Source organism: Enterobacter cloacae complex sp. AR_0002 (genome assembly GCF_001922365.1).
Taxonomy (GTDB): domain Bacteria; phylum Pseudomonadota; class Gammaproteobacteria; order Enterobacterales; family Enterobacteriaceae; genus Enterobacter; species Enterobacter hormaechei_C.
Genome location: NZ_CP018814.1, coordinates 4,077,363 through 4,131,446, shown reverse-complemented (window position 1 = coordinate 4,131,446; position 54,084 = coordinate 4,077,363). Strand labels below are relative to the sequence as shown.

Here is a 54,084-nt window from a genome sequence, read left to right as displayed (position 1 = left end):
ACTTTTGGCAGCTCATCTTTTTTCTTATAGATGCGCAGGCCTGGGCGGCTGACACGCTGAATGCTTTCTACAACAGCTTTACCCTGGAAATACTTGAGAGTAAGTTCCAGTTCCGGCTTGGTGTCGCCTTCAACTTTAAAATCTTCGATAAAACCTTCTTCCTTCAGCACGTTGGCAATTGCCACTTTCAGCTTGGCGGAAGGCATGGTGACCGCAACTTTGTTCGCGGCCTGACCGTTACGGATACGGGTCAGCATATCCGCGATCGGATCTTGCATGCTCATCTGTCTTTACTCCCGTGATTCAATTGGTAATTACCAGCTAGCCTTTTTCAAGCCTGGTACTTCACCGCGCATGGCGGCTTCACGCAGTTTGATACGGCTCAACCCAAACTTGCCCACATAACCATGTGGACGACCTGTTTGACGACAGCGGTTACGCTGACGAGACGGGCTGGAATCACGCGGCAGAGACTGCAGCTTGAGAACCGCATTCCAACGATCTTCGTCGGAAGCGTTCACATCAGAAATGATCGCTTTCAGTTCAGCGCGTTTAGCGAAGAATTTATCAGCTAAAGCTACGCGCTTTACTTCGCGTGCTTTCATTGATTGCTTAGCCATTCAGTAACCCTACCTTACTTGCGGAACGGGAAGTCAAAGGCAGCCAGCAGAGCACGGCCTTCTTCATCAGATTTCGCAGTAGTGGTAATGGTAATATCCAAACCACGCACGCGGTCGACTTTATCGTAGTCGATTTCTGGGAAGATGATCTGCTCACGGACACCCATGCTGTAGTTACCACGACCGTCGAAAGACTTAGCGGACAAGCCACGGAAGTCACGGATACGTGGAACAGCAATAGTGATCAGGCGCTCAAGGAACTCCCACATGCGTTCGCCACGCAGAGTTACTTTACAGCCGATCGGATAGCCCTGACGGATTTTGAAGCCTGCAACAGATTTGCGTGCTTTGGTGATCAGCGGTTTTTGACCGGAGATTGCTGTCAGGTCAGCTGCTGCGTTATCCAGCAGTTTCTTGTCAGCGATCGCTTCACCAACACCCATGTTCAGGGTGATCTTCTCGACCCGAGGGACTTGCATGACAGAATTGTAGTTAAACTCAGTCATGAGTTTGTTAACTACTTCGTCTTTGTAGTAATCATGCAGTTTCGCCATCGTACTACTCCAAATTACTTGATAGTTTCGCTGTTAGACTTGAAGAAACGGACTTTTTTACCGTCTTCGAATCTAAAGCCTACACGGTCAGCCTTACCGGTAGCCGCATTGAAGATTGCAACGTTAGAAACCTGAATAGCAGCTTCTTTTTCAACGATGCCGCCTGGTTGGTTCAGGGCCGGAACCGGCTTCTGATGTTTCTTAACCAGGTTGATACCTTCAACGACGAGTTTGCCGGAAGACAGAACATTTTTTACTTTACCGCGTTTACCTTTATCTTTACCGGTTAACACGATAACTTCGTCATCACGACGGATTTTCGCTGCCATGATTCGCTCCTTAGAGTACTTCTGGTGCCAGAGAGATAATTTTCATGAACTTCTCAGTACGAAGTTCACGAGTTACCGGCCCAAAGATACGCGTGCCGATAGGCTGCTCGCTGTTATTGTTTAAAATAACGCATGCATTACCATCGAAGCGAATGACAGAACCGTCAGGGCGACGAACACCCTTCTTGGTGCGCACCACTACCGCCTTCAGCACATCACCTTTTTTGACCTTACCACGTGGAATTGCTTCCTTGATGGTGATCTTGATGATGTCGCCTACGCCTGCGTAGCGACGGTGCGAGCCACCCAGAACCTTGATACACATTACGCGACGTGCACCGGAGTTGTCGGCGACGTTCAGCATAGTCTGTTCTTGGATCATTTTAGTGCTCCGCTAATGTCAACTACTACCTGAGACTCTAAAATCAGAGCCGTTAAAAAGCCCCATATCGAGGGCGCGGCATTATAACACCGCTTCTGCAATATGGGTAGAAAAAATAAACGGCTCATCGCTGAGCCGTTTATTCGTATTGAGAATGCGTACTCTATTACAGAACCGCTTTCTCTACAACGCGAACCAGCGTCCAGGACTTAGTCTTGGACAGTGGACGGCATTCACGGATTTCAACCTTGTCGCCGATACCACATTCGTTGTTCTCGTCATGTACGTGCAGTTTGGTCGTACGCTTGATGAATTTACCGTAGATCGGGTGTTTCACAAAACGTTCGATAGCTACAACAATGGATTTCTCCATTTTATCGCTAACAACACGACCTTGCAGAGTACGGATTTTATCGGTCATTACGCACCCGCCTTCTGAGTCAGTAAAGTCTTAACGCGCGCAACATTGCGACGCACTTGCTTCAGCAGGTGAGTCTGTTGCAGCTGGCCACTTGCAGCCTGCATACGCAGGTTGAACTGCTCACGCAGCAGGTTCAGCAGCTCAGCGTTCAGCTCTTCAACGCTTTTTTCACGCAGCTCTTTTGCTTTCATTACATCACCGTCTTAGTTACAAAGGTGGTTTTGATAGGCAGTTTCGCTGCTGCCAGGCCGAAGGCTTCACGGGCCAGCTCTTCCGGAACACCGTCCATTTCATAAAGGACTTTGCCCGGTTGGATCAAGGCAACCCAGTACTCCACGTTACCTTTACCTTTACCCATACGAACTTCCAGTGGCTTCTCGGTGATCGGTTTGTCCGGGAATACACGGATCCAGATCTTACCTTGACGCTTAACTGCACGGGTCATTGCACGACGTGCTGCTTCGATCTGACGTGCAGTCAGACGACCACGGCCAACAGCTTTCAGACCGAAAGTGCCGAAGCTAACATCCGTACCCTGCGCCAGACCACGGTTGCGGCCTTTGTGCACTTTACGGAATTTTGTACGCTTTGGTTGTAACATCAGCGACGCTCCTTATTTACGGCCTTTACGCTGCTGCTTTTTAGGTTGAGCAGCCGGTTTTTCCGGTTGTTCAACAGCAGCCATACCACCCAGGATCTCACCTTTGAAGATCCATACCTTAACGCCGATTACACCGTAAGTGGTGTGCGCTTCAGAGGTGTTGTAGTCGATGTCAGCACGCAGAGTGTGCAGCGGTACGCGACCTTCGCGGTACCATTCGGTACGTGCGATTTCCGCGCCGCCCAGACGGCCGCTAACTTCAACTTTGATACCTTTAGCGCCCAGACGCATTGCGTTCTGTACAGCACGCTTCATAGCACGACGGAACATAACACGACGTTCCAGCTGAGAAGTGATGCTGTCAGCAACCAATTTAGCGTCCAGTTCAGGCTTACGAACTTCAGCGATATTGATCTGTGCAGGAACGCCAGCGATATCCGCTACGACCTTGCGCAGTTTTTCTACGTCTTCGCCTTTCTTACCGATAACGATGCCAGGACGAGCAGTGTGAATAGTCACACGGATGCTCTTCGCTGGACGCTCGATAACGATACGAGATACAGACGCTTTAGCCAGTTCCTTAGTCAGGTACTGACGTACTTTAAAATCGCTGTCCAGGTTGTCAGCGAATTCTTTGGTGTTCGCAAACCAGGTAGAGTTCCATGGTTTTACAATACCCAGGCGAATACCATTAGGATGTACTTTCTGACCCATTGCTAGTCTCCAGAGTCTCAGCGATCGGACACAACCACAGTAATGTGGCTGGTGCGCTTCAGGATGCGATCTGCACGACCTTTCGCACGCGGCATAATGCGCTTCATGCTTGGGCCTTCATCTACGAAAATTTTCGCGACTTTCAGATCGTCGATGTCAGCGCCATCGTTGTGTTCAGCGTTAGCAATGGCAGATTCCAGTACTTTCTTGACCAATACCGCAGCTTTCTTGTTGGTATAGGTCAGGATGTCCAGGGCCTGCGACACTTTCTTACCGCGAATCAGGTCAGCAACAAGGCGAACCTTCTGTGCAGAAGAACGAGCATGGCGATGTTGAGCTAAAGTTTCCATCTCTTCCTCCTACCTTATTTCTTCTTCGCTTTTTTATCAGCAGCGTGGCCGCGATAAGTACGAGTCGGTGCGAATTCACCCAGTTTGTGACCAACCATTTCGTCGGTAACAAAGACTGGAACGTGCTGACGACCATTATGGACAGCGATGGTCAAACCGATCATGTTAGGAAAGATCGTTGAACGACGGGACCAAGTGCGCAGGGGCTTCTTGTCTCCGCTTTCCACCGCTTTCTCTACCTTCTTCAGCAAGTGCAGGTCAATAAAAGGACCTTTCTTGAGAGAACGTGGCATGGCTTATCCTCTAAAATTATTTGCTACGGCGACGTACGATAAATTTATCAGTACGCTTGTTGCTGCGGGTCTTCTTACCTTTGGTCTGAACGCCCCACGGAGATACCGGGTGCTTACCAAAGTTACGACCTTCACCACCACCATGTGGGTGGTCGACTGGGTTCATCGCAGTACCGCGAACGGTAGGACGAACACCACGCCAGCGTGCAGCACCTGCTTTACCCAGAACGCGCAGCATATGCTCAGCATTGCCAACTTCGCCCAGAGTAGCGCGGCAGTCTGCTTCGACTTTACGCATTTCACCAGAACGCAGACGCAGGGTGACATAAGCACCATCACGCGCAACGATCTGAACGTAAGTACCCGCGGAACGCGCCAGCTGACCGCCTTTACCTGGTTTCATTTCTACGTTATGAACGGTAGAACCAACCGGGATATTGCGCATCGGCAGGGTGTTGCCTGCTTTGATTGCAGCATCAACGCCAGACTGAATCTGGTCGCCAGCTTTCAGGCCTTTAGGGGCCAGGATGTAACGGCGTTCGCCGTCTTTGTACAGAACCAGCGCGATGTTCGCGGAACGGTTCGGATCGTACTCAAGACGTTCAACAACTGCTGGGATACCGTCTTTGTTGCGTTTGAAGTCAACAATACGATAAGCCTGCTTGTGGCCACCACCGATGTGACGAGTGGTGATACGGCCATTGTTGTTACGACCACCGGATTTGCTGTTTTTTTCCAGCAACGGAGCAAAAGGTTTGCCCTTGTGCAGCTCAGGGTTAACCACTTTAACTACGTGGCGACGACCCGGAGATGTCGGTTTACATTTAACAACTGCCATTGTATTACTCCTCCGACTTACTCAGCGCCGCCAACGAAGTCCAGGTTCTGGCCTTCTTTCAGGGTGACGTAAGCTTTTTTCCAGTCGCTACGACGACCGATACGCTGTCCGTGACGTTTAACTTTCCCTTTAACTACCAGGGTGTTAACGACTTCGACTTCGACTTCAAACAGTTTCTGCACAGCAGCTTTGATCTCTGCTTTGGTCGCGTCTTTAGCAACTTTGAGAACGATGGTGTTTGTTTTTTCCATCGCAGTAGACGCTTTTTCAGAAACGTGCGGTGCGCGCAGCACCTTCAGCAGACGTTCTTCACGAATCATGCCAGCATCTCCTCAACTTGCTTAACAGCATCAGCAGTCATTACGACTTTGTCGAAGGCGATCAGGCTAACCGGGTCGATACCAGTCGCGTCGCGTACGTCAACCTTGTGCAGGTTACGCGCGGCCAGGAACAGGTTCTCGTCCAGCTCACCGGTGATGATCAGCACATCTTCCAGAGCCATGTCTTTCAGTTTCTGTGCCAGCAGCTTAGTTTTAGGCGCTTCAACAGAGAACTTCTCGACAACGATCAGACGATCCTGACGTACCAGTTCGGACAGAATGCTTTTCAGCGCGCCGCGGTACATCTTTTTGTTAACTTTTTGACTGTGGTCCTGTGGACGCGCAGCGAAGGTCACGCCACCTGAACGCCAGATCGGGCTCTTGATAGAACCTGAACGCGCACGGCCGGTACCTTTCTGGCGCCATGGCTTTTTGCCTGAACCAGTTACTTCAGCACGAGTCTTCTGAGCACGAGTACCCTGACGAGCACCAGCTGCATAAGCAACAACAACCTGGTGAACCAGCGCTTCGTTGAAATCACGACCGAAGGTAGTTTCGGAAACAGTCAGCGCGCTCTGCGCGTCTTTCAATACTAATTCCATTGCTATCCCCTTACGCCTTCACAGCTGGTTTAACGATCAGGTCGCTACCGGTTGCACCCGGGACCGCACCTTTAACCAGCAGCAGGTTGCGCTCAGCGTCAACACGTACTACGTCCAGGCTCTGAACGGTTACACGTTCGTTGCCCAGCTGACCTGCCATTTTCTTGCCTTTGAACACTTTGCCCGGAGTCTGGTTCTGACCGATAGAACCCGGAACGCGGTGAGACAAGGAGTTACCGTGAGTAGCGTCCTGGGTACGGAAGTTCCAGCGCTTAACGGTACCAGCAAAACCTTTACCTTTAGAGGTACCGGTTACGTCAACTTTTTTAACGTCAGCAAACAGCTCAACGCTAATGTCCTGACCTACGGTGAACTCTTCGCCTTCAGCAAGACGGAATTCCCACAGACCACGGCCAGCTTCAACGCCAGCTTTAGCGAAGTGACCCGCTTCTGGTTTGGTTACACGGTTAGCTTTTTTAGCACCAGTGGTAACCTGAATAGCGCGGTAGCCATCGTTAGCCAGATCTTTAACCTGAGTAACGCGGTTTGCTTCAACTTCGATTACGGTTACTGGGATAGAAACGCCATCTTCAGTGAAGATGCGGGTCATACCCACTTTTTTACCGACTAAACCAATCATTGTTTCAACCTCTCAATCGCTCGATGACCTGATTAACCCAGGCTGATCTGCACGTCTACACCGGCAGCCAGATCCAGACGCATCAGAGCATCAACGGTTTTCTCAGTTGGCTCAACGATGTCAACCAGACGCTTGTGAGTGCGGATTTCGTACTGATCACGCGCATCTTTGTTAACGTGCGGAGAGATCAGAACGGTAAAGCGCTCTTTGCGGGTCGGCAGCGGGATCGGACCACGGACTTGCGCACCAGTGCGCTTAGCAGTCTCGACGATTTCCGCGGTTGATTGATCGATCAGACGATGATCAAACGCTTTAAGGCGGATACGGATTCTTTGGTTCTGCATGAGACCAGAGCTCCAATTATTTTATAAACGAAAATGATTACTCCTCAAACCCATTACGATTGATGGGAGAGTGTAACCGTTCTTACGTAGCTCCCCAATTGGGAGCATTGTTGAGTAACAAAGTGAGCTACTCTGGTTCAGATTGAACCCGCCGTCAATTACGACAAGCCCGCGCATTATACGTAAATCTGGGGAAGACGCAAGTGCCGTTTAGAAATTAAGCGCTAAAGACGTACTCTGCGTAAGGCCTCGCATTTTTTTATGCAAAGTATCCCTTCTCAACTCTTTGTCTGAAGCCGCTACGCAATTGCTGTTTTTGCACATTGCCGGACATGCAGATTATTACGAGTATGCGCTCAAACCGTTTTGAGGCTCTCGCTATGCTACTGTCCCTCCCCTTTCTGGTGATCTATTTTGCGTTATCGGCCTTGCTTGTTCGCACCGATATTCGCACAGGGCTTCTTCCCGACAAATTTCTTTGCCCGCTGCTATGGACCGGCCTGCTTTACCAGCTGTGCCTCCATCCTGATTTTTTGCCGAGCGCGGTGGTGGGTGCGCTGGCAGGATACGCCGGATTCGCCGTTATCTATTGGGGATATCGGCTCATCTGCCGACGTGAAGGTATGGGATATGGCGACATAAAATATCTGGCGGCGCTGGGGGCATGGCATGGCTGGTGTGTACTGCCAGTACTGGCACTCGTAGCCGCGTTAATGGCTCTGCTGTATCTGGTTGCTTTCTCGTTGTTTACTCCTGATAAGCAGGCATTAAAAAACCCACTGCCTTTTGGGCCATTTCTGGCGGCAGCGGGTTTATGCGTTGGCTGGGAAAGCCTGATTAACTTTCCACTTTGATCTGAGACTGAAGGTAGTTCTGTAGGCCAATTTTGCTAATGAGATCCAGTTCGGTCTCAAGCCAGTCGATGTGCCCTTCTTCATCGGCCAGGATCTGGATCATCATATCGCGGCTGACGTAGTCATGTACGCTGTCCGCATAGGCAATGGCTTCACGCAGGTCTTTTGCACCCTCCAGCTCCAGCCGGAGATCAGAACGCAGCATCTCTTCGACATCTTCTCCGATGCCCAGTTTTCCGAGATCCTGTAGGTTAGGAATGCCTTCGAGGAATAAAATACGCTCAATGTATTTATCGGCGTGTTTCATTTCATCAATGGACTCATGGTATTCAACATCGTTGAGGCGAGTCAGTCCCCAGTTTTTGAACATTCTTGCATGGAGAAAATACTGATTGATTGCGACAAGCTCATTTCCCAATAATTTATTGAGATAACTTATGATTTTAACATCACCTTTCATTATATAGTCCCTCCGCTTCCACTCATTGAAGCGTAGATCGGGCTACGGGGATGTCAAAAAAAAGATAGAGGCTTACGCGATCTCTTTGAATTCCGGGATCTGCATCAGTTCGTCCTGCATGATCTCACGCGCTGCGCGAACGCATTTACCGCATTGATTTCCCACCGGAACAAACTTGCGAAGCTGCTGGAATGATTGTGGTTGAAACTGGCGAACGGCCTGACGAATTTTTTTGTCGCTTACACCATTACATAAACAAACGTACATAAAGACTCCCGTTCAAAATATGCGCAAAGTGTAAGTGAGAATGGTTATGATTACAATAGCACAGGCGCCGGAATACGTGGCGGGAGAAAACAAAAAATGCGAATTTTTATGACAGCGACTTTACGGTAGAAAACAAAAAAGGACGCCGAAGCGTCCTTTTTATTTCAGGGATAATTAATTAGCCCAGAACTTTAGCAACAACGCCCGCGCCAACGGTACGGCCGCCTTCACGGATTGCGAAACGCAGACCGTCGTCCATCGCGATTGGGTGGATCAGAGTCACAACCATCTTGATGTTGTCGCCTGGCATTACCATCTCTACGCCTTCTGGCAGTTCGATGGTACCGGTCACGTCAGTTGTACGGAAGTAGAACTGTGGACGGTAGCCTTTGAAGAACGGAGTATGACGGCCGCCTTCGTCTTTGGACAGAATGTACACTTCAGATTCGAACTTGGTGTGTGGCTTGATTGAGCCTGGCTTCGCCAGAACCTGACCACGTTCGATTTCTTCACGTTTGATACCACGCAGCAGAACACCAACGTTCTCACCAGCACGGCCTTCGTCCAGCAGTTTGCGGAACATTTCAACGCCAGTACAGGTAGACTTCGCAGTCTCTTTGATACCAACGATTTCAACTTCTTCACCAACTTTGATGATACCGCGCTCTACACGACCGGTAACAACGGTACCACGACCGGAGATGGAGAATACGTCTTCGATTGGCAGCAGGAATGGCTTGTCAATCGCACGCTCTGGTTCTGGGATGTAAGAATCCAGGTAGCCAGCCAGTTCGATGATTTTCTCTTCCCACTCTGCTTCGCCTTCCAGCGCTTTCAGCGCGGAACCACGAACGATTGGAGTGTCGTCGCCTGGGAAATCGTACTGAGACAGCAGTTCACGAACTTCCATCTCTACCAGTTCCAGCAGCTCTTCGTCATCAACCATGTCGCACTTGTTCAGGAACACGATGATGTAAGGAACGCCTACCTGACGACCCAGCAGGATGTGTTCACGAGTCTGAGGCATAGGGCCGTCAGTCGCAGCAACAACCAGGATCGCGCCGTCCATCTGCGCAGCACCGGTGATCATGTTTTTAACATAGTCGGCGTGGCCTGGGCAGTCTACGTGTGCGTAGTGGCGAGTCGGGGTGTCATACTCAACGTGAGAGGTGTTGATGGTGATACCACGAGCTTTTTCTTCTGGTGCGTTATCGATCTGATCGAAAGCACGAGCAGCACCGCCGTAGGTTTTAGCCAGTACGGTAGTGATTGCAGCAGTCAGGGTAGTTTTACCATGGTCAACGTGGCCGATAGTACCAACGTTGACGTGCGGTTTTGTACGTTCAAATTTTTCTTTAGACACGGCTATATTCCTTACTATAGTGCTCTCCCCTTCGGAGAGAGCACGGGACTTAGGTTTTAATCCTGTGGATTACTTACCACGGGCTTCGATAACGGCCTGAGCAACGTTGTTCGGCGCATCATCATACTTCAGGAATTCCATAGTGTATGATGCACGACCTTTGGTCAGTGAACGCAGCTGAGTTGCATATCCGAACATTTCAGACAGCGGAACTTCAGCGTGGATCTTAACGCCAGTTACTTCGGATTCCTGACCACGCAGCATACCGCGACGACGGCTCAAGTCACCGATAACGTCACCGGTGTTCTCTTCAGGAGTTTCTACTTCAACCTTCATGATCGGCTCAAGCAGAACTGGTTTTGCTTTCTTAAAGCCTTCTTTAAAGGCAATAGACGCAGCCAGTTTAAACGCCAGTTCAGAGGAGTCAACGTCGTGGTAAGAACCGAAGTGCAGACGAACACCCATGTCTACAACCGGGTAACCAGCCAGAGGACCAGCTTTCAGCTGCTCCTGAATGCCTTTATCAACGGCAGGGATGTATTCGCCAGGAATTACACCACCTTTGATGTCGTTGATGAACTCGTAACCTTTCGGGTTAGAGCCCGGCTCCAGTGGGTACATGTCGATCACAACGTGACCGTACTGACCGCGACCACCAGACTGCTTAGCGTGTTTACCTTCAACGTCGGTAACTTTCGCGCGAATCGCTTCGCGGTAAGCAACCTGAGGTTTACCCACGTTCGCTTCAACGTTGAATTCACGCTTCATACGGTCAACGATGATGTCCAGGTGCAGTTCACCCATACCAGCGATGATGGTCTGGTTAGATTCTTCATCAGTCCATACACGGAATGATGGGTCTTCTTTCGCCAGACGGCCCAGAGCCAGACCCATTTTTTCCTGGTCAGCTTTGGTTTTTGGTTCAACTGCGATGGAGATTACCGGCTCAGGGAATTCCATACGCTCCAGAATGATCGGGTGATCCGGATCACACAGAGTGTCACCAGTGGTCACGTCTTTCAGACCGATAGCAGCAGCGATGTCGCCCGCACGAACTTCTTTGATCTCTTCACGTTTGTTAGCGTGCATCTGTACGATACGGCCAAAACGTTCACGCGCCGCTTTCACGGAGTTCAGGATGGTGTCACCGGAGTTAACCACACCAGAGTAAACGCGGAAGAAGGTCAGGTTACCCACGAATGGGTCGGTAGCAATTTTGAACGCCAGTGCAGAGAATGGCTCTTCATCACTTGCGTGACGCTCAGCCGGAGTATCTTTACCGTCGTCCAGGATGCCGTTGATCGCAGGAACGTCAATCGGGGATGGCAGGTAGTCAACTACCGCATCCAGCATCGCCTGAACACCTTTGTTCTTGAACGCAGAACCACAGGTTACCAGGATGATTTCGTTGTTCAGAACGCGCTGACGCAGAGCAGATTTGATCTCTTGCTCAGACAGTTCTTCACCACCCAGGTATTTTTCCATCAGCTCTTCAGAAGCTTCTGCTGCGGATTCGATCAGGTTCTGGTGCCATTCGTCAGCCAGGTCCTGCATCTCTGCCGGGATATCTTCGTATTCGAAGGTAACGCCCGCATCTGCTTCGTTCCAGTTGATGGCTTTCATTTTCACCAGGTCGATAACGCCGGTGAAACCTTCTTCAGCACCAATTGCCAGCTGAAGCGGAACAGGGTTCGCGCCCAGACGGGTTTTGATCTGGCCAACAACTTTCAGGAAGTTAGCACCCATACGGTCCATTTTGTTAACGAACGCGATGCGTGGAACTTTATATTTGTTTGCCTGACGCCATACGGTTTCAGACTGTGGCTGAACACCACCAACTGCGCAATAAACCATTACCGCGCCGTCAAGAACACGCATGGAACGTTCTACTTCGATGGTGAAGTCAACGTGCCCTGGGGTGTCGATGATGTTTACGCGATGCGGTTCGTACTGCTTAGCCATACCTGACCAGAATGCAGTAGTCGCTGCGGAGGTGATAGTAATACCACGCTCCTGCTCCTGTTCCATCCAGTCCATGGTGGCTGCGCCGTCATGAACTTCACCGATTTTATGGTTTACACCGGTGTAGAACAGAATACGTTCGGTAGTAGTGGTTTTACCGGCGTCGATGTGCGCACTGATACCGATGTTACGGTAGCGTGCGATGGGTGTTGTACGAGCCATTTGATTCCTCGTTTATATCTTTAGGCGTTCAGTTAAGTTACCCAGAGCGGGCGGCTTCTCTGAAGCGCCCGCCTGGTGACTACGACTCCGAAGGGATTACCAACGGTAGTGTGCGAACGCCTTGTTGGCTTCTGCCATACGGTGAACGTCTTCACGTTTCTTAACTGCGGTACCTTTGTTTTCCGCAGCATCAGAAAGTTCGTTCGCCAGACGCAGAGCCATGGATTTATCACCGCGTTTACGAGCAGCTTCAACGATCCAACGCATTGCCAGAGCATTACGACGAACCGGACGAACTTCAACTGGAACCTGATAAGTAGAACCACCAACGCGGCGAGACTTAACTTCTACAGTCGGGCGCACGTTGTCGAGAGCGACTTCGAAGGCTTCCAGTTCATTTTTACCAGAACGCTGAGCCAGGGTCTCCAGCGCGCTGTATACGATTGCTTCTGCGGTAGATTTTTTACCATCTACCATCAGGATATTTACAAATTTTGCCAGCAGTTCTGATCCGAATTTCGGATCTGGAAGAATTTTACGCTGACCAATGACGCGACGACGTGGCATGGGATTACTCCGTTGTTAATTCAGGATTGTCCAAAACTCTACGAGTTTAGTTTGACATTAAGATAAATCAGTTTGGCCTTACTTAACGGAGAACCATTAAGCCTTAGGACGCTTCACGCCGTACTTGGAGCGAGCCTGCTTACGGTCTTTAACACCTGAGCAGTCCAGCGCACCACGAACGGTGTGGTAACGAACACCCGGAAGGTCTTTAACACGACCGCCACGGATCAGGATCACGGAGTGCTCCTGAAGGTTGTGACCTTCACCACCGATGTAGGAAGTCACTTCAAAACCGTTAGTCAAACGCACACGGCATACTTTACGCAGTGCGGAGTTTGGTTTTTTAGGAGTGGTGGTATATACACGAGTACATACGCCACGTTTCTGCGGGCAGGCTTCCAGCGCAGGCACGTTGCTTTTTGCAACTTTGCGTGCACGTGGTTTGCGTACCAGCTGGTTAACTGTTGCCATTAAATAGCTCCTGGTTTTAGCTTTTGCTTCGTAAACACGTAATAAAACGACCTCATACAATATGAGGACGCGAAATTTTAGGGCTACGTCGAAAAGGTGTCAAGAAATATACAGCGATCTCAAATCACCAGTTCATTTGACTGGCGTGCGTCACAGTAAGATTGACGAAATCAGTATAGCCAACCACGTCAATTTTGGCTGAAATTTGACCAGAAAGACCCCGCGCATCCAGATCCTCTTTCAGCGCAGAGACTGTAATGGGGGCATTCGCGAGGATTTCAACAAAACGGCTGCCTTCAAGCGCCGCGAGCACGCCATCCTGAATCAGCAGCAGATCATCACCTTCGCGCAGCATGCTCAGTAACGTGTCGATATCACATTGCCACGGTGAACGGCTCAGGGTATGGAGCATGACAGCCTCAGAAAGTCAGAACGGTATCGTAGTGAGAGAGTTGTTCGCGCAGCGCAGCAGATGTCAGGATCGTCACGTCCAGCACGAACGGTGTTATCTCGTTTAACCCACGCGCGGCCAGCGAGTCGGCGCACACATAGAAGGTTTCAATGTCATAGAGCGGCAGAACTTTAAAGGTCGCAATGTAGTCGCGCGCAAGAATGGCCTGCGGTTGTTGGCCTGCAAGAAGCTGGAATACGCCATCGCCTAAAAAGAAGACGCCGATATCTTCGGTTAATGCCGATGTCGCGAGCAATGCATCCAGCCCTTCCCGGCCTGAAGCGCTGCCATGCGGCGCAGAAGTAAAAACAAACGCTACGCGCTTCATCAAAATTGCACCACTCTGTCGCAGGTCAACGCCGCCTGTGCCAGGGCACCTAGACCACTGAGGGAAAAGCCCGGTTGCAGGTTAGCCCCCGCCAGACCAAGGCGTTCGGCTTCGGTCGCATCCGTCACGCCGCGACGCAGTGCCGCCGCGACGCAGATATGCAGGTCAACGCCCTGCGTTTCGTTTAATTTTTGCCAGGCGCGCACAAGGTCAAACTCATCGCTCGCCGGGGACGTAAACTGGTTCGCGTTATAGACCCCTTCACGATAGAAGAAGACGCTTGCCAGTTCATGACCGGCATCAAGCAGCGCATGGGCAAACTGTAGCGCGCTGCTGGCCTGCTGGGTACCGTACGCCGGGCCCGTCACCATTAACGCAAAACGCATTACTTGTCTTGTCCCAGAAAGTCGCCGCTTTTGAACTGGCGAATATAGAGGTAAACCGTGTGTTTGGAGATATTCAGGCGATCGGCCACCTGGTTGATGGCATCTTTGATATCAAAAATCCCTTTCTCATAGAGGTTCAGGACGATCTGACGATTCTTGGCGTTGTTGGATACGTTGCGATCGGCATTCACCTCTTCAATGGTGAACTCCAGCGTCTGGGTCACGAGATCCTCAACCGAAGAAGCAAAGTTCACCGATGAGCCCACGTCCGGCGTTTCTGGCGGGATGAAGGTGCTCATGATTTGCGAGAATGGCACATCAAGGTTCATGTTGATGCACAGCAAACCGATTACCCGGTGTTCGCGGTTTCGAATCGCGATCGTTTCTGATTTCATCAGCACGCCGCTTTTGGCGCGGGTGAAATAGCATTTTGAGACGCTGCTGTCCGCGCCGGTCATGTCATGCAACATACGCAATGCAAGGTCGGTGATTGGCGAACCAATTTTACGGCCAGTGTGCTCACCATTCGCAATGCGGATAGCGGAACACTTAAGATCTTGCAGGGAATGCAATACGATTTCGCAGTGGGAACCAATGAGCATCGCTAACCCGTCCACTACCGCTTCGTAGGATTTCAGAATATCGAAGTCGGTCTGGTCAAATGGACGTTGATCCAGCAAATCAAGTTCACTGGTTTCGTTGGTTAAAAGCGACCTGGACATGAAAAAAACACTCCTTTTCAGGAGCCTGTCGTTAGGTTTTCAGGGCAGGCTCATTATCTACACGGACAACTAAATTAATACAGCGTGTATAACGCTTTCCAGTGTTAATTATATCTGCCCCACAATAAAAAAACCGCCGCCTGTAAAGGCGGCGGTTTTTTTCAGCATTACTTCTTAGCTGCTGCGGCTTTGTCGTCAGCCGGTGCGTCTGTTTTCGCATCCGCTTTCGGCGCCGGTTTGATGTCCAGCAGTTCTACATCAAATACCAGCGTGGAGTTAGCCGGGATACCCGGAACGCCGGTTTTGCCGTAAGCCAGATCCGGTGGGATGACCAGCTTGATTTTACCGCCTTTCTTGATGTTCTTCAGGCCTTCGGTCCAGCCCGGGATCACACCATCCAGACGGAAGGAGAGAGGCTCACCACGGGTATAAGAGTTATCGAACTCTTTACCGTCGATCAGCGTACCTTTGTAGTTCACCACAACGGTGTCGCTGTCTTTAGGCGCGTCGCCAGTACCTTCTTTCTCAACCTTATAGATCAGGCCAGTAGAAGACGTTTTAACGCCTTTCTCTTTAGCGAACTTGTCGCGGTAGGCTTTGCCTTTCGCTTCGTTATCTTTAGCATCTGCTTCCATCTTGGTCTGAGCGGCGCCTTTCACGCGCGCTTCAAACGCTTGCAGAGTCTGCTCGATTTCCTGGTCAGACAGTTTGCTCTTGTCTGCGAACGCATCCTGGACCCCTGCGATCAGCTGGTTTTTGTCCAGTTTGATGCCCAGTTTCTCTTGTTCTTTCAGAGAGTTTTCCATGTAACGACCCAGAGACGCGCCAAGTGCGTAGGCGGATTTCTGGTCGTCATTTTTGAATGCCGCTTTGCTGTCTGTAGTCGCAGCAGGCTTCGCAGCAGTATCAGCAGCGAAAGACAGCGGCGCATTGAGCGCTACAGCCATAGTGGTCGCCAGCAGCGTAACTTTAAACAGTGATTTCATCCATATCTCCAGGACCTGAGGTCTCTCACCCCAGTGTTAAACGTAAATGAGTGACGTACTATAAAACGTTGTGGAAGAAATCTACAGACAGACTCCCCCGAATGTCGCTTCTTTTCAGACTATTTTTGTTTAAATAAGTTTCTTGTCAGGGAGATGGATACTGTACTTAAGGAAAAAGTCAGCTAAACTTCGCCGCCGCTGGTCCATTATGGCGAACGACAGATAAACGAGGTGAATGATGAAGGATACAACGATCGAAGCGAGACTGGCTGAGCTGGAAAGCCGCCTGGCTTTTCAGGACATCACCATCGAAGAACTGAACCAGACCGTGACGGCCCATGAGCTTGAAATGGCAAAACTGCGCGATCACATGCGCCTGCTGACGGAAAAGCTGAAGGCCACGCAGCCGTCAAACATTGCCTCTCAGTCAGAAGAGACGCCACCACCTCATTATTGAGGCGTAAAAAAAGCGGGATTATCCCGCTTTTTTATTTTCCGGAGTACGGAATCAGTGGCAACCGCAGCCGCCGGTACCGCAACCACCTTTACCGTGGCCGTGGTCATGACCATGGTCGTGGCCGTGACCACCGCAGCAGCCGTCATGGCCGTGATCGTGGTCATGGTCGTGACCGTGCGCACCGTGAACGTGGCCATGAGCCAGCTCTTCTTCAGTCGCTTCACGGATCGCAACAACTTCTACGTTGAACTTCAGGTTCTGACCCGCCAGCATGTGGTTGCCGTCAACCACAACGTGGTCGTCTTCAACTTCAGTGATTTCAACCGGAACCGGACCCTGGTCAGTTTCCGCCAGGAAGCGCATGCCAACCTGCAACTCGTCAACGCCCATGAATACGTCTTTAGGAACGCGCTGAACCAGGTTGTCGTCATACTGACCGTAAGCGTCGTTCGCGCCTACAGCAACGTCGAATTTGTCGCCAACTTCATGGCCTTCCAGCGCCGTTTCCAGGCCGGAAATCAGGGAACCGTGACCATGCAGGTAGTCCAGCGGCGCACTCACCGGAGACTCATCAACCAACACACCGTCTTCTGTACGTACCTGATAGGCCAGGCTGACCACCAGGTCTTTTGCTACTTTCATGATATCTCCTGAGCGTGGGAAAATTGCTGGCGCAGATTGTAGCGGAAATCTGCACCCGTGTACCCTTAAGCTTAAAAAAACTCAGAGCATATCGCTAGTCTGGATGAAAAATGCCGATCACTTGCTCTTCTTTGCGAACATGATCGCGGGCTTCTTTGTCGGCCTCACGCATCTGGTGACCGCACTTAACACATTCAACGATATCGATATTATTTTCACGCCACATGGCCAGCGTATCTTGCGCCTGGCAGGATGGGCATTTTGCGCCCGCGATAAAGCGTTTACGTACAGCCATCTTTCGTTACCCTTTATTCAAATTCATCCCAGCCGTCGAGCTGGCGTCGTTCCTGTTGCATCTCACGCTGGAAGATCTCCTCCAGTTCGCGACGCGCTTCCCGCACGCGGGAGATCTGCGCCGTGTCGCTGTGCACGGGCATCAGTTCACGCAGCATTCGCATATCCAGCCTGCGGAAATGCATCTGGGCGCGTTGCGCCTGATGAGGATGCATACCCAGCGAAACCAGCGCCTTGCGTCCCAGCTCCAGCGCGCTGGAGAAGGTTTCGCGGGAGAAGTGTTTCACACCCGCCTGCAAAAGTTCGTGAGCCTCCACACGTCCACGCGCACGCGCCAGAATATGCAGATGCGGGAAATGCTGCTGGCACAGCTCCACCAGCTTCATCGTGTCTTCCGGATCGTTGCAGGTGATGACGATGGACTCCGCAGCCTCTGCGCCCGCCGAGCGCAACAGCTCAAGCTGCGTCGCATCGCCGTAGTACACCTTATAACCATATTTGCGCATCAGGTTGACGGCGCTGATATCGCGCTCCAGCACCGTAATGCGCATTTTATTTGCCATCAACAGGCGACCAATCACCTGTCCGAAGCGACCAAAGCCCACAACGATCACCTGCGGTTTATCATCTTCCACCCACGGCGCTTCGTCTTCATCGTCTGCGGGATTCAGGCGGCGCGACAGCAGTTTGTCCACCAGCTTCATCAGCAGCGGGGTGGTCATCATCGACAGCGTGACCGTCACCAGCAGCAGCGCCATCTGGTCATCTTTGAACAGCTTCTGAGACGACGCCGTGGAAAACAGCACAAACGCAAATTCTCCCCCCTGGCTTAACACGCTGGAAAACTGCATTCTTTCCGAGCTGCGCAGCCCGTAAATCCTCGCGAGGAGATACAGCACCAGCGTTTTGACCGCCACCAGCACGGCGACACTCGCAATAACCCACAGCAGATGGGTATAGAGCACGCCAAGATTAAGCGCCATACCCACCGAGATAAAGAACAGCCCTAGCAGCAGCCCCTTAAACGGATCGATGGCGGTCTCCAGCTCGTGGCGGTACTCGCTTTCCGCAAGCAGCACCCCGGCGATAAACGTCCCAAGCGCCATCGACAGCCCCAGCGCATCCATAAACAGCGCTGAGCCAAGCACCAGCAGCAGCGTTGCGGCGGTGAATACCTCGCGCACGCCAGATGCTGCAATAAACCGGAATACCGGACGCAGTAAAAACCGTCCGCCGATCAGCATCCCCGCGAAGGCCAGCACCTTCATGGAAATCTTCATCCAGTCGAAATGATCGTCTCCGGATCCCGCCAGCAGCGGCACCAGCGCCAGCGCCGGGATCACCGCTAAATCCTGGAACAGCAGCACCGAAAAGCCCAGTTGCCCCGCCTCGTTGCGGTTCATCCCTTTGTCGCGCATCAGCTGAAGCGCCATCGCCGTCGACGACATCGCAAGACCGATCCCGCCAATCACCGCGGCCTGCCAGGAAAACTGCGTCAACATCAGCAGTCCCGCGAGAATGGCCGCGCTGAGTAACACCTGCGCCGCCCCGACGCCAAAAATAGATTGCCGCAGCTGCCACAGCTTGGAGGGGTTCAGCTCAAGGCCAATGATGAACATCAGGAAGACCACGCCCAGTTCAGAGAAGTGGAGAATTTCATCCACATCGCTGATAAACCCAAGCCCCCAGGGGCCAATGGCTATCCCAGCCAGCAAATAACCCAGCACCGCGCCAATGCCGAGACGCGCGGCAAGCGGGACCGCGACGACGGCGGCGAACAAAAACAGCACCCCGGCAAGGAGTAAATTCGAACCGTCCATTAGCGTCCTCCCGCCGGAATCGGTGACGCCAGCCATTCGCCATAGGCCCTGGCATGGCTCGCCAGCGCTTTCGGATCCTGCCGCCGTGCCCAGTAGATAATAATCGGGCTCATCCAGTGCATACGGCACATCGCCGCCGTCAGCTCAAACGGCCGCAGAATGTCGCTCATGGGGTAACGGTTCAGCCCGTCGTGACGGTAAGCGCTTTCCGGCTCACCGGTGGTAATGACACTCCGCCAGTACTTTCCCGCCAGCTGGTTGCCCCCCACCCCGCTGGAGAAGCCCCGGCTCAGCACGCGGTCCAGCCACTCTTTCAGCAATGCCGGACAGCTGTATGTATAAAGCGGATGCTGGAACACAATCACGTCGTGCTGACGCAGCAGTTCCTGCTCGTAAGGAATATCGATAAAAAAATCGGGATAGTGCGCGTAGAGATCGTGCACCGTTACGTTACTGAGCTGTGTGGCCGGCTTAAGCAGCACCCGGTTCGCCACCGAGTCCTGTGATTCCGGATGGGCATACAGCAGCAGCACTTTCGCTGTCTGAGACATCATTCCCCTCCCGGTTCTGTTTTTGTGTATTGTTGTCGTTTTGGGCTACCATGGCGGCCCGGTGGGGAAAATGGCCCACACCTTACATTATCATAATGACAAATTAACATAGTCGGAACATACGGCGCTTCTATGATTGTTTTCTCCTCGTTACAAATTCGTCGCGGCGTGCGCGTCCTGCTGGATAACGCGACTGCTACCATCAACCCGGGCCAGAAAGTGGGGCTGGTCGGCAAAAACGGCTGCGGTAAATCCACCCTGCTGGCACTGCTGAAAAACGAGATAAGCGCGGATGGCGGTAACTTTACCTTCCCGGGCAACTGGCAGCTCGCCTGGGTGAACCAGGAGACGCCCGCACTGAGCGAACCCGCGCTCGACTATGTTATCGACGGCGACCGTGAATACCGCAAGCTCGAAGCAGAGCTCAACGCCGCCAACGAACGCAACGACGGCCACGCCATCGCCACCGTCCACGGCAAGCTGGACGCCATCGATGCCTGGACCATTCGCTCCCGCGCCTCCAGCCTGCTGCACGGCCTGGGTTTCAGCAACGAACAGCTTGAACGCCCGGTGAGCGATTTCTCCGGCGGCTGGCGTATGCGCCTCAACCTGGCGCAGGCGCTGATCTGCCGCTCCGACCTCCTGCTGCTCGATGAACCCACCAACCACCTCGATCTCGATGCGGTTATTTGGCTGGAGAAGTGGCTCAAGAGCTATCAGGGCACTCTGATTCTGATCTCCCACGACCGCGACTTCCTCGATCCGGTGGTGGATAAAATCATTCATATCGAACAGCAAAGCATGTTCGAATACACCGGCAACTACAGCTCTTTCGAGCGCCAGCGCGCGACGCGCCTTGCCCAGCAACAGGCGATGTATGAAAGCCAGCAGCAGCGCGTGGCGCACCTGCAAAGCTTTGTGGATCGCTTCAAGGCCAAGGCGTCAAAAGCCAAGCAGGCGCAGAGCCGCATCAAGATGCTGGAACGCATGGAGATGATCGCTCCCGCGCATGTGGATAACCCATTCCACTTCAGTTTCCGCGAGCCGGAGAGCCTGCCGAACCCGCTGCTGAAAATGGAAAAAGTGAGCGCGGGCTATGGCGATCGCATTATCCTCGACTCTATCAAGCTCAACCTGGTGCCGGGTTCACGCATTGGCCTGCTGGGGCGTAACGGCGCCGGTAAATCGACGCTGATCAAGCTGCTGGCGGGCGAGCTTAACCCGGTCAGCGGCGAAATCGGCCTGGCGAAAGGCATCAAGCTTGGCTACTTCGCCCAGCATCAGCTGGAATTTTTACGCGCGGATGAATCGCCGATCCAGCACCTGGCGCGCCTGGCGCCGCAGGAAATGGAGCAGAAGCTGCGCGACTACCTCGGCGGCTTTGGCTTCCAGGGCGATAAGGTGACTGAAAATACAGCGCGTTTCTCCGGTGGTGAAAAAGCGCGTCTGGTACTGGCGCTGATCGTCTGGCAGCGTCCAAACCTGCTGCTGCTTGATGAACCAACCAACCACCTCGATCTCGACATGCGTCAGGCGCTGACCGAAGCGCTGATTGAGTTCGAAGGGGCGCTGGTTGTCGTGTCGCACGATCGCCACCTGATCCGCTCCACCACCGACGATCTCTATCTGGTACACGGCGGCAAAGTCGAACCGTTTGACGGCGACCTGGAAGACTACCAGCAGTGGCTGACGGACGTGCAGAAGCAGGAAAACCAGCCGGAAGAGTCAGCGAAAGACAACGCCAACAGCGCCCAGGCGCGTAAAGACCAGAAGCGCCGTGAAGCGGAGCTGCGCACCCAGACGCAACCGCTGCGTAAAGAGATTGCCCGCCTCGAAAAAGAGATGGAAAAGCTCAACGCCACGCTTGCTGCCGTCGAAGAGAAGCTGGGCGACAGCGAACTGTACGATCAGAGCCGCAAAGCGGAGCTGACGGACTGTCTGCAAACTCAGGCGAAAACCAAATCCAGCCTCGAAGAGTGCGAAATGGCATGGCTGGACGCGCAGGAACAGCTGGAAGCGATGCTGCAAGCCGACTAACACGCCGGGAGGGTTATGAGCTTCGATACCACGAGCGAGATTACATTCCGTAAGCTCAGCATCTTCATGACGTTCATGGAGAAGGGCAATATCGCACGTACCGCCGAAACGCTCGGCCTGAGCGGCGTCAGCGTGCACCGCGCGCTGCATACCCTGGAAGAGAATGTCCGCTGCCCGCTCTTTACCCACAAAGGGCGTAACCTGATTGCCCTCCCCTCCGCATGGACGCTGCTGGAGTATTGTCAGGAGGTGATGCAGGTGATGGAGCGCGGGCTGGAAGAGTCGCGCAAGATCGCCGGTATCGGCCAGGGACGGTTGCGCGTCGGCACGCTCTACTCGCTGACTCTGGAAACCGTGCCGCGTCTGATAATGGGCATGAAGCTGCGCCGTCCGGATCTGGAGATGGATCTGACGATGGGCTCGAACGAAACCCTGCTCCATATGCTGGATGAGGGATCGCTGGATGCGATTTTAATCTCTATCTCCGAAAGCGATATCGACCGTAACAGCCTCGAAGTGCTTCCTCTGTTCCATGACGATATTTTCCTTGCCGCACCGGCTTCTGCCACGCTCAATACCAGCGGCCCCGCCGATCTGCGTGATTATAAAGATCAGAAGTTTGTCGCCCTCGCGGAAGGGTTCGCCACGTATGCGGGGTTTCAGGAAGCGTTTCATATCGCCGGTTTTGAGCCGGAGATTGTGACGCGCGTGAACGATATCTTCTCGATGCTGAGCCTGGTGCAGGCGGGGGTCGGGTTTACGCTGATGCCGGGCAGGATGAAGAAAGTGTACGAAAATTCGGTGCAGCTACTGAAGCTGGCGCAGCCGTACCAGATGCAGCAGCTGATTGCGATCGTCTTTGCCCGCAACCGCGAGCAGGATCCGAGCCTGCGGGCGCTGGCCGCGGAAGGGCGGATGTATGCCAGAAGTTTGCAGGATAGTGCCTGATGTTATTGCCCGGTGGCGCTACGCTTACCGGGCAAAAAGTCACCGCTGAAGCCGACCCGCCAGATGCACCGCCACATCCACTCCGCTGCGCTCCAGCGAAATGGATTCGCCTTCCCACGCCGCCTGCCGCGTCAGACAGGTCAGAATACCCCCAGGCGGCATCTCAATCGCCAGACGCGCTTCGCGCTCGTTAGCGGAAATCACCGCCTCCTGCCAGCGCACGGTTCGCGCCATATTCATCGCCAGGTCGTCGGCAATTTTCTCTGGCTGCCAAAGCACGCGCCCGGTACTGCCGCTCAGGTACGCGCAGCGGGGGCGTGAAAGCGTGACTGATTCAAACGCCGCGGCCAGCTTCTGCGCCGGTTCCGCCAGCAATTCACAGTGCGACGGCACGCTTACCGCCAGCCGTTTGGCCTTGTTCGCGCCCTTCGCCAGCGCGCGTTCGGCTACCTGCGCCATGCCGTCATCGGCTCCGGCAATCACGATCTGCGTTTCGGCGTTCAGGTTAGCGATATAGGTTCCTGTCCCCTGAATCAGGTTTTCCACCTGGGGCAGGGTCAACCCCATTATCGCCGTCAGGCCGTAGCCGTGGGGATACGCCTGCTCCATCAGATCGCCGCGCAGCGCCACCAGCTTCAGCGCGTCCGTAAAGTCCAGCGCACCGGCGATAACCGCCGCAGGATAAGCGCCAATGGACAGCCCGCTGACGATATCCGGCGACACGCCGCGACGTTCCAGCTCGCGCGCCCAGGCCACGCCTGCAATCAACAGCGAAAGCTGAACCGCGCGGGTGTGGGTTAACGAGGATGCGCTGTCCAGGGTATCAACTTCCGCCCCCAGCACAGCACGGGCCTGCTCCAGCTCTGTTCCCGGCAGGTTTTGCAGCATACCTTCATGCTGTGTGCCCTGCCCTGGAAAGGTAAACAGTATTTTCATTACTCCTCCCTGTGCCATGGATCCGCCACCAGGCGCGGCCCATATTGCGTTTTTAACAGCGTTTTGCCGTCGCGTAACCATTCCGCCAGCGCGAATCCGCCCTCGGGCGTATCCACCTGTGTATCCGCCCGGCACAACGCACGACTGAGCTGAGCCTGCCAGTCAGTAAACGCCTCAGGGGAAACGGTACACGGGGCGCGGATCAGCAGATCGAGATCGCTGTCGGCGTGGATCACCGGAATGCCGGTCGCCAGCGCGTAACCCGTACTGCCGGTTATCCCCCACGTCCACGGCCATGACTGCTGCGCAAGCTGAAGCGCCACCTGAACCGGCGGCTGGGTGATAAACGGCGAACGCAGCAGGTCGGCGGCAACGCTCAAATCTTCGGGCGACACCACGCGCAACACGTTCTCAGGCTTCACCCATCCGGCCGCCCGCTGGTCGCGGCGCAATCCCCGCACGCCAACGGGAATACGGCCTTCATTATCAACATCACGCCGCACCACTACCGGCAGCCCGGTATGCCAGGCCGCGTCCACCCAGGATTCAGTAATCCCTTCCAGGGCGTCGCGCGCGGTAAGCCAGATGAGGTCGTGTGGGCGTAATGTTGTGGTCATGATTACATTCCTGAAGTCAGCGAGATAAACAGCGGCAGCGACAGGATACACAGTATGGAGCTCAACAGCAGCACGGCTTCAGCATCCGGCGACTGCACGCCAAAGCGGTTACCGAACACCACGCCAAAGAAGCCCGCAGACAGCGCAATCATCAGGATGGCGGTGATAGCCACTGAGCCGTGCAGACCGAAGATTAAAACGATACCCCAGGCAATCGCTGGTTGGATCAGCAGCTTGGCGATAGTAGAAGTGATCACCATGGTGTTGATCTGAAGCTTACGGGCAGAGAGGATCACGCCGGTCAGGAACAACGCCGCAGCGGTCGCGGACAGTCCCAGCGGTTTAATCGCCGCCAGCACCAGCTCCGGCATTGTGATGCCGATAGCGGACAGGATCACACCCAGCAGCGGGCCCATCACGATCGGTTTTTTAATGGAGCGCCACATCAGCACCGGCAGCATGGAAAGCGTTGAACCCGAGTTATTGCCTTCGACGCGCGCTTTCTCACGCTCCAGAATCAGCAGGCAGAACGGGGTCATCAGCACTGAACCACAGGCGATGGAGACCGCCACGGACAGCGACGTTGAAGAGCCTTCGCCCAGCACGCTGCCCAGAATCGGCAGGCCAAGCGCCGCGTAGTTTGGCAGGGCGACGGTCAGCGTCAGCACGGCCGCATCCTGCGGGGATTTTTTAAATACGTTTGTCGCGAGGAAGTAGATGACCGCATAGGTGATCCACATCGCCAGGGTGAGCACCAGGATCAGCGGCGACTGCGCCACGATGCCGGTCCACGGGGTTTGCACGGTGGCGCTGAATAGCGCGGCCGGGAGTGCAAAATCCATCACGAAGATATTCAGCAGGGAAACATTTTTGTTATCGACCATCTTTGCCTTACCGGCCCAGAATCCCAGCAGCATGATGACGAAAATCGGTGCAAGAGCATGAACAATTACGTAAGTCATAAATCACCTGTAGTAAAAAAGTTTAAGCACTGGCGCGATGTTTATTATTTTCAGGATGCAGGTTCCCGCGTGGACGCAACGGGCGCGCCCACGGGGTGATGCATCTGGCAGGTCTCTTTTTACTTACCAGCTGGCTCGCATACGTTCACGTACGAGCGCTGAGCTGCGGCGGTTGTCAGCACCCAGACGGTTTTTCAACGTGGTGTCCTGACGAGCGTCACTGATGGCCTGTTGCAGGGTGGTTTTCACCCGCGTCAGATCGCTTTCGGAAGGGGCATCCGGATTGCTGATATCCAGCAGGTCGGAAAGCAGCCCCAGCGTGGCGTAGTTGCTGATGTCGTACGCCATTGGCGGAATGGTTGCCGCCAGTTTTTCCAGCGCCTCAACGGTACGCAGCGTAATGCGCGCCGCAGACTCTTTGCCCATCGCGTGGATCAGCACGCCTTTATCGTTGAAGGCTATAAGGCGATTAGCCTGGTAGCCGTGCGCCAGAAACGCGCCGGACATGGCCTTACCGACGATAAGACCAATCACCGGATGCCCCGCTAAACGCGCGTTGGCGTAGGCGGCAGCGGCTCCGGCCAGCGCCTGGTGGATACCAAACGCCTCTTCGCGACGACCATAGGCCTGGCTTGGGACGTCGATCACCGCCACAATCGGGCGCTTCACGGCTTTATCAGCGTCAGCAGCTACGGTTTCGCTGACCACTTTTGCCAGCGTCCAGCCTTCCAGCAGGCCGACTTCCCCTTGCGCCGCGCGCGGGAAGTGGTTGTTGGCGTCCGGCACCACGGCGACAAAGCGCACCGTTTCACCGTTCAGCTCGCCATCTGCCGCCTGCACGGACGGGCATAACCCTTCCAGACGTTTGGCGTTAGGGGCGAGGGTTTCCAGCCAGAGTTCGCCACGGCTTATTGAAGTACTCATCATTTCACCTCCCGGGCAAAAAGCGCTTTAATCTGTTCGGCATCGGCCTGTTTGCGGGTGTCGAAATTCGTCAGACGGCTCAGGTAATCGTCGTAGTTATCGGTGCGATGTTTCCCCGGTACGCCTTTGGCGATGGCCTCGTTCATCGCGGCTTTCACCGCGTTCACGCCGTCGCCGACGAGCGCGTCCACCAGCCCGCTTTCATAGCGCACTTCGCCGCCGGTCATGCTCCAGATAAACGGACGGTCGCGGGAGTCGTACTCTTCAATGCCCGCTTCCTGCTCAATAACCTGCGGGCCGTTGAGGCCAAGACGCGCTTCGCGGGTCACAATCAGGTAACTGCACAGCGCCGCGGCGATAGACATCCCGCCGAAGCAGCCTACGGTCCCGGCGACAATCCCGACGACCGGGGTATAGCGACGCAGGTCAACGATCGCAGCGTGGATATCGGCAATCGCCGCCAGGCCAAGGTTGGCTTCCTGCAAACGTACGCCGCCGGTTTCGAGGCACAGTACCGCCTGAGTCGGAATGCCGTTGCGGTTATCTTCCGCCGCCAGCTCCAGCGCCGCCGCCATTTTGGCGCCGGACACTTCGCCCATGCTGCCGCCCTGGAAGGTGCCTTCAATCGCCACCACCACCGCAGGCTGGCCGTTGATGGTCCCTTTCGCGACCACCATGCCATCATCAGCCTGAGGAACAATCCCCTGTGGCCCAAGCCATGGAGAAATAATGCCTTCGAACGGATCCAGCAGTTCGCGGTAGCTGCCGTCGTCGAGCAGCGCCTGTGCACGCTGGCGCGCTTTTAGTTCGATAAAGCTGCTGTCATCACGCATGATTCACCCCTTCAAAGACCTGTTCGATACGAATGCGTGCCACGCCCGGCGTCGCGCCGAAGTCGTGGATGGTCAGCTTACCTGCGGGCAGGCTGCTGACGGTTTGCAGGCGGTTGAACAACGCCTCCCAGCGCCCGCGGCTGTTGTCGACGGAGGTGGTGATATCAATGGTTAAGGTCTGGCCCGGTTCGGCGGTGAAAAGCACCTCCATATCCCCGGAACCGACTACCCCTGCCAGCGCCCTGCCGCTTACTTCGCGGCTGGCGGGCACGGTCAATGTGATTTTTTCCATAACATCCTCTTAATGCTTTGAATAGGGCGTTTCGACGCGGTCAAGAAACAGCGTGGCGGCAAGCAGGTCTGCGGCTCCGCCCGGCGAGGCGTTAAGCGCCAGCATCTGACGGTCTAACCGCGCCAGCGCCTGCTGCCCGGCGAGCGTTGCGCATCCTCCGGCGTTCAGCACTGCACGGGCGCCGTTCTGCATGGCGTCCAGCCCCTCCATGCCGGCGCGCGACAGCACGCAGGTGTCGGTGAGCGAGGTCATGATCGCCATCAGCGCGTCGAGTCTGGCCTGCGTTTCGCTGCTGCCGTTGAGACGGCTGAGGCGAAGCTGCGGCAGCGCGCGCTGCATGATGTGCGGAAACGCCTGCTGAGCCTCTTCACGCGCACCCGGTACACGGTAGCGGTGCGTGACGCGTAACCCCTTGCTGAACACTTTCGGCGCCGCGTCATCCGGCAGCTTCGCCAGCTGAGCGGCGATGTTCGCGACGGTTTGCGCCCGGGCATCGCCGCCCAGCATCGCCACCGCGCTCACCAGCAATCCCAGCGCCCAGATCGCGCCACGGTGCGTGTTCACGCCGTCGGTAGCGACCATCATCTGCCGTTCACCTTCGCGACCCAGGCGGCCAACGGTTTGCCGGAGGGCAATATCCGCCGGACGCTGCCAGCTCTGCTGCGCCAGCGCCTGAAACGTGGGGGTCAGGCTGCGAGCGGAGCGCTCCATCAGCGCAAGCGATAAATCGTGGTGCGCGCCGTTCCCCCGGCTGTCCACCAGACCGGGCTTCGGGCTTAAACGTGCTTCGTCAATCAGACACTGCGTGGCGGTTCGCGCCAGCCATTCGGCACCGCCTTCAACCTGGATCTGGGGCAGAAGTTTCATTACCAGCTCCGGAATTTCGCAGGTGGGTTATACAGACCACCGGACCACTCAACGAGATCAGCCACGCTGCCCGCAGCCAGCAGAGAGCGAGTGGCATCGGTACGACGAATGCCCATATCTTCCGGATACACAACCTTGCCGCTCTGGCGCAGTTCCGCCACGCGTTTGGCGTCAACGCCCAGACCGATATCGGTGATACCCGCCACGGCGGCGACCATGGCGCGACGCTCTTCCAGATCTTTCGCCCGGTAGAGGTAAGCAATCCCCTCTTCCGTCAGCACGTGGGTGACGCCATCGCCGTAAATCATGACCGGCGCCAGCGGCATACCGGAGGCTTTCGCGACGTCAACAGCGTCGAGTTTTTCCACGAAGGTTGGCTTCACGCCCGCCTGGAAGGTTTCCACCATCTGCACAACCAGCTTTTTACCGCGCTGCATCGGGTCAGGCTCGGTGATCATGTTCAGCCAGGCCGGTGTGGCGTGGCGACGACCGTGCGGATCGTGGCCCATGTTTGGCGCGCCGCCGAAGCCGGAAAGACGGCCGCGAGTCACGGTTGAGGAGTTAGCGTAACCATCAACCTGTAGCGTGGAGCCGATAAACATATCGACCGCGTACTGACCAGCCAGCTGACAGAAGGCGCGGTTAGAGCGCATGGAGCCGTCAGCACCGGTAAAGAACACGTCCGGACGAGCGCGGATGTACTCTTCCATCCCCAGCTCGCCGCCGAAGCAGTGGACGCTCTCCACCCAGCCGCTTTCGATGGCCGGGATCAGCGTTGGATGCGGGTTCAAAGTCCAGTGTTTACAGATTTTGCCTTTGAGTCCGAGCTGTTCGCCGTAGGTTGGCAGCAGCAGTTCGATCGCTGCGGTATTAAAGCCAATCCCGTGGTTCAGGGACTGCACCTGGTGTTCGGCGTAGATGCCTTTAATCGCCATCATCGCCATCAGGATGTGTTCCTGTTTAATCAGGCGCGGGTCGCGGGTGAAGAGCGGCTCAATAAAGAACGGCTTGTCCGCCACCACCACGTAATCGATCCAGGAGCCCGGAATATCGACGCGCGGCATGTCGCACTCGTCGTCCACCAGCTCGTTCACCTGCGCGATGACGATGCCGTCGTGGAACGCGGCGGCTTCCACCAGCGCCGGGGTATCTTCGGTACTCGCCCCGGTATAGAGGTTCCCTTTGCGGTCCGCTTTAAAACCGGCAATCAGCGCCACGTTTGGCGAAAGGTCGACATATAAACGTGAGTAGAGTTCGATGTAGGTGTGAATCGCCCCGATTTCGAGCTGACCATCCTCCAGCAGCTGCGAAATGCGCAGGCTTTGCGTACCGGAGAAGGAGAAGTCGAGCTTGCGGGCGATGCCTTTCTCAAAGATGTCCAGATGTTCGCTGCGGCCCACGCTCGGCATGATCATATGCAGATCGTGCACGATTTGCGGGTTCACTTCCGCCAGTGAACGGGAAAGGAAATCCGCCTGCTTCTGGTTGTTGCCTTCCAGAACGACTTTGTCGCCTGGTGCGATCAGTTTTTCCAGCATGGCGACAAGATCGCCGGTTGGCAGTACCTTGCCCTGCACCGGTACGGACGCCAGACGACGCGCTTTCTCACTGCGTCGGGTGTTCCATTGCCGGGTGGGTGTTTGCCCAGATAACATTATTAACCTCCTGATTCAGCACATCATTCTGATTTGCTTAACGTTGAGTAAAGTGTGCGCTCTGGTGAGAAAGGCATCAATTAAGCGTAGAGGCAAATCATTAGCCTGAGAGTAATAATCAAGGTAAATATTTGTGATCGGGATCAGTTCATGTTTCGGAAAAACGGGCTAAACGGGGTACAATTCGGAAGGTATAGTTAATTTCTGACAAGAATCAGCATCGCCCTTATGACCCAAATCATTCCCTCAGACTTCGACATTGCAGCCGAAGAGAGCGCAGAGTTCGTGCCCATGCGCGGTGTGGCTAACCCTCACCTGCAAACCATGCTGCCGCGCCTGATCCGCCGCAAGGTACAGTTCACCCCGCACTGGCAACGCCTGGATTTGCCGGATGGCGACTTTTTGGATCTCGCCTGGAGCGAAGATCCGGATCGGGCCAGACATAAACCCCGTCTGGTAGTGTTTCACGGTCTGGAAGGCAGCCTGCACAGCCCTTACGCACACGGACTCATTGAGGCGGCGAAAGCCCGCGGCTGGCTTGGGGTGGTGATGCATTTTCGCGGATGCAGCGGCGAGCCTAATCGTCAGAAACGCATTTATCACTCGGGTGAAACCGAGGACGGCACCTGGTTCCTGCGCTGGCTAAGAGACAATTTCGGCGAGGCACCAACGGCAGCGGTGGGGTATTCGCTGGGCGGCAATATGCTGGCCTGTCTGCTGGCGAAGGAGAGCGACGCCGTACCGCTGGATGCGGCGGTGATTGTCTCTGCGCCGTTTATGCTGGAGCAGTGCAGCTATCATATGGAAAAGGGCTTTTCGCGAGTGTACCAGCGCTACCTGCTCAACCTGCTGAAAGCCAACGCCGCGCGCAAGCTGAAGGCCTATCCGGATACGCTGCCTGTGACGCTGCAACAGCTCAAACGCGTGAAGCGCCTGCGCGAGTTTGATGATTTGATCACCTCGAAAATTCACGGTTTTGCCGATGCGATTGACTATTACCGTCAGTGCAGCGCCATGCCTTTACTGAATCAAATCACGAAACCCACGCTGATTATCCACGCCAAAGACGATCCGTTTATGGATCATCACTCGATCCCCGCCCCTGACTATCTGCCGGATAACGTGGAGTATCAGCTCACCGAGTTCGGCGGGCACGTCGGCTTTGTTGGCGGCACGCTGCGTCGGCCAAAAATGTGGCTTGAGACGCGTATACCCGACTGGTTAACGGCCTATCTGGACGGTAAAAAATGATTATTCCCTGGCAGGATCTCTCTCCCGAAACGCTCGATAATCTGATTGAAAGCTTTGTCTTGCGCGAAGGCACCGATTATGGTGAACATGAACGTTCGCTTGAACAAAAGGTCAACGATGTTAAGCGCCAGCTTAAAAGCGGCGACGTGGTGCTGGTATGGTCCGAACTGCATGAGACGGTCAATATCATGCCCCGCAACGCGTTTCATGGCTGATCTTTACACTTTTCCAGTCAGGGAGTTGCTATGTCTGCCAGACATCCGGTTATTGCCGTTACGGGTTCGAGTGGGGCGGGAACCACTACCACCAGCCTCGCCTTCCGCAAGATCTTCGCCCAGCTTAACTTACGGGCGGCCGAGGTAGAAGGCGACAGCTTTCACCGCTACACGCGCCCGGAGATGGATATGGCCATCCGCAAGGCGCGCGATCTGGGTAAACACATCAGCTACTTCGGCCCGGAGGCCAATGACTTCGGCCTGCTGGAGCAAACCTTCCGTGAATACGGGCAAAGCGGTACCGGGCAGTCCCGCAAGTATCTCCACACCTACGATGAAGCCGTGCCCTGGAACCAGGTCCCCGGCACGTTCACGCCCTGGCAGCCGCTGCCGGAACCGACTGACGTGCTGTTTTACGAAGGATTGCACGGCGGCGTGGTGACGCCTCAGCACGACGTGGCGCGCCACGTGGATTTGCTGGTGGGGGTGGTGCCGATTGTTAACCTTGAGTGGATCCAGAAGCTGACGCGTGACATGAGCGAGCGCGGCCATTCGCGAGAGGCGGTCATGGACTCGGTGGTGCGCTCCATGGAAGATTACATCAACTTCCTGACGCCGCAGTTCTCCCGAACCCACATTAACTTCCAGCGCGTCCCCACCGTGGACACCTCTAACCCGTTCGCTGCAAAAAGCATCCCGTCGCTGGACGAGAGCTTTGTGGTGATCCACTTCCGCAACCTGGAAGGCATTGATTACCCCTGGCTGCTGGCGATGCTACAGGGTTCGTTTATTTCGCACATGAATACGTTAGTGGTGCCCGGGGGAAAAATGGGGCTGGCAATGGAACTTATCATGACACCGCTGGTGCAGCGGCTGATGGAAGGAAAGCAAATCGCGTGAACATGTTCCCTCTCCCCGTGGGAGAGGGTTAGGGTGAGGGCATCAACACGCACGATGCCCCAATAATTAAGCCTCTATCACTTCATACGAATGGGTGATTTTTACCGCTTTCTCCAGCATTAACGCCACAGAGCAGTATTTCTCCGCAGACAGGTCAACCGCACGCGAGACCGCCGCATCCTTCAGTTCTTTGCCAGTGACGATAAAGTGCAGATTAATATGCGTGAACAGGCGTGGCGCCTCTTCGCGACGTTCTGACGTCAGCTTCACTTCACAATCGGTCACGTCATGACGGCCTTTTTGCAGGATCGACACCACGTCGATCGCGCTGCATCCGCCCGCCGCCATCAGCACCATCTCCATCGGGCTTGGCGCTTTATCGCCGGAGTTGCCATCCATCAAAACCTGGTGCCCGGAAGCAGACTCGCCCAGGAACGTTAACCCTTCAACCCATTTCACACGCGCTTGCATATTCACTCACTCCAACGTTGCATTTTTTATGACAGATTACGTGTACGTTACATTTCTCGCAACGGAAGGCGACCTGCGTCATGCTGAAGCGAGACACCAGGAGACACGCAGCGAAAGCTATGCTAAAACACTCTGGATGCTACAGTAATACATTGACGTTACACATGTATGCAGAGGACATCAAACTTTACTGGCTGCGAAACGTTACGACAGCCGACTTCCCAGGTATGGGTAAGAATTCGATTGCAACCCCAGAGTCCGGATGCATCTTATGACTCTGGTGACAGCTTATAACAGAGGATAACAGCGCATGGTGCTTGGCAAACCGCAAACAGACCCGACTCTCGAATGGTTCTTGTCTCATTGCCACATTCATAAGTACCCATCAAAGAGCACGCTGATTCACCAGGGTGAAAAAGCGGAAACGTTGTATTACATCGTTAAAGGCTCGGTGGCCGTGCTGATCAAAGATGAAGAAGGGAAAGAGATGATCCTTTCTTATCTGAACCAGGGCGATTTTATCGGTGAACTGGGCCTGTTTGAAGAAGGCCAGGAACGTAGCGCCTGGGTTCGTGCAAAAACAGCATGTGAAGTGGCTGAAATTTCTTATAAGAAATTCCGTCAGCTGATTCAGGTCAACCCTGACATCCTGATGCGTCTCTCTTCCCAGATGGCACGCCGTCTGCAAGTGACCTCTGAGAAGGTGGGTAACCTCGCCTTCCTGGACGTGACCGGTCGTATCGCGCAGACGCTGTTGAACCTGGCGAAACAGCCAGACGCCATGACCCACCCTGACGGTATGCAAATTAAAATTACCCGCCAGGAAATCGGTCAGATCGTCGGCTGCTCCCGTGAAACAGTGGGCCGTATCCTGAAGATGCTGGAAGATCAGAACCTGATCTCCGCCCACGGTAAAACCATCGTGGTTTACGGGACCCGTTAATTCCGGTCAAACGGCGTGCCGCCGCAGGGTGGCACGCCGTTTTTGTCTCTACTCCTCATGTGGCGCAGGCTGATCTATCACCCGGAAGTTAACTACGCACTACGACAAACGCTGGTGTTGTGTCTTCCCGTGGCCGTGGGCCTGCTCCTCGGACATCTTCAGCAAGGCCTGCTGTTTTCCCTCGTGCCCGCCTGCTGCAACATTGCCGGTCTGGATACGCCGCATAAACGCTTTTTTAAACGTCTGATTATTGGCGGCTGCCTGTTTGCCGGCTGTAGCCTTGCCGTACAACTCTTACTGGCCCGCGACATTCCTCTGCCGCTGATCCTGACCGTGCTGGCGATGACGCTCGGCGTCACCGCCGAAATCAGCTCGCTGCACGCCCGCCTGCTTCCCGCGTCGCTGATTGCCGCCATCTTCACCTTAAGCCTTGCAGGTAATATGCCGGTGTGGGAGCCATTGCTGATCTACGCCCTCGGCACGCTGTGGTACGGGCTGTTTAACTGGTTCTGGTTCTGGCTGTGGCGGGAACAGCCGCTGCGCGAATCCCTGAGCCTGCTCTACGTGCAGCTTGCTGAATACTGCGAAGCAAAATACACCCTGCTCACTCAACATACCGACCCGGAAAAATCCCTGCCGCCGCTACTGGCGCGCCAGCAAAAAGTGGTGGATCTGATCAGCCAGTGCTATCAGCAGTTGCACATGCTTGCCGCCAACAAAAATCATGAATACAAGCGGCTGCTGCGAATCTTCCAGGTCGGGCTGGATTTGCAGGAGCATATCTCCGTCAGCCTTCATAATCCGGAAGAGGTGCAAAAGCTGGTGGAGCGCAGCCATGCAGAAGCGGTGATCCGCTGGAACGCGCAGACCGTCGCGGCCCGCCTGCGGGTGCTGGCTGACGATATCCTCTATCACCGCTACCCGACGCGCTTTAACATGGACAAACAGCTCGGCGCGCTGGAAAAGATTGCGCGTCAGCACGCGGATAACCCGGTCGGGCAATTTGCTGCCTGGCATTTCAGCCGCATCGCCCCGGTGTTACGCACCCAGCGCCCGCTTTATGCCCGCGACCTGATGGCCGATAAGCAAAAACGGCTGCCGCTGCTGCCCGCGCTCAAAAGCTATCTTTCACTGAAATCTTCTGCCCTGCGCAATGCCGCACGGATCAGTGTGATGCTGAGCATCGCCAGCCTGATGGGAATGGCCCTGCACCTGCCGAAACCCTACTGGATCTTAATGACCGTACTGTTTGTTACCCAGAACGGCTATGGCGCCACGCGGGTCCGTATTCTGCATCGGGCGGGCGGCACGATGGCGGGGCTGATTATCGCGGGCATAACGCTGCACTTCCACGTGCCGGAGGGCTATACCCTGGCCGGTATGCTGGCAATCACGCTGGTGAGCTATCTGATTATCCGCAAAAACTACGGCTGGGCGATGGTGGGCTTTACGGTGACGGCGGTGTATACCCTTCAACTGCTCACGCTTAACGGGGAACAGTTTATTATTGCCCGTCTGGTCGATACGCTGATTGGCTGCCTGATCGCCTTTGGCGGCATGGTCTGGCTGTGGCCGCAGTGGCAGAGCGGGCTGTTGAGGCAGAACGCCCACGACGCGCTGGAAGCTGACCAGCAGGCCATTCGTCTGATCCTGAGCGATGACCCACAGCCCTCTCCGCTGGCCTACGAGCGCATGAAGGTCAACCAGGCGCATAACGCCCTGTTCAACTCCCTTAACCAGGCCATGCAGGAGCCGGGCTTTAACGCGCACTATCTGGCTGACATGAAGCTGTGGGTCACGCACAGCCAGTTTATCGTCGAGCACATCAATGCCATGACGACGCTGGCGCGGGAGCACACGATGCTGACGCCGGATCTGGCGCAGCGCTATTTGCAGTCGTGTGAAATTGCGTTGCAGCGCTGTCAGCAGCGCCTGGAGTATGATGCACCGGGCGAGTCAGGTGATTCGAACATTCTGGAAGCGCCGGAGACGCTGACCCACGGGCCGATGAGCACCCTTGAGCAGCATTTACAGCGCGTTCTCGGCCACCTGAACACCATGCACACCATTTCGTCGGTGGCATGGCGTCAGCGCCCGCATCACGGGATTTGGTTAACGCGCCGGTTAAAACGAACCGCGTATTAGCCGCTGACGATCTTCGCGACCGCCGCGGCAAAACGGGTTAATCCGTCTTCGATGTCTTTGTCTTCCACCACAAGCGATGGCGCAAAGCGCATCACGTCCGGCCCGGCATTGAGCACCATGACGCCTTCGTGCGCGGCGGCGTGCAGGAAATCGCGCGCGCGGCCTTTATACTGAGGCTTCAACTCGGCGCCAATCAGCAGCCCCATTCCGCGGATTTCGCTGAAGACATCAAACTGTTCGTCAATCTGCTGAAGATGTTTCACAAACAGATCGCGTTTCGCATTCACGCCATTCAGGACGTCCGGCGTATTAATGATATCGAACGCCGCACCCGCCACGGCACACGCCAGCGGATTACCGCCGTAGGTGGAGCCGTGTGAGCCCACATGAAATGCGGAAGCGATATCCTGGGTAGTGAGTACCGCACTGACCGGGAAACCGCCGCCGAGCGCTTTCGCGCTGGTCAGAATATCCGGCGTTACGCCGTAGTGCATATAAGCGAACAGATCCCCGGTACGCCCCATCCCACACTGCACTTCATCAAACACCAGCAGCGCCTGGTGCTCGTCACACAGTTCGCGCAGCCCTTGCAGAAATTCCGGGGTGGCCGCCGTGACGCCGCCTTCCCCCTGAATGGGCTCGACCACCACGGCACAGGTGTGATCGTCCATCACCGCTTTAACGGCGTGCAGATCGTTAAACGGCACGTGGATGATATCCGCAGGTTTCGGACCAAAGCCGTCGGAATACTTCGGCTGGCCGCCCACGGAAACGGTAAAGAACGAGCGACCGTGGAAGGCGTTATGGAAGGCGATGATTTTGGTTTTGTACGGACTATGACGCGTGGTTGCGTAGTAGCGCGCCAGCTTAAAGGCAGTTTCGTTGGCTTCGGTGCCGGAGTTCATAAACAGCACGCGTTCGGCGAAGGTGGCATCGATGATCTTACGCCCCAGACGCAGCGCCGGTTCGTTGGTGAACACGTTGCTGGTGTGCCACAGCGTTTCGCCCTGCGTTTTCAGCGCGTCCACCAGCGCAGGATGGCAATGGCCCAGTGCCGTCACCGCAATACCGCCTGCGAAATCAACATACTCGTTGCCCTGCTGATCCCAGACGCGGCTGCCTCTCCCTTTCACCGGGATAAACTCAGCCGGTGCATAAATCGGCAGGATCACTTCATCGAATGTCGCGCGGGTAATTGCTGGTTGTTCAGTTGCCATGTCATGACCATCCATTTTTATGTCACAGTTATTGTGAAAATATAATCACAAAATATGCATAAAAAATCACAGCAAGGCAACCGATATTCAGCGATTAAGGAAATTGGCCAGCAGCGCGTGCCCCTGTTCGCTGAGAATGCTTTCCGGGTGGAACTGCACACCTTCCAGATCGTACTCGCGGTGGCGAATGCCCATGATCTCCTGCGTCTCGCTCCAGGCGGTAACCTCAAAGCAGGCCGGCAGGGTCGGCGGATCAATAATCAGAGAATGGTAGCGCGTCACGGTTAACGGATTGTTTAGCCCCAGGAATGCGCCGGTACCGGTGTGTGTGATCGGTGAGGTTTTGCCATGCATGACTTTCGCGGCACGGACAATGGTGGCGCCAAAGACCTGCGCAATGGCCTGGTGACCCAGGCAGACGCCCAGAATCGGCAGTTTGCCCGCATAGTGTTGGATTACCGCCAGCGAGATGCCGGACTCCGACGGGGTACACGGCCCGGGCGAAATCACGATTTTCTGAGGTGCCAGCGCGTCAATGTCATCCAGCGCGATCTCATCGTTACGGCGGACAACCACCTCTGCCCCCAGCTCGCAAAAATACTGGTAGAGGTTCCAGGTAAAGGAATCATAGTTATCAATCAGCAGAATCATGGCGGCTCCTGAAAAAATGGCCGCCCTATTTTACGCAGATTCCCGCGCTTCGCTCACAACTTTGGCGAAGATGACGTTCAGGGCGGTCAAATCCCCCATCGCCCCGCTCTGGTTGGCGGCAGCCCAGTCGTCCGGGTTGATCCCCTGCCAGTTCAGCACGTAGCCCGCATGAATAGCCAGTTGTTCAAAGAAGATCCGCTGGGCCACGCCATTACCGCTCATAAACGGATGTAGCATGTTGATTTCACAGTAGTAATGACTGATTCTGTCTGTAAACTCTTCTTTCTGAAGGCCTACCAGATATTTATCACTTTCCAGCGAAGCCATCAGCTCATTACCCACTTTCTCGATGTACTCGAAATGGCAAAAAGGAATGTCGCCCTTGGAAATATCGGCGGTGCGCAGCTCGCCCGCGCCTTTCATTTCGTTGCGGAATAAATGGCGGTGAATAAGACACAGATGGGGTAAACCCGGTGCGGAAGGCCCCAGTTCCAGCGTCTCGATATCGGGTTCAGCGGGCCCCTTACCTTTTTCAAGGAGGCAGCTGGCCTGAAAATTGACATTACGTTGTTGCTCCCAGAGACGGGATTTTTGCTTGTCGGTGAGTTTTTTCACTACGCCTCCCTGAATAGTCCGTTTGCCACAAGTATAAGCAGCAAAACGCGCTTTCGCAGGGAGGGCGGAAAGACACGGGCAAGATGTGCCCGTGTGAGGGAACGATTACGGCAGCACTTTCGCGGAGAGAATGACGACAGGCTTAGTCGGCACATTCTGGTATGGACCGACATCGTGAGTCTGAACCTGAGAGATCTTATCCGCCACGTCCATGCCTTTCACCACTTTGCCAAACACCGCGTAGCCAAAGTCGCGCTGACCGTGGTCCAGGAAGGCGTTATCAGCCACGTTGAGGAAGAACTGGCTGGTGGCGCTGTCTTTGTCCGCCGTACGCGCCATCGAGATGGTGCCGCGCTTGTTCAGCAGGCCGTTGTCAGCTTCATTTTTGATGGGCGGGTTAGGCTGTTTCTGCTGCATCAGCTCGTTAAAACCGCCACCCTGAATCATAAAGCCCGGGATCACGCGGTGGAACGTGGTGTTGTTATAAAAACCACTGTTCACGTAGTCGAGGAAGTTTTTCACCGAAACAGGGGCTTTCTGGCTATCCAGCTCCAGCTCAATATTCCCCGCAGAGGTAGTCAGCAGGACGTGAGGGTCTCCTTTAGCTGCCAGCGCAGCAGGGGAAACGGCAGAAAGAGCAAACACAGCTGCAACAGCCGCCAGTGTTGATTTGAGCATGAGAATTCCTTAACAAAGCGCAGTATAAAAAGCGAATGGCTTGATTCTAAAGAGCAGTATGAACCCAGACCAGTCTTTTACCTAATTTTACCAAATTGAAACAATTATTACCGCGCAAACGATTGTTCATCCCGCAACGTAATGTGATCTGCATCACGTTAAAACCTGCAATTGTGCTCAAAATTTTCTGAAAAGATTTAATTAGATCACTTTCGCGACTAAAATCTGCCCGCTCAAACGCAGTCATTGCGTTTTTCTTTACTTTTAACAGGCCAGACATGACTAACAGCAATCGCATCAAGCTCACATGGATTAGCTTCTTCTCTTACGCCCTGACCGGCGCGTTGGTGATCGTCACCGGGATGGTGATGGGAAATATCGCAGACTACTTCCAGCTGCCCGTTTCCAGCATGAGTAACACCTTCACCTTCCTGAACGCGGGGATCCTGATCTCTATTTTCCTTAATGCCTGGCTGATGGAAATCGTGCCGCTGAAAACGCAGCTGCGTTTTGGCTTCGTGCTGATGGTTGCCGCCGTGGCGGGCCTGATGTTGAGCCACAGCATCGCCCTCTTCTCTGCCGCCATGTTCGTACTGGGCCTGGTGAGCGGGATCACCATGTCGATCGGTACGTTTCTGATTACGCACATGTATGAAGGCCGCCAGCGCGGCGCGCGTCTGCTGTTCACCGACTCCTTCTTCAGCATGGCCGGGATGATTTTCCCGATGGTCGCCGCGTATCTTCTGGCGCGCAGCATTGAGTGGTACTGGGTATATGCCTGCATTGGTCTGGTCTATGTCGCGATCTTCATTCTCACCTTCGGCTGCGAGTTCCCGGTGCTGGGCAAAAAAGCGCAGACTACATCCGAGCCGGTTGCGAAAGAAAAATGGGGTATCGGCGTACTGTTCCTCTCCATCGCCGCGCTGTGTTACATCCTCGGCCAGCTGGGCTTTATCTCCTGGGTTCCTGAGTATGCGAAAGGTCTGGGCATGAGCCTGAACGACGCGGGTAAACTGGTGAGCGATTTCTGGATGTCTTACATGTTCGGCATGTGGGCGTTTAGCTTTATCCTGCGCTTCTTCGACCTGCAACGGATCCTGACCGTTCTGGCGGGTCTGGCGACCGTGCTGATGTATCTGTTCATCAACGGTTCCCCGGAGCATATGCCGTGGTTCATCCTGACCCTGGGCTTCTTCTCCAGCGCGATTTATACCTCGATCATCACCCTTGGCTCTCTTCAGACCAAAGTGGCCTCGCCAAAGCTGGTGAACTTCGTGCTGACCTGCGGCACCATCGGCACCATGCTGACCTTCGTGGTCACGGGCCCGATTGTTGCGCACAGCGGCCCGCTGGCGGCGCTGCATACCGCTAACGGTCTGTACGCCGTAGTGTTTATCATGTGCTTCGTGCTGGGCTTTGTGACCCGTCACCGTCAACACAACCCGGCAACAGCTACCCACTAATCGCCGTAACCCCTTTGCGTACTGCAAAGGGGTTTCCCCTGTGCTCACCCGCCCTGCCCGCCGATGGGTAAAAACCCCATTAATTTTGTGCGAAAAACGAACAAGCACAAAAATCAAACAATATCCGTCACTTATAAAAATCCTGACAAATCATAGATATACCCCCTAAGGGGTAGGTGAAGGCGTATTTGATTTGCATCAATAAGTGCCCCTGCTGAATCGTTAAGGTAGGCAGTAATAGAAAAGAAATCGAGGCAAAAATGAGCAAAGTCAGACTCGCTATCATCGGTAACGGCATGGTCGGCCACCGCTTTATTGAGGATCTTCTCGATAAAGCCGATGCTGAGCAGTTCGATATTACCGTGTTCTGTGAAGAACCCCGCAAGGCGTACGACCGTGTGCACTTGTCTTCTTACTTCTCTCACCATACCGCCGAAGAGCTCTCTCTGGTGCGTGAAGGGTTCTACGAGAAGCATGGCGTAAAAGTGCTGGTGGGCGAACGCGCTATCACCATCAACCGTCAGGAGAAAGTAATCCACTCCAGCGCCGGACGTACGGTTTTTTACGATAAGCTGATCATGGCGACGGGCTCGTATCCGTGGATCCCGCCTATTAAAGGGTCGGAAACCCAGGATTGTTTCGTTTACCGTACCATTGAAGACCTCAACGCCATCGAATCCTGCGCACGTCGAAGCAAACGCGGCGCGGTTGTCGGCGGTGGTCTGCTGGGTCTGGAAGCGGCAGGCGCGCTGAAAAACCTCGGCGTTGAAACCCACGTTATCGAATTTGCCCCGATGCTGATGGCCGAACAGCTCGACCACATGGGTGGCGATCAGCTGCGCCGTAAGATCGAAAGCATGGGCGTGAAAGTTCACACCAGCAAAAACACCAAAGAGATCGTTCAGGAAGGGACTGAAGCACGCAAAACCATGCGCTTTGCCGACGGCAGCGAGCTGGAAGTGGACTTCATCGTCTTCTCCACCGGTATCCGCCCGCGCGACAAGCTGGCAACGCAATGCGGTCTGGCCGTCGCGCAGCGCGGTGGGATCATGATTAACGACACCTGCCAGACCTCCGACCCGGATATTTACGCCATCGGCGAATGCGCCAGCTGGAACAACCGCGTATTCGGCCTGGTCGCGCCTGGGTACAAAATGGCGCAGGTCGCCGTTGACCATATCCTCGGCAGCGAAAACGCCTTCACCGGCGCAGACATGAGCGCCAAGCTGAAGCTGCTGGGCGTGGACGTGGGCGGTATTGGCGATGCGCATGGTCGCACCCCGAACTCCCGCAGCTATGTTTATCTGGACGAAAGCAAAGAAGTCTACAAACGTCTTATCGTCAGCCAGGACAACAAAACCCTGCTCGGGGCGGTGCTGGTGGGCGACACCAGCGACTTCGGCAACCTGCTCCAGCTGGTGCTGAACGCCATTGAGCTGCCGGAAAACCCGGACGCGCTGATCCTCCCGGCGCACGCCTCCAGCGGTAAGCCGTCCATTGGCGTGGATAAACTGCCGGACAGCGCGCAAATCTGTTCCTGCTTCGACGTCACCAAAGGCATGCTGATCTCCGCCATTAACAAAGGCTGCCACACCGTTGCGGCGCTGAAGGCGGAAACCAAAGCCGGGACCGGCTGCGGCGGCTGTATCCCGCTGGTCACCCAGGTGCTGAACGCCGAGCTGGCAAAACAGGGCATTGAAGTGAACAACAACCTGTGCGAGCACTTCGCTTACTCTCGCCAGGAGCTGTACCACCTGATCCGCGTGGAGGGCATTAAGTCCTTTGACGAACTGCTGGAGAAACACGGCCAGGGCTATGGCTGTGAGGTATGTAAGCCTACCGTTGGTTCGCTGCTGGCGTCCTGCTGGAACGAATATGTGCTCAAACCAGAACACACTCCGCTTCAGGACACCAACGATAACTTCCTGGCCAATATTCAGAAAGACGGGACTTACTCGGTGATCCCGCGTTCTGCCGGAGGGGAAATCACCCCGGAAGGGCTGGTCGCCGTGGGTCGTATCGCCCGTGAGTTTAACCTGTACACCAAAATCACCGGTTCCCAGCGTATCGGCCTGTTCGGCGCGCAGAAGGACGACCTGCCGGAAATCTGGCGTCAGCTGATTGAAGCGGGCTTCGAAACCGGCCACGCGTACGCCAAAGCGCTGCGCATGGCGAAAACCTGCGTGGGCAGCACCTGGTGTCGCTACGGCGTCGGCGACAGCGTGGGATTCGGCGTTGAGCTGGAAAACCGCTACAAAGGCATCCGTACCCCGCACAAAATGAAGTTCGGCGTCTCCGGCTGTACCCGCGAATGTGCGGAAGCGCAGGGTAAAGACGTGGGTATTATTGCCACCGAGAAAGGCTGGAACCTGTACGTGTGCGGCAACGGCGGGATGAAACCTCGCCACGCGGATCTGCTGGCCGCCGATCTCGATCGCGATACGCTGATCAAATACCTCGACCGTTTCATGATGTTCTACATCCGTACCGCCGATAAGCTGACCCGTACCGCCTCCTGGCTTGATAACCTCGAGGGCGGCATCGACTACCTGAAGTCGGTCATTATCGACGACAAGCTGGGCCTGAATGAACAGCTGGAATCCGAGATGACTCGCCTGCGCGAGGCGGTGATCTGCGAGTGGACCAAAACCGTGAACACGCCAGCGGCGCAGACGCGCTTCAAACACTTTATCAACAGCACCCAGCGCGACCCGAACGTGCAGGTGGTGCCGGAGCGTGAACAGCATCGTCCAGCGACCCCGTATGAACGTATTCCGGTGATGCTGGTGGAGGAAAACGCATGAGCCAGTGGGTAAACATCTGCAATATTAACGACATTCTGCCAGCAACCGGCGTCTGTGCCCTGCTGGGCAACGAGCAGGTGGCGATTTTCCGTCCTCGCCACGATGAACAGGTCTATGCCATCAGCAATATCGACCCGTTCTTCGAGGCCAGCGTGCTCTCCCGCGGTCTGATTGCGGAGCACCAGGGCGAACTGTGGGTTGCCAGCCCGCTGAAAAAGCAGCGCTTCCGCTTAACCGACGGGCGCTGCATGGAAGATGAAAGCTTCTCGGTCAAACACTACGACGTCCGCGTGAAGGACGGCAAGGTGCAGCTGAAAGGGTAACCCCTCGCCTTTTCAATAGGAAAGGCTTATGACCCCTTATGGGTAACGGCAGGAAAAACCGTATGTTCTGTACGATTCCTGCTGTTATCCTGACGTCAATTCTTCCCCCGCCATGAATGCTGTGAGGTAACGTCGTGGATCACCTGCCGATTTTTTGTCAATTACGCAACCGCGACTGCCTGCTCGTGGGCGGCGGCGATGTGGCTGAACGCAAGGCGCGCCTGCTGTTAGAGGCGGGCGCCCGACTGACCGTTAACGCCCTCACCTTCGCCCCACAGTTTGACGTCTGGGCGCAGGAAGGGATGCTCACCCAGGTGCAGGGCGAATTTGATGAATCCCTGCTGGATACCTGCTGGCTGACCATCGCCGCAACGGATAACGATGACGTTAACCAGCGCGTCAGCGACGCCTGCGAAGCGCGCCGCATCTTCTGTAACGTGGTGGATGCGCCGAAAGAGGCGAGCTTTATCATGCCGTCGATTATCGACCGTTCACCGCTGATGATTGCGGTGTCGTCCGGTGGCCGCTCGCCCGTTCTTGCCCGTCTGCTGCGGGAAAAACTGGAAGCCGTGCTGCCGCAGCATCTTGGCCAGATTGCCCAATACGCCGGGCAGCTGCGTTCCCGCGTGAAGCAAACCTTCGCAACCGTGGGCGAACGCCGTCGCTTCTGGGAGAAGTTCTTTGTCAATGACAGGCTGGCGCAGTCGCTGGCCAATCAGGACACCAAAGCCGTTGAAGAGACGACCGAACAGCTCCTGAGCGAGCCGCTGGATCATCGCGGTGAAGTGGTACTGGTGGGCGCAGGTCCCGGCGATGCGGGCTTGCTGACGCTGAAGGGTCTCCAGCAGATCCAGCAGGCGGACATCGTGGTGTATGACCGTCTGGTCTCTGATGACATCATGAATCTGGTACGCCGCGATGCTGACCGCGTGTTCGTCGGCAAACGGGCAGGTTATCACTGCGTACCGCAGGAGGAGATCAACCAGATCCTGCTGCGGGAAGCGCAGAAAGGTAAGCGTGTGGTGCGTCTGAAAGGGGGCGATCCCTTTATCTTTGGTCGCGGCGGCGAGGAGCTGGAAACTCTCTGCAACGCGGGCATTCCATTCTCCGTGGTGCCGGGTATTACGGCGGCATCCGGCTGTTCTGCCTATTCCGGCATTCCGTTAACCCATCGCGACTATGCCCAGAGCGTGCGCCTGGTGACGGGCCACCTGAAAACCGGCAGCGAGCTGGACTGGCATAATCTGGCCGCTGAAAAGCAGACGCTGGTCTTCTACATGGGGCTAAATCAGGCAGCCACGATTCAGGCGAAACTGCTGGAGCACGGCATGGAAGCAGATATGCCGGTCGCACTGGTGGAAAACGGCACCGCCATTACGCAGCGCGTGGTCGATGGCGTGCTGACGCAGCTGGGTGAGCTGGCGCAGCAGGTTGAAAGCCCGGCGCTGATCGTGGTGGGCCGCGTGGTAGCACTGCGTGAAAAACTGAACTGGTTCTCCAGCCACTAACGCACAATCTCTCTCCCGGGAGTAGTCTTGAAGCGGACTACTCCCTTCTTACCTCAATCGATAACATACCGCCCGCGTAATGGAACTTTTCCATTTATTCCCTCGTATTACATCCAATTTTTTGATTTTATTGACAAGGAATGCGTATGTTCAAACTGGCAAAAGCTGCCGTACTGGTCGGCCTGTTAACAACTCTGACGGCCTGCACCGGTCACGTTCAAAATACTAAAAATAATTGCAGCTACGATTACCTGCTGCATCCGGCGATCTCCATTTCGAAGATCATCGGCGGTTGCGGCCCGGCGGCACAGCAGTAAGCGTTTTTCAGGCGTAAAAAAACCGGGAATTTCCCGGTTTTTTTTATTGAGTCCGTATTTGTCGGGTGGCGGCTTAAGGTTTCGCCACAAACCCAATCGCCTCGTACACCGCTGTCAGGGTTTCCGACGCGCGCGCGCTGGCTTTTTCTGCGCCCTCTTTCATCACTTTTTGCAGGAAAGCTTCGTCGTTACGGTAACGGTGATAGCGCTCCTGCAACTCGGTCAGCATGCCGGAAACGGCGTCTGCCACTTCGCCTTTCAGGTGGCCGTACATCTTGCCTTCAAAGTGTTTTTCCAGCTCAGGGATGCTCTGTCCGGTCACACCGGAGAGAATGTCCAGCAGGTTGGATACGCCCGCTTTGTTCTGCACGTCGTAGCGCACCACTGGCGGCTCATCGGAGTCGGTCACCGCACGCTTGAGCTTTTTCACCACCGATTTCGGATCTTCCAGCAGGCCGATAACGTTGTTGCGGTTATCGTCAGACTTGGACATCTTTTTGGTCGGCTCCAGCAGGGACATCACGCGCGCGCCGGATTTCGGAATAAACGGCTCAGGCACTTTGAACACGTCGCCGTAAAGCGCATTGAAGCGCTGGGCAATATCGCGGCTCAGCTCCAGGTGCTGCTTCTGGTCTTCACCCACCGGCACCTGGTTGGTCTGGTACAGCAGAATGTCGGCCGCCATCAGCACCGGATAGTCAAACAGACCGGCGTTGATGTTCTCAGAGTAGCGCGCAGACTTATCCTTGAACTGGGTCATGCGGCTCAGCTCGCCGAAATAGGTGTAGCAGTTCAGCGCCCAGCCCAGCTGCGCGTGCTCTGGTACGTGAGACTGAACGAAAATGGTGCTCTTCTCGGGATCGATACCGCACGCCAGGTACAGCGCCAGCGTATCGAGCGTTGCTTTGCGAAGCTTCTCTGGATCCTGACGCGCGGTGATAGCATGCAAATCCACGATGCAGTAAATGCAGTGGTAGTCATCCTGCATGCTCACCCACTGACGTAACGCACCCATGTAGTTACCAATGGTCAGTTCACCTGAAGGCTGTGCGCCACTAAAAACGATGGGCTTAGTCATTATTCAATTCCTGATGTTCACTGTGCGAGAGCCCGAGTGCGGGCAACAAATCTTTGAAGTGGTCGAACACAACGTCCGGCTCACTCAGCGTAATGGCTTCACCGTAGTTGTAGCCGTAGGTCAACCCAACCGACGGGCAACCTGCCGCTCTGGCAGCCAGAATATCATTGCGGGAATCCCCGACAAAGAGCAGCTCCGCAGGTGCTAAGGATAATTTTCCTGCCACCAGCAATAGCGGTTCCGGATGCGGCTTTTTATTCTGTACGTCATCGCCGCCCACAATCACGGAGAAGTATTTCGCGATATCCAGCGCTTCCAGCAGAGGCGCAACGAACGGTGTCGGCTTGTTAGTTACCAGCCCCAGCGGGATGCCTTTAGCATATAGCGCGCTCAGCGTTTCAGCGACATCCGGGAACAGGAAGCTGCCCTCTTCGACGGTCTCTTCGTAGAAACGGTCGAACAGTTTGCGCAGAATACGCTGCTGCTCATCCTGGGGAATATCCGCGTGGTCAACACTCGGTTTACCTTGCGCGGAACGCTGAGAGGCACGCTCCTGACGAGCCCAGGTCAGCGCGCGCTCCATCAGCACGTCTGCACCGTTACCAATCCACGTCACGACGCGCTCTTCGCCTGCAACGGGGAGTTCAAGGGCATACAGCGCCTGATCGACGGCGCTGGTTAATCCTGGCGCGCTGTCGACCAGCGTGCCGTCGAGGTCAAATGCTACACCCCGAATAGCCTGCAATTTATCCATGACTTACCTTCGCCAGTTCACGGCGCATTTCATCAATGACTTTTTTGTAATCCGGTTGATCGAAGATGGCGGAGCCTGCGACGAACATATCCGCCCCTGCCTCCGCAATCTCTCCGATGTTATTGACCTTCACGCCGCCGTCCACTTCCAGACGAATATCATAGCCAGACTCATCGATACGGCGGCGCACTTCACGCAGTTTGTCAAGGGTCTGAGGGATAAATGACTGACCACCAAAGCCCGGGTTGACGGACATCAGCAGGATCACGTCCAGCTTGTCCATCACGTAGTCGAGATAGCTCAGCGGGGTCGCCGGGTTAAAGACCAGCCCCGCCTTACAGCCGTTCTCTTTGATCAGCTGTAGCGTGCGGTCAACGTGTTCGGAGGCTTCCGGGTGGAAAGTGATGATGCTGGCACCCGCCGCGGCGAAATCGGGTACGATGCGGTCAACCGGTTTCACCATCAGATGCACGTCAATGGGCGCGGTGATCCCGTAGTTACGCAGCGCTTTAAGCACCATCGGACCGATGGTCAGGTTGGGAACGTAGTGGTTATCCATAACGTCGAAATGGACGACATCCGCGCCAGCCGCGAGAGCTTTGGCAGTGTCTTCACCCAGGCGGGCAAAATCGGCCGACAGAATTGAGGGGGCAATCAAAAACTGTTTCATCCGCATCTCCTTGAAATGTGTTTACCGGCGGGCAAAGGCTCAGGGTCGATAAAGCGCCAGAAGTTCGTCCACCTTTTTACGTGTGCCGCCGTTGCTGCTAATGCTACGCCGCACTTTTACCTGAAAATGCTTCGCGGCTTTGTACCATTCGCGCGTATCAGGCGTGTCGTGATTCGAAATTAACACCGGAATTCTTTTGCTGACCAGCTTTTCCGCCATCTCAGCCAGACGAGCCTGCTCGGCCGGGCTGAAGCTATTGGTGTGGTAGGCGGTGAAATTTGCCGTGGCAGACAGCGGCGCGTAAGGCGGGTCGCAGTAGACCACCGAGTTTACGCCCGCCAGCTCCATGCACTCTTCATATGAGAGACAGTAGAACTCGGCATTCTGTGCTTTTTCAGCAAAGTGATACAGCTCGTCCTGCGGGAAATAGGGACGCTTATAGCGGCCAAACGGCACGTTAAACTCGCCACGCAGATTATACCGGCACAGACCGTTGTAGCCATGGCGGTTGAGATAAAGAAACAACAGCGCGCGACGGAACGGATCCTGGCTTTGATTAAACTCAGCGCGGAACTGATAGTAGACGTCCGGGTTGTTGTTCTCTGGCGTAAACAGCTTCCGTGCCTCTTCCACATACTCATCGGTACGCAGTTTGACGATGTTATAGAGGCTAATAAGGTCGCTGTTGATATCCGCCAGGATATAACGAGAAAAATCGGTATTCAGGAACACCGATCCAGCACCCACGAAGGGCTCGATAAGACACTCGCCTTTCGGCAGGTGCTTTTTAATATCGTCGAGCAGGGGGTATTTCCCCCCTGCCCATTTCAGAAAAGCGCGATTTTTTTTCATGCTGACTAACTGATTACACCTTCTCCGGCTGTGGAGAAAGCTCCGACAGCATCCTGCGCTTTAAACATTACTTCAGATCGGCCTGCACCTGATGAATCGGCTTCGCCCACGGGTTTTTCGCCTGCACGTCGGCTGGCAGCGTGGAAACGGCACGTTTTGCTTCATCTTTGGAAGCATAAATACCACTCACCAGCACATACCACGGTTGACCGTTACGGGTCGTCTGATAAACCACGTAGTTTTTCAGATTCGATTTCTTCGCCCAGGCGTTGAGGTTGTCATAGTTAGACGAACTGCTCAGCTGAAGGGTGTAGTTGCTGGAAGAGGCCGACTGCAAAGAACCCACGTTGCCCGTCGTTTTACCTGGCGAAGCGCCCGTTTTGGCTGCGGGAGCCGCAGGTGTTGTTGCAGCAGGTGTTGTTGCAGCAGGCGCCGCTGTGGTCGCCGTCGCTTTCGGAGCAGCGGTTGCCGCAGGCGTTGGCGCTTTAACCGGCTGGCTCACCGCAGGTTTTGTCTGCGCTGGCGCTTTCGTTTCTGGCGCTTTTGCCACGGCCTGTGGTTTCGTCTCACGCTTCGGCTCAATCACAGCCTGCTTACGCTCCTGGCGTGGTGCAGTCTGCGTCTGGCGCGGTTTGGTTTCCGTTGCCGCCGTCTGCTGCTGGGCATTGCTGCCATGAACTGGCGCAACGGTGGCTGGTTCAGTTGGCAGCGTGGAGTTCACCACGGCAGCGTTAACCTGTTCCTGATTCTGCGGCTGCATCAGCGCGTTGTTCAGATCGCCCTGAACCTCAACACGCTGCTGGCCTTCAGGCGTAGCTGGCGCCTGGCCCTGAGTCGGGGTAGAAGAGACAGGCGGCAGAGAGATATCCTGACCGGCGCTGGTGTTGCCTGCGGTCTGCTCTGCGGAAGTGGTGCCCGGCGCAGGCTGAGCGCCATTCGCCTGGTTGCTCGCATCGTTACCAGACAGGTCGATGCTCTTCTCGGCAGACGCGGTCTGCTCGGTAGAATGGGTAGAAGGGGCTTTTAGCGCGGAACCAATGCCGACAATCAGCAATACCAGCACCAGAACGCCAAGGCCCATCATGATGTACTGACGGGAGGCCGGTTTTGCCGCTACCGCTTTTTTACGCTTGCGCGGTCGACGTTCAACAGGCTGTTCATCCATTAACTCTTCTTCGGATTCAAACTCCTCGTCTTCACGCTCATTGCGCGCGTTGCGGCTACGCGAAGGGCGACGATCGTCTGCATCCAGATCGACATCGTCAAAGTTGATCTGCGGCTCGTTATCACGTTCTGAAGATTGACGAGAACGACCAGTACGACGATCGCTGGGATCGGGTTTCAGCTCGTCTTCTGGTTTGAATTCATCCATTTAACACCCCACTCAAAGGCTTCTGCCAACGACTCTGCATTAACCTGAAGCTAAAACGACCACCTGTTACAGCGGTCTGACCTTTCTAGTTGTTACGCTTGCTGACAATCAGCAATAGCGCCAAGTACGACTTCGTGCGGCACTCCGCCGCGCACTTCACTTTTCCCTATTGCAAGCGGGAGTACCAGACGCATCTCACCTGCTAATACTTTTTTATCGCGCATCATGTGGGGAAGGTACGCCTGCGCAGACATTTCCTGCGGACCACTTACCGGCAAGCCAGCACGTTTAAGCAACGCGATGATACGTGCTGTCTCTTCCGGCCTGAACTGCCCCAAACGTTCAGAGGCACGCGCCGCCATAACCATTCCGGCAGCGACAGCTTCACCGTGAAGCCAGTTACCGTAGCCCATTTCGGCTTCGATCGCATGACCAAACGTATGCCCCAGATTCAGTAAAGCACGTAAGCCGGTTTCACGCTCATCTGCGGCAACGACTTCTGCTTTCAGCTCACAACAACGGCGAATACAGTAGGCCATTGCCTGCCCGTCGAGGCGCAGCAGCGCATCCATATTCTCTTCCAGCCAGGTGAAGAACTCCCCGTCAAGAATAATGCCGTATTTGATCACTTCTGCAAGGCCGGACGCCAGTTCGCGCGCTGGCAAGGTTTTCAGACAGTCGAGATCCACCACCACCGAGGCGGGCTGGTAGAACGCGCCAATCATGTTTTTGCCGAGCGGATGGTTAACCGCCGTTTTACCGCCCACAGAAGAATCGACCTGTGAGAGCAACGTGGTTGGAATTTGAATAAAGCGCACGCCGCGCTGGTAGCTGGCGGCTGCAAAACCGGTCAGATCGCCCACAACGCCGCCGCCCAGGGCAAGCAGTGTTGTATCACGACCGTGCGGTTTTTGCAGAAGTGCGGTAAAGACGGTATCCAGTACCGTCAGGCTTTTGTACTGCTCGCCATCGGGCAGAATCACACTGTCGACCTTCACGCCCGCCTGCTCAAGCAGGTGACGTACACGGTCGAGATAAAGCGGAGCCAGCGTCTCGTTGGTGACCAGCATCGCCTGATCACCCGCTTTCAGTGGTAAGAAGGAAGCTGGGTCGTTAAACAAACCAGCCGCGATGGTGATAGGGTAACTACGTTCCCCGAGAGTAACTGTAATCCTCTCCATGACGCGACATCCACCTTAAATGCTTTTACCCGCAGGCGAGTGTATATATAGCCAGAATCAGTTGCTTTCCAGCATATGAATAATCTGGTTTGCAACCACTTTAGCGCTTTGATCGTCAGTACGAATGGTCACATCAGCAATCTCTTCGTACAGAGGATTGCGTTCATCGGCCAAAGCTTCCAGAACTTCACGTGGCGGTGTTTCAACCTGCAACAACGGGCGCTTTTTATCACGCTGCGTGCGTGCCAGCTGTTTTTCGATGGTCGTCTCAAGATAGACCACTACGCCACGGGCGGAGAGACGGTTGCGGGTTTCGCGAGATTTTACAGAGCCGCCGCCAGTTGCCAGCACAATGCCCTGTTTTTCCGTGAGTTCGTTGATCACTTTTTCTTCTCGGTCACGGAAACCTTCTTCGCCTTCTACGTCGAAGACCCAGCCCACATCCGCTCCGGTTCGTTTCTCAATCTCTTGATCAGAATCGTAAAATTCCATATTGAGTTGTTGAGCTAACTGACGCCCAATAGTGCTTTTGCCGGCACCCATAGGCCCAACCAGAAAGATATTGCGTTTCTCTGCCATTTTTTCGGTACTACTAAGACTATTCGTTAATGGTAATCCCCGCTGCGCAGACACCCGGCGTAGCAGGACATGAACTGAAACCTCATTTGCAATAGAGCGAGAGTCAGACGAAAAATTATCTCAATACTCCGGCTTGTTTGGCAACTGATTAAATCACCGTTCCCGGCGCATAAGGAAATAAGACGTAAGTCCAACTCAAATCGGTACTCCTTGTATGCTAATTCATGCCCCACGTCAAACATCTGCAACAAACTGAATGCAAAATCATTGCGGGGATCGTTACCCATTACTGAATACTGACCAGACGTGGCGTGATAAACACCACTAACTCGCGCCGTTCGTTATCTTTTCCGTCATGGCGGAACAGCTGACCCAGCCACGGAATGTTGCCCAGCACGGGCACGCTGTCGCGTCCGGTTTTATTCTTTTGCGAAAAGATCCCGCCCAGCGCGAGCGTTTCCCCACTTTTTACCTCAACCTGCGTTTCGATCTCCTGCTTATCGATCGCCAGCGTTTCGCCGTCTGCCTGTTGCAGCACCTGGCCGGGCATATTTTCACTGATATGCAATTTCAGGCGCACACGACCACCCGGCAGAACCACCGGCGTGACCTCCATGCCTAATACCGCTTCTTTAAATTCAACGGATGTCGCCCCGCTCTCGCCGCTGGAAACCTGATACGGAATTTCGCTGCCCTGCTTGATGCTGGCCGGCTGCATGTGCGATGCCAGCAGCCGCGGGCTGGCGATGATATCCACCTGCTGCTTTTGCTCAAGCGCCGACAACTCAAGATCCAGCATCCTGCCGTTGATGCGCCCGATGTTAAACCCTGCGTGGGTGGTCGCACTGGCCACCGACAGGTCCGCACCCAGCGTCGTGACCTGACCCACTTTACTGGCCTCCGTTGCGTCAGCGAGGTTCCATTTCACCCCCAGTTCACGCAGGCTTTTTTCACTGATGGTCACAATCTGCGCCGCCAGTTCCACCTGCTCGACGGGCAGATCCATCTGCACAGCCCAGCGCTGGAGCATATCCACCACCGTCTGGTTATCCCTGACCAGGAAACGGTTGGTGCGCTTGTCGACGGAGAGACTGCCTTTCGGGCTTAAGAGCTTTTCCGCCGCTTTTTGCAATTCGGCCGCATCCGCATAAGCAAACGGAATGCTGTGAGAGTGCAGCGGGGCGTCGAGCAGACGCTGGGCCCGCTCCTGCTCTTTACGCGTCTGTTGCTCCCGTTGCCAGGCCGCCGTATGCACATAAAAATGCCGCCCTCTTCCCGCAATACCAGCCCGGCGCTGTTCACTACCGTCTGAAGCGCCTGCCTCCAGGGCACCCGCGTTAAATTCAGCGAAAGCGAACCGCTGACATCCGGCGACACCACCAGATTGCGATCCTCCTGCGCTACCAGCGCCTGTAATATTTGCACCACCGGGACATCATCCACCAGCAGGGTGACCGGTTTTGGCGTCGCGGCCCACAGGGGCTGGCTGAGTACCGCCAGTAACAGCCCTATCCTTATCTTCACTTTTTTTCGTTCCTTCTCGTTGCCATGTCCATCGCTTCGGCTCGCACATATCGCCGACATCAACGGTCAGTTGTTGTCTATCTATCGCGCTCACCCGCCAGCCTGTCGGTAACCGCATCTGCGTTTTTACCCGGTGCCAGCGTTTCTGCCCGTCCTGCATAAGGCCGATATCCCTGCTGCCGCTGACTATCCCCTGATACCGCCACTGGCTGAGCTGCCCGGCTGCGCAACGCTCTTCCGGCACAGAGAAGGGATCCCGCATCCCGGTCAGGAAAAGCGGAGAAAGCAGGATGACTAAACGGGCTTTACTGCGCATGACCGATCTCCAGTTGCAGGCTGAGGCGTAACTGTTTGCCCTGTGGGATGATGGAAAACGCACTCACCCGCACGTTCTCAAGCGCCAGCCGGGAAAAGAGCGCCGGAACCGCGCCCCATGAGGCATCCAGCGCCAGCTCTCCCCCACTCTGCTGCGGCTTCCAGTACACCAGCCTTGCGTCCTCACGCTGAAATGCCAGGGGAGAAAAGGGCCGCGAGGGCGTCACTTGCGTAAACACTGCTTGCCGTCCGGCCTCTGGCCACAGCGAGGCGTTGATTCGCTTCGCACTGATGGCCTGCGCCTGAACATCGGCGTAACGCAGAGCAGCGGGCCTGAGCAGCAGTCCCCAAATTGCCCACGCAACAAGCCCCGACG

At 55.1% G+C, this 54,084-nt stretch carries 67 protein-coding genes and 1 pseudogene (2 of these 68 running past the window's edge); 14 read left to right on the top strand and 54 right to left on the bottom strand.

Annotation, left to right across the window (positions count from 1 at the left end):
• From rpsH to rpsJ, 16 genes are all read right to left on the bottom strand, one after another.
• A protein-coding gene (gene rpsH / locus AM329_RS20440) for a 30S ribosomal protein S8 (RefSeq protein WP_006178918.1) crosses the window boundary here: on the bottom strand, positions 1-284 show its 5' portion. It extends 109 nt beyond the left edge of the window; only the first 284 of its 393 coding nucleotides appear in the window; the start codon lies at positions 282-284; its stop codon lies beyond the left edge, outside the window.
• 30 nt (positions 285-314) lie between these two features.
• On the bottom strand, positions 315-620 hold the full coding sequence (gene rpsN, locus AM329_RS20435) for a 30S ribosomal protein S14 (RefSeq protein ID WP_003863291.1): 306 nt from the start codon (positions 618-620) through the stop codon (positions 315-317).
• 14 nt (positions 621-634) lie between these two features.
• Entirely contained in the window at positions 635-1,174 is a 540-nt protein-coding gene (gene rplE / locus AM329_RS20430) for a 50S ribosomal protein L5 (RefSeq protein ID WP_003863290.1), read from the bottom strand.
• Between the two features lie 14 nt (positions 1,175-1,188).
• A complete protein-coding gene (rplX, locus tag AM329_RS20425) occupies positions 1,189-1,503 on the bottom strand; it encodes a 50S ribosomal protein L24 (RefSeq protein WP_003863287.1) in 315 nt (104 codons plus the stop codon).
• Positions 1,504-1,513: 10 nt separating this feature from the next.
• On the bottom strand, positions 1,514-1,885 hold the full coding sequence (gene rplN, locus AM329_RS20420) for a 50S ribosomal protein L14 (protein WP_002919748.1): 372 nt from the start codon (positions 1,883-1,885) through the stop codon (positions 1,514-1,516).
• A 166-nt stretch (positions 1,886-2,051) separates the two neighbouring features.
• Positions 2,052-2,306, bottom strand: coding sequence for a 30S ribosomal protein S17 (rpsQ, locus tag AM329_RS20415; protein ID WP_002438707.1), 255 nt, complete (start codon positions 2,304-2,306; stop codon positions 2,052-2,054).
• Positions 2,306-2,497 carry a 50S ribosomal protein L29 gene (rpmC, locus tag AM329_RS20410; RefSeq protein WP_003863282.1) on the bottom strand — a complete coding sequence of 64 codons (192 nt, stop codon included), beginning with the start codon at positions 2,495-2,497 and terminating at the stop codon, positions 2,306-2,308. The genes rpsQ and rpmC overlap by 1 nt, the downstream gene beginning before the upstream one ends.
• Positions 2,497-2,907, bottom strand: a complete 411-nt coding sequence (rplP, locus tag AM329_RS20405; protein ID WP_002919759.1) for a 50S ribosomal protein L16 — start codon at positions 2,905-2,907, stop codon at positions 2,497-2,499. The genes rpmC and rplP overlap by 1 nt, the downstream gene beginning before the upstream one ends.
• A gap of 12 nt (positions 2,908-2,919) precedes the next feature.
• A complete protein-coding gene (rpsC, locus tag AM329_RS20400) occupies positions 2,920-3,621 on the bottom strand; it encodes a 30S ribosomal protein S3 (protein WP_000529945.1) in 702 nt (233 codons plus the stop codon).
• A 17-nt stretch (positions 3,622-3,638) separates the two neighbouring features.
• Positions 3,639-3,971, bottom strand: a complete 333-nt coding sequence (gene rplV, locus AM329_RS20395) for a 50S ribosomal protein L22 (protein ID WP_002919773.1) — start codon at positions 3,969-3,971, stop codon at positions 3,639-3,641.
• A gap of 14 nt (positions 3,972-3,985) precedes the next feature.
• Positions 3,986-4,264 carry a 30S ribosomal protein S19 gene (gene rpsS, locus AM329_RS20390; protein WP_001138117.1) on the bottom strand — a complete coding sequence of 93 codons (279 nt, stop codon included), beginning with the start codon at positions 4,262-4,264 and terminating at the stop codon, positions 3,986-3,988.
• A gap of 16 nt (positions 4,265-4,280) precedes the next feature.
• Positions 4,281-5,102: a 50S ribosomal protein L2 gene (gene rplB, locus AM329_RS20385; protein WP_008457150.1), complete on the bottom strand. Its 822-nt coding sequence runs from the start codon at positions 5,100-5,102 to the stop codon at positions 4,281-4,283.
• Positions 5,103-5,119: 17 nt separating this feature from the next.
• On the bottom strand, positions 5,120-5,422 hold the full coding sequence (gene rplW, locus AM329_RS20380; protein ID WP_000617546.1) for a 50S ribosomal protein L23: 303 nt from the start codon (positions 5,420-5,422) through the stop codon (positions 5,120-5,122).
• Positions 5,419-6,024: a 50S ribosomal protein L4 gene (rplD, locus tag AM329_RS20375; protein ID WP_000424395.1), complete on the bottom strand. Its 606-nt coding sequence runs from the start codon at positions 6,022-6,024 to the stop codon at positions 5,419-5,421. The genes rplW and rplD overlap by 4 nt, the downstream gene beginning before the upstream one ends.
• 10 nt (positions 6,025-6,034) lie before the next feature.
• Positions 6,035-6,664 (bottom strand): 50S ribosomal protein L3, encoded by a 630-nt coding sequence (rplC, locus tag AM329_RS20370; protein WP_003863274.1) that lies wholly within the window; start codon positions 6,662-6,664, stop codon positions 6,035-6,037.
• A gap of 32 nt (positions 6,665-6,696) precedes the next feature.
• Positions 6,697-7,008: a 30S ribosomal protein S10 gene (rpsJ, locus tag AM329_RS20365; RefSeq protein WP_001181005.1), complete on the bottom strand. Its 312-nt coding sequence runs from the start codon at positions 7,006-7,008 to the stop codon at positions 6,697-6,699.
• A gap of 380 nt (positions 7,009-7,388) precedes the next feature.
• On the opposite strand from rpsJ, the gene AM329_RS20360 reads away from it, so the two are divergent.
• Positions 7,389-7,862 carry an A24 family peptidase gene (locus AM329_RS20360; RefSeq protein ID WP_023323812.1) on the top strand — a complete coding sequence of 158 codons (474 nt, stop codon included), beginning with the start codon at positions 7,389-7,391 and terminating at the stop codon, positions 7,860-7,862.
• Here the strand turns inward: AM329_RS20360 and bfr are convergent.
• The 11 genes from bfr to fkpA form a co-directional block, all read right to left on the bottom strand.
• Complete coding sequence (gene bfr / locus AM329_RS20355; RefSeq protein WP_003863270.1) at positions 7,846-8,322, bottom strand: bacterioferritin; 477 nt, start codon at positions 8,320-8,322, stop codon at positions 7,846-7,848. The genes AM329_RS20360 and bfr overlap by 17 nt on opposite strands.
• A gap of 72 nt (positions 8,323-8,394) precedes the next feature.
• Positions 8,395-8,589: a bacterioferritin-associated ferredoxin gene (bfd, locus tag AM329_RS20350; RefSeq protein WP_003863268.1), complete on the bottom strand. Its 195-nt coding sequence runs from the start codon at positions 8,587-8,589 to the stop codon at positions 8,395-8,397.
• Positions 8,590-8,767: 178 nt separating this feature from the next.
• Positions 8,768-9,952 carry an elongation factor Tu gene (tuf, locus tag AM329_RS20345; RefSeq protein ID WP_022651945.1) on the bottom strand — a complete coding sequence of 395 codons (1,185 nt, stop codon included), beginning with the start codon at positions 9,950-9,952 and terminating at the stop codon, positions 8,768-8,770.
• Between the two features lie 69 nt (positions 9,953-10,021).
• Positions 10,022-12,136 (bottom strand): elongation factor G, encoded by a 2,115-nt coding sequence (gene fusA / locus AM329_RS20340; protein WP_022651946.1) that lies wholly within the window; start codon positions 12,134-12,136, stop codon positions 10,022-10,024.
• Between the two features lie 96 nt (positions 12,137-12,232).
• The gene (gene rpsG / locus AM329_RS20335) at positions 12,233-12,703 is read right to left on the bottom strand and encodes a 30S ribosomal protein S7 (RefSeq protein ID WP_003861706.1); all 471 of its coding nucleotides are present in this window, start codon (positions 12,701-12,703) and stop codon (positions 12,233-12,235) included.
• Between the two features lie 96 nt (positions 12,704-12,799).
• On the bottom strand, positions 12,800-13,174 hold the full coding sequence (gene rpsL, locus AM329_RS20330; RefSeq protein WP_000246815.1) for a 30S ribosomal protein S12: 375 nt from the start codon (positions 13,172-13,174) through the stop codon (positions 12,800-12,802).
• Between the two features lie 124 nt (positions 13,175-13,298).
• On the bottom strand, positions 13,299-13,586 hold the full coding sequence (gene tusB, locus AM329_RS20325; protein ID WP_015571409.1) for a sulfurtransferase complex subunit TusB: 288 nt from the start codon (positions 13,584-13,586) through the stop codon (positions 13,299-13,301).
• Positions 13,587-13,593: 7 nt separating this feature from the next.
• Entirely contained in the window at positions 13,594-13,953 is a 360-nt protein-coding gene (gene tusC, locus AM329_RS20320) for a sulfurtransferase complex subunit TusC (RefSeq protein WP_023323813.1), read from the bottom strand.
• Positions 13,953-14,339: a sulfurtransferase complex subunit TusD gene (gene tusD, locus AM329_RS20315; protein WP_003861699.1), complete on the bottom strand. Its 387-nt coding sequence runs from the start codon at positions 14,337-14,339 to the stop codon at positions 13,953-13,955. The genes tusC and tusD overlap by 1 nt, the downstream gene beginning before the upstream one ends.
• Positions 14,339-15,061, bottom strand: a complete 723-nt coding sequence (locus tag AM329_RS20310) for a transcriptional regulator (RefSeq protein ID WP_003861697.1) — start codon at positions 15,059-15,061, stop codon at positions 14,339-14,341. The genes tusD and AM329_RS20310 overlap by 1 nt, the downstream gene beginning before the upstream one ends.
• A 167-nt stretch (positions 15,062-15,228) precedes the next feature.
• Positions 15,229-16,047, bottom strand: coding sequence for an FKBP-type peptidyl-prolyl cis-trans isomerase (gene fkpA / locus AM329_RS20305; RefSeq protein WP_003861695.1), 819 nt, complete (start codon positions 16,045-16,047; stop codon positions 15,229-15,231).
• A 238-nt stretch (positions 16,048-16,285) separates the two neighbouring features.
• On the opposite strand from fkpA, the gene AM329_RS20300 reads away from it, so the two are divergent.
• Positions 16,286-16,504 carry a protein SlyX gene (locus AM329_RS20300; RefSeq protein WP_003861693.1) on the top strand — a complete coding sequence of 73 codons (219 nt, stop codon included), beginning with the start codon at positions 16,286-16,288 and terminating at the stop codon, positions 16,502-16,504.
• 51 nt (positions 16,505-16,555) lie between these two features.
• On the opposite strand, the gene slyD is transcribed toward AM329_RS20300, so the two are convergent.
• From slyD to kefG, 4 genes are all read right to left on the bottom strand, one after another.
• Positions 16,556-17,146: a peptidylprolyl isomerase gene (slyD, locus tag AM329_RS20295; RefSeq protein ID WP_032608026.1), complete on the bottom strand. Its 591-nt coding sequence runs from the start codon at positions 17,144-17,146 to the stop codon at positions 16,556-16,558.
• A 94-nt stretch (positions 17,147-17,240) separates the two neighbouring features.
• Positions 17,241-17,441: a YheV family putative zinc ribbon protein gene (locus AM329_RS20290; RefSeq protein WP_003861689.1), complete on the bottom strand. Its 201-nt coding sequence runs from the start codon at positions 17,439-17,441 to the stop codon at positions 17,241-17,243.
• A 13-nt stretch (positions 17,442-17,454) separates the two neighbouring features.
• Entirely contained in the window at positions 17,455-19,260 is a 1,806-nt protein-coding gene (gene kefB / locus AM329_RS20285; RefSeq protein ID WP_003861688.1) for a glutathione-regulated potassium-efflux system protein KefB, read from the bottom strand.
• On the bottom strand, positions 19,260-19,814 hold the full coding sequence (gene kefG / locus AM329_RS20280; RefSeq protein ID WP_059288194.1) for a glutathione-regulated potassium-efflux system ancillary protein KefG: 555 nt from the start codon (positions 19,812-19,814) through the stop codon (positions 19,260-19,262). The genes kefB and kefG overlap by 1 nt, the downstream gene beginning before the upstream one ends.
• A 129-nt stretch (positions 19,815-19,943) precedes the next feature.
• Here kefG and AM329_RS20270 point away from each other — a divergent pair, with 129 nt between their 5' ends.
• Complete coding sequence (locus AM329_RS20270) at positions 19,944-21,848, top strand: ABC transporter ATP-binding protein (RefSeq protein WP_003861684.1); 1,905 nt, start codon at positions 19,944-19,946, stop codon at positions 21,846-21,848.
• 15 nt (positions 21,849-21,863) lie between these two features.
• Complete coding sequence (locus AM329_RS20265) at positions 21,864-22,796, top strand: LysR substrate-binding domain-containing protein (RefSeq protein WP_032608027.1); 933 nt, start codon at positions 21,864-21,866, stop codon at positions 22,794-22,796.
• A gap of 39 nt (positions 22,797-22,835) precedes the next feature.
• Here the strand turns inward: AM329_RS20265 and mdcH are convergent, their stop codons facing one another.
• The 8 genes from mdcH to mdcA form a co-directional block, all read right to left on the bottom strand.
• Positions 22,836-23,732 (bottom strand): malonate decarboxylase subunit epsilon, encoded by an 897-nt coding sequence (gene mdcH, locus AM329_RS20260; protein WP_003861680.1) that lies wholly within the window; start codon positions 23,730-23,732, stop codon positions 22,836-22,838.
• Positions 23,732-24,349: a malonate decarboxylase holo-ACP synthase gene (locus tag AM329_RS20255; RefSeq protein ID WP_003861679.1), complete on the bottom strand. Its 618-nt coding sequence runs from the start codon at positions 24,347-24,349 to the stop codon at positions 23,732-23,734. Before AM329_RS20255 ends, mdcH begins: the two co-directional genes overlap by 1 nt.
• 2 nt (positions 24,350-24,351) lie before the next feature.
• A complete protein-coding gene (locus AM329_RS20250) occupies positions 24,352-25,311 on the bottom strand; it encodes an AEC family transporter (protein WP_032608028.1) in 960 nt (319 codons plus the stop codon).
• Between the two features lie 123 nt (positions 25,312-25,434).
• Positions 25,435-26,235, bottom strand: coding sequence for a biotin-independent malonate decarboxylase subunit gamma (gene mdcE, locus AM329_RS20245; RefSeq protein WP_032610140.1), 801 nt, complete (start codon positions 26,233-26,235; stop codon positions 25,435-25,437).
• Entirely contained in the window at positions 26,235-27,068 is an 834-nt protein-coding gene (locus AM329_RS20240) for a biotin-independent malonate decarboxylase subunit beta (protein ID WP_032608030.1), read from the bottom strand. Before AM329_RS20240 ends, mdcE begins: the two co-directional genes overlap by 1 nt.
• Positions 27,061-27,360, bottom strand: a complete 300-nt coding sequence (mdcC, locus tag AM329_RS20235) for a malonate decarboxylase acyl carrier protein (protein WP_000411786.1) — start codon at positions 27,358-27,360, stop codon at positions 27,061-27,063. Before mdcC ends, AM329_RS20240 begins: the two co-directional genes overlap by 8 nt.
• Positions 27,361-27,369: 9 nt before the next feature.
• Positions 27,370-28,227, bottom strand: a complete 858-nt coding sequence (locus AM329_RS20230) for a triphosphoribosyl-dephospho-CoA synthase (protein WP_032608032.1) — start codon at positions 28,225-28,227, stop codon at positions 27,370-27,372.
• Entirely contained in the window at positions 28,227-29,882 is a 1,656-nt protein-coding gene (gene mdcA / locus AM329_RS20225; protein WP_032608033.1) for a malonate decarboxylase subunit alpha, read from the bottom strand. The genes AM329_RS20230 and mdcA overlap by 1 nt, the downstream gene beginning before the upstream one ends.
• 228 nt (positions 29,883-30,110) lie before the next feature.
• Between mdcA and AM329_RS20215 the strand changes: the two genes are divergently transcribed.
• Genes AM329_RS20215 through AM329_RS20205 form a run of 3 tightly spaced genes read left to right on the top strand, consistent with a single transcriptional unit; the run spans position 30,111 to position 32,248 of the window.
• On the top strand, positions 30,111-31,133 hold the full coding sequence (locus AM329_RS20215; protein WP_023314942.1) for a hydrolase: 1,023 nt from the start codon (positions 30,111-30,113) through the stop codon (positions 31,131-31,133).
• The gene (locus AM329_RS20210) at positions 31,130-31,348 is read left to right on the top strand and encodes a YheU family protein (protein ID WP_003861664.1); all 219 of its coding nucleotides are present in this window, start codon (positions 31,130-31,132) and stop codon (positions 31,346-31,348) included. Before AM329_RS20215 ends, AM329_RS20210 begins: the two co-directional genes overlap by 4 nt.
• 30 nt (positions 31,349-31,378) lie before the next feature.
• Positions 31,379-32,248 (top strand): phosphoribulokinase, encoded by an 870-nt coding sequence (locus AM329_RS20205; RefSeq protein WP_003861663.1) that lies wholly within the window; start codon positions 31,379-31,381, stop codon positions 32,246-32,248.
• A gap of 66 nt (positions 32,249-32,314) precedes the next feature.
• Here AM329_RS20205 and AM329_RS20200 read toward each other — a convergent pair whose 3' ends face one another.
• Complete coding sequence (locus AM329_RS20200; RefSeq protein ID WP_023323819.1) at positions 32,315-32,719, bottom strand: OsmC family protein; 405 nt, start codon at positions 32,717-32,719, stop codon at positions 32,315-32,317.
• Between the two features lie 310 nt (positions 32,720-33,029).
• Here AM329_RS20200 and crp point away from each other — a divergent pair, with 310 nt between their 5' ends.
• The gene (gene crp, locus AM329_RS20190; protein WP_000242758.1) at positions 33,030-33,662 is read left to right on the top strand and encodes a cAMP-activated global transcriptional regulator CRP; all 633 of its coding nucleotides are present in this window, start codon (positions 33,030-33,032) and stop codon (positions 33,660-33,662) included.
• Positions 33,663-33,719: 57 nt separating this feature from the next.
• Positions 33,720-35,807 (top strand): YccS/YhfK family putative transporter, encoded by a 2,088-nt coding sequence (locus AM329_RS20185; RefSeq protein ID WP_032608035.1) that lies wholly within the window; start codon positions 33,720-33,722, stop codon positions 35,805-35,807.
• Here the strand turns inward: AM329_RS20185 and AM329_RS20180 are convergent.
• The 4 genes from AM329_RS20180 to ppiA all read right to left on the bottom strand — a co-directional run bounded on the left by AM329_RS20180 (position 35,804) and on the right by ppiA (position 38,968).
• On the bottom strand, positions 35,804-37,024 hold the full coding sequence (locus AM329_RS20180) for an aspartate aminotransferase family protein (RefSeq protein WP_003861656.1): 1,221 nt from the start codon (positions 37,022-37,024) through the stop codon (positions 35,804-35,806). The genes AM329_RS20185 and AM329_RS20180 overlap by 4 nt on opposite strands.
• Positions 37,025-37,111: 87 nt before the next feature.
• A complete protein-coding gene (pabA, locus tag AM329_RS20175; RefSeq protein WP_003861654.1) occupies positions 37,112-37,675 on the bottom strand; it encodes an aminodeoxychorismate synthase component 2 in 564 nt (187 codons plus the stop codon).
• A gap of 30 nt (positions 37,676-37,705) precedes the next feature.
• A complete protein-coding gene (locus tag AM329_RS20170) occupies positions 37,706-38,290 on the bottom strand; it encodes a putative adenosine monophosphate-protein transferase Fic (RefSeq protein WP_032608038.1) in 585 nt (194 codons plus the stop codon).
• A 105-nt stretch (positions 38,291-38,395) separates the two neighbouring features.
• Positions 38,396-38,968 carry a peptidylprolyl isomerase A gene (ppiA, locus tag AM329_RS20165; protein WP_032608039.1) on the bottom strand — a complete coding sequence of 191 codons (573 nt, stop codon included), beginning with the start codon at positions 38,966-38,968 and terminating at the stop codon, positions 38,396-38,398.
• A 278-nt stretch (positions 38,969-39,246) separates the two neighbouring features.
• Here ppiA and tsgA point away from each other — a divergent pair, with 278 nt between their 5' ends.
• The 5 genes from tsgA to AM329_RS20135 all read left to right on the top strand — a co-directional run bounded on the left by tsgA (position 39,247) and on the right by AM329_RS20135 (position 45,383).
• The gene (gene tsgA, locus AM329_RS20155) at positions 39,247-40,431 is read left to right on the top strand and encodes an MFS transporter TsgA (RefSeq protein ID WP_003861648.1); all 1,185 of its coding nucleotides are present in this window, start codon (positions 39,247-39,249) and stop codon (positions 40,429-40,431) included.
• Between the two features lie 260 nt (positions 40,432-40,691).
• Positions 40,692-43,235 (top strand): nitrite reductase large subunit NirB, encoded by a 2,544-nt coding sequence (gene nirB / locus AM329_RS20150; RefSeq protein WP_032608042.1) that lies wholly within the window; start codon positions 40,692-40,694, stop codon positions 43,233-43,235.
• Positions 43,232-43,558, top strand: coding sequence for a nitrite reductase small subunit NirD (gene nirD, locus AM329_RS20145; protein ID WP_003861642.1), 327 nt, complete (start codon positions 43,232-43,234; stop codon positions 43,556-43,558). The genes nirB and nirD overlap by 4 nt, the downstream gene beginning before the upstream one ends.
• 134 nt (positions 43,559-43,692) lie before the next feature.
• Positions 43,693-45,066, top strand: a complete 1,374-nt coding sequence (cysG, locus tag AM329_RS20140) for a siroheme synthase CysG (protein WP_023323823.1) — start codon at positions 43,693-43,695, stop codon at positions 45,064-45,066.
• Between the two features lie 146 nt (positions 45,067-45,212).
• Positions 45,213-45,383 carry a YhfL family protein gene (locus AM329_RS20135; protein WP_003861638.1) on the top strand — a complete coding sequence of 57 codons (171 nt, stop codon included), beginning with the start codon at positions 45,213-45,215 and terminating at the stop codon, positions 45,381-45,383.
• Between the two features lie 73 nt (positions 45,384-45,456).
• On the opposite strand, the gene trpS is transcribed toward AM329_RS20135, so the two are convergent.
• The 10 genes and pseudogenes from trpS to AM329_RS20080 form a co-directional block, all read right to left on the bottom strand.
• Positions 45,457-46,461 (bottom strand): tryptophan--tRNA ligase, encoded by a 1,005-nt coding sequence (trpS, locus tag AM329_RS20130; RefSeq protein WP_022651949.1) that lies wholly within the window; start codon positions 46,459-46,461, stop codon positions 45,457-45,459.
• Positions 46,454-47,215: a phosphoglycolate phosphatase gene (gph, locus tag AM329_RS20125; RefSeq protein WP_032608044.1), complete on the bottom strand. Its 762-nt coding sequence runs from the start codon at positions 47,213-47,215 to the stop codon at positions 46,454-46,456. The genes trpS and gph overlap by 8 nt, the downstream gene beginning before the upstream one ends.
• A complete protein-coding gene (rpe, locus tag AM329_RS20120; RefSeq protein ID WP_032608046.1) occupies positions 47,208-47,885 on the bottom strand; it encodes a ribulose-phosphate 3-epimerase in 678 nt (225 codons plus the stop codon). Before rpe ends, gph begins: the two co-directional genes overlap by 8 nt.
• Positions 47,886-47,924: 39 nt before the next feature.
• A complete protein-coding gene (gene dam, locus AM329_RS20115; RefSeq protein ID WP_003861633.1) occupies positions 47,925-48,737 on the bottom strand; it encodes an adenine-specific DNA-methyltransferase in 813 nt (270 codons plus the stop codon).
• Between the two features lie 67 nt (positions 48,738-48,804).
• The gene (damX, locus tag AM329_RS20110) at positions 48,805-50,109 is read right to left on the bottom strand and encodes a cell division protein DamX (protein WP_003861632.1); all 1,305 of its coding nucleotides are present in this window, start codon (positions 50,107-50,109) and stop codon (positions 48,805-48,807) included.
• A 92-nt stretch (positions 50,110-50,201) separates the two neighbouring features.
• Positions 50,202-51,290 (bottom strand): 3-dehydroquinate synthase, encoded by a 1,089-nt coding sequence (gene aroB, locus AM329_RS20105; protein ID WP_003861631.1) that lies wholly within the window; start codon positions 51,288-51,290, stop codon positions 50,202-50,204.
• 57 nt (positions 51,291-51,347) lie between these two features.
• A complete protein-coding gene (gene aroK, locus AM329_RS20100) occupies positions 51,348-51,869 on the bottom strand; it encodes a shikimate kinase AroK (RefSeq protein ID WP_003861630.1) in 522 nt (173 codons plus the stop codon).
• A gap of 286 nt (positions 51,870-52,155) precedes the next feature.
• A pseudogene (gene hofQ, locus AM329_RS20090) lies at positions 52,156-53,393 on the bottom strand (DNA uptake porin HofQ).
• On the bottom strand, positions 53,305-53,709 hold the full coding sequence (locus AM329_RS20085) for a HofP DNA utilization family protein (protein WP_003861627.1): 405 nt from the start codon (positions 53,707-53,709) through the stop codon (positions 53,305-53,307). The pseudogene hofQ and the gene AM329_RS20085 overlap by 89 nt, the downstream one beginning before the upstream one ends.
• Positions 53,699-54,084, bottom strand: the 3' portion of a protein-coding gene (locus AM329_RS20080) for a hypothetical protein (protein WP_023314950.1). Its footprint extends 67 nt past the window's final position; the window shows 386 of its 453 coding nt (coding positions 68-453); its start codon lies off the right edge, out of view — the gene reads right to left on this strand; it ends in the stop codon at positions 53,699-53,701. The genes AM329_RS20085 and AM329_RS20080 overlap by 11 nt, the downstream gene beginning before the upstream one ends.

Bases quoted from the DNA above. Each gene is read 5' to 3' on its own strand.
- AM329_RS20270 (WP_003861684.1), top strand. From the start codon at position 19,944: ATGATTGTTTTCTCCTCGTTACAAATTCGTCGCGGCGTGCGCGTCCTG.
- rpsG (WP_003861706.1), bottom strand. From the start codon at position 12,703: ATGCCACGTCGTCGCGTCATTGGTCAGCGTAAAATTCTTCCAGATCCG.
- rplW (WP_000617546.1), bottom strand. From the start codon at position 5,422: ATGATTCGTGAAGAACGTCTGCTGAAGGTGCTGCGCGCACCGCACGTT.
- trpS (WP_022651949.1), bottom strand. From the start codon at position 46,461: ATGACTAAGCCCATCGTTTTTAGTGGCGCACAGCCTTCAGGTGAACTG.
- AM329_RS20085 (WP_003861627.1), bottom strand. From the start codon at position 53,709: ATGCGCAGTAAAGCCCGTTTAGTCATCCTGCTTTCTCCGCTTTTCCTG.
- tusB (WP_015571409.1), bottom strand. From the start codon at position 13,586: ATGCTCCATACCCTGAGCCGTTCACCGTGGCAATGTGATATCGACACG.
- tusD (WP_003861699.1), bottom strand. From the start codon at position 14,339: ATGCGTTTTGCGTTAATGGTGACGGGCCCGGCGTACGGTACCCAGCAG.
- rpsL (WP_000246815.1), bottom strand. From the start codon at position 13,174: ATGGCAACAGTTAACCAGCTGGTACGCAAACCACGTGCACGCAAAGTT.
- kefG (WP_059288194.1), bottom strand. From the start codon at position 19,814: ATGATGTCTCAGACAGCGAAAGTGCTGCTGCTGTATGCCCATCCGGAA.
- mdcC (WP_000411786.1), bottom strand. From the start codon at position 27,360: ATGGAAAAAATCACATTGACCGTGCCCGCCAGCCGCGAAGTAAGCGGC.
- AM329_RS20250 (WP_032608028.1), bottom strand. From the start codon at position 25,311: ATGACTTACGTAATTGTTCATGCTCTTGCACCGATTTTCGTCATCATG.
- tsgA (WP_003861648.1), top strand. From the start codon at position 39,247: ATGACTAACAGCAATCGCATCAAGCTCACATGGATTAGCTTCTTCTCT.
- AM329_RS20135 (WP_003861638.1), top strand. From the start codon at position 45,213: ATGTTCAAACTGGCAAAAGCTGCCGTACTGGTCGGCCTGTTAACAACT.
- rplB (WP_008457150.1), bottom strand. From the start codon at position 5,102: ATGGCAGTTGTTAAATGTAAACCGACATCTCCGGGTCGTCGCCACGTA.
- nirD (WP_003861642.1), top strand. From the start codon at position 43,232: ATGAGCCAGTGGGTAAACATCTGCAATATTAACGACATTCTGCCAGCA.
- AM329_RS20265 (WP_032608027.1), top strand. From the start codon at position 21,864: ATGAGCTTCGATACCACGAGCGAGATTACATTCCGTAAGCTCAGCATC.
- kefB (WP_003861688.1), bottom strand. From the start codon at position 19,260: ATGGACGGTTCGAATTTACTCCTTGCCGGGGTGCTGTTTTTGTTCGCC.
- bfr (WP_003863270.1), bottom strand. From the start codon at position 8,322: ATGAAAGGTGATGTTAAAATCATAAGTTATCTCAATAAATTATTGGGA.
- AM329_RS20310 (WP_003861697.1), bottom strand. From the start codon at position 15,061: ATGTCCAGGTCGCTTTTAACCAACGAAACCAGTGAACTTGATTTGCTG.
- aroK (WP_003861630.1), bottom strand. From the start codon at position 51,869: ATGGCAGAGAAACGCAATATCTTTCTGGTTGGGCCTATGGGTGCCGGC.
- rpsJ (WP_001181005.1), bottom strand. From the start codon at position 7,008: ATGCAGAACCAAAGAATCCGTATCCGCCTTAAAGCGTTTGATCATCGT.
- rpsC (WP_000529945.1), bottom strand. From the start codon at position 3,621: ATGGGTCAGAAAGTACATCCTAATGGTATTCGCCTGGGTATTGTAAAA.
- AM329_RS20240 (WP_032608030.1), bottom strand. From the start codon at position 27,068: ATGCGTGATGACAGCAGCTTTATCGAACTAAAAGCGCGCCAGCGTGCA.
- rplD (WP_000424395.1), bottom strand. From the start codon at position 6,024: ATGGAATTAGTATTGAAAGACGCGCAGAGCGCGCTGACTGTTTCCGAA.
- AM329_RS20185 (WP_032608035.1), top strand. From the start codon at position 33,720: ATGTGGCGCAGGCTGATCTATCACCCGGAAGTTAACTACGCACTACGA.
- fkpA (WP_003861695.1), bottom strand. From the start codon at position 16,047: ATGAAATCACTGTTTAAAGTTACGCTGCTGGCGACCACTATGGCTGTA.
- tusC (WP_023323813.1), bottom strand. From the start codon at position 13,953: ATGAAGCGCGTAGCGTTTGTTTTTACTTCTGCGCCGCATGGCAGCGCT.
- mdcA (WP_032608033.1), bottom strand. From the start codon at position 29,882: ATGTTATCTGGGCAAACACCCACCCGGCAATGGAACACCCGACGCAGT.
- slyD (WP_032608026.1), bottom strand. From the start codon at position 17,146: ATGAAAGTAGCAAAAGACCTGGTGGTCAGCCTGGCCTATCAGGTACGT.
- AM329_RS20215 (WP_023314942.1), top strand. From the start codon at position 30,111: ATGACCCAAATCATTCCCTCAGACTTCGACATTGCAGCCGAAGAGAGC.
- rpmC (WP_003863282.1), bottom strand. From the start codon at position 2,497: ATGAAAGCAAAAGAGCTGCGTGAAAAAAGCGTTGAAGAGCTGAACGCT.
- rpsN (WP_003863291.1), bottom strand. From the start codon at position 620: ATGGCTAAGCAATCAATGAAAGCACGCGAAGTAAAGCGCGTAGCTTTA.
- AM329_RS20290 (WP_003861689.1), bottom strand. From the start codon at position 17,441: ATGGCTGTACGTAAACGCTTTATCGCGGGCGCAAAATGCCCATCCTGC.
- rplP (WP_002919759.1), bottom strand. From the start codon at position 2,907: ATGTTACAACCAAAGCGTACAAAATTCCGTAAAGTGCACAAAGGCCGC.
- AM329_RS20230 (WP_032608032.1), bottom strand. From the start codon at position 28,227: ATGAAACTTCTGCCCCAGATCCAGGTTGAAGGCGGTGCCGAATGGCTG.
- rpsQ (WP_002438707.1), bottom strand. From the start codon at position 2,306: ATGACCGATAAAATCCGTACTCTGCAAGGTCGTGTTGTTAGCGATAAA.
- rplE (WP_003863290.1), bottom strand. From the start codon at position 1,174: ATGGCGAAACTGCATGATTACTACAAAGACGAAGTAGTTAACAAACTC.
- mdcH (WP_003861680.1), bottom strand. From the start codon at position 23,732: ATGAAAATACTGTTTACCTTTCCAGGGCAGGGCACACAGCATGAAGGT.
- damX (WP_003861632.1), bottom strand. From the start codon at position 50,109: ATGGATGAATTCAAACCAGAAGACGAGCTGAAACCCGATCCCAGCGAT.
- rplC (WP_003863274.1), bottom strand. From the start codon at position 6,664: ATGATTGGTTTAGTCGGTAAAAAAGTGGGTATGACCCGCATCTTCACT.
- AM329_RS20255 (WP_003861679.1), bottom strand. From the start codon at position 24,349: ATGACCACAACATTACGCCCACACGACCTCATCTGGCTTACCGCGCGC.
- AM329_RS20205 (WP_003861663.1), top strand. From the start codon at position 31,379: ATGTCTGCCAGACATCCGGTTATTGCCGTTACGGGTTCGAGTGGGGCG.
- ppiA (WP_032608039.1), bottom strand. From the start codon at position 38,968: ATGCTCAAATCAACACTGGCGGCTGTTGCAGCTGTGTTTGCTCTTTCT.
- AM329_RS20300 (WP_003861693.1), top strand. From the start codon at position 16,286: ATGAAGGATACAACGATCGAAGCGAGACTGGCTGAGCTGGAAAGCCGC.
- rplX (WP_003863287.1), bottom strand. From the start codon at position 1,503: ATGGCAGCGAAAATCCGTCGTGATGACGAAGTTATCGTGTTAACCGGT.
- bfd (WP_003863268.1), bottom strand. From the start codon at position 8,589: ATGTACGTTTGTTTATGTAATGGTGTAAGCGACAAAAAAATTCGTCAG.
- nirB (WP_032608042.1), top strand. From the start codon at position 40,692: ATGAGCAAAGTCAGACTCGCTATCATCGGTAACGGCATGGTCGGCCAC.
- fusA (WP_022651946.1), bottom strand. From the start codon at position 12,136: ATGGCTCGTACAACACCCATCGCACGCTACCGTAACATCGGTATCAGT.
- AM329_RS20180 (WP_003861656.1), bottom strand. From the start codon at position 37,024: ATGGCAACTGAACAACCAGCAATTACCCGCGCGACATTCGATGAAGTG.
- aroB (WP_003861631.1), bottom strand. From the start codon at position 51,290: ATGGAGAGGATTACAGTTACTCTCGGGGAACGTAGTTACCCTATCACC.
- dam (WP_003861633.1), bottom strand. From the start codon at position 48,737: ATGAAAAAAAATCGCGCTTTTCTGAAATGGGCAGGGGGGAAATACCCC.
- rpsS (WP_001138117.1), bottom strand. From the start codon at position 4,264: ATGCCACGTTCTCTCAAGAAAGGTCCTTTTATTGACCTGCACTTGCTG.
- rplV (WP_002919773.1), bottom strand. From the start codon at position 3,971: ATGGAAACTTTAGCTCAACATCGCCATGCTCGTTCTTCTGCACAGAAG.
- mdcE (WP_032610140.1), bottom strand. From the start codon at position 26,235: ATGAGTACTTCAATAAGCCGTGGCGAACTCTGGCTGGAAACCCTCGCC.
- crp (WP_000242758.1), top strand. From the start codon at position 33,030: ATGGTGCTTGGCAAACCGCAAACAGACCCGACTCTCGAATGGTTCTTG.
- AM329_RS20360 (WP_023323812.1), top strand. From the start codon at position 7,389: ATGCTACTGTCCCTCCCCTTTCTGGTGATCTATTTTGCGTTATCGGCC.
- AM329_RS20210 (WP_003861664.1), top strand. From the start codon at position 31,130: ATGATTATTCCCTGGCAGGATCTCTCTCCCGAAACGCTCGATAATCTG.
- rpe (WP_032608046.1), bottom strand. From the start codon at position 47,885: ATGAAACAGTTTTTGATTGCCCCCTCAATTCTGTCGGCCGATTTTGCC.
- gph (WP_032608044.1), bottom strand. From the start codon at position 47,215: ATGGATAAATTGCAGGCTATTCGGGGTGTAGCATTTGACCTCGACGGC.
- rplN (WP_002919748.1), bottom strand. From the start codon at position 1,885: ATGATCCAAGAACAGACTATGCTGAACGTCGCCGACAACTCCGGTGCA.
- AM329_RS20200 (WP_023323819.1), bottom strand. From the start codon at position 32,719: ATGCAAGCGCGTGTGAAATGGGTTGAAGGGTTAACGTTCCTGGGCGAG.
- pabA (WP_003861654.1), bottom strand. From the start codon at position 37,675: ATGATTCTGCTGATTGATAACTATGATTCCTTTACCTGGAACCTCTAC.